General features: G+C 61.9%; 43 protein-coding genes and 3 pseudogenes. 16 read left to right on the forward strand and 30 right to left on the reverse strand.

Annotated features, from left to right (window positions below; translation table 11 throughout):
* Positions 1 to 420: pseudogene (locus tag B7X65_RS21135) on the forward strand (integrase); the annotation flags it as partial.
* A 236-nt stretch (positions 421 to 656) separates the two neighbouring features.
* Here B7X65_RS21135 and B7X65_RS21140 read toward each other — a convergent pair.
* Positions 657 to 845: a universal stress protein gene (locus B7X65_RS21140; protein WP_293596243.1), complete on the reverse strand. Its 189-nt coding sequence runs from the start codon at positions 843 to 845 to the stop codon at positions 657 to 659.
* 16 nt (positions 846 to 861) lie between these two features.
* A pseudogene (locus B7X65_RS21145) lies at positions 862 to 1,835 on the reverse strand (SulP family inorganic anion transporter).
* A 476-nt stretch (positions 1,836 to 2,311) separates the two neighbouring features.
* Here B7X65_RS21145 and B7X65_RS21150 point away from each other — a divergent pair.
* The 3 genes from B7X65_RS21150 to B7X65_RS21160 all read left to right on the forward strand — a co-directional run bounded on the left by B7X65_RS21150 (position 2,312) and on the right by B7X65_RS21160 (position 3,455).
* Positions 2,312 to 2,704, forward strand: a complete 393-nt coding sequence (locus B7X65_RS21150) for a hypothetical protein (RefSeq protein ID WP_293596244.1) — start codon at positions 2,312 to 2,314, stop codon at positions 2,702 to 2,704.
* Positions 2,658 to 3,086 (forward strand): SOS response-associated peptidase family protein, encoded by a 429-nt coding sequence (locus tag B7X65_RS21155; protein WP_293596245.1) that lies wholly within the window; start codon positions 2,658 to 2,660, stop codon positions 3,084 to 3,086. The genes B7X65_RS21150 and B7X65_RS21155 overlap by 47 nt, the downstream gene beginning before the upstream one ends.
* A gap of 168 nt (positions 3,087 to 3,254) precedes the next feature.
* Positions 3,255 to 3,455: a hypothetical protein gene (locus B7X65_RS21160; RefSeq protein WP_293596246.1), complete on the forward strand. Its 201-nt coding sequence runs from the start codon at positions 3,255 to 3,257 to the stop codon at positions 3,453 to 3,455.
* Positions 3,456 to 3,475: 20 nt separating this feature from the next.
* Here the strand turns inward: B7X65_RS21160 and B7X65_RS21165 are convergent, their stop codons facing one another.
* The 8 genes from B7X65_RS21165 to B7X65_RS21200 form a co-directional block, all read right to left on the reverse strand.
* Positions 3,476 to 4,042, reverse strand: a complete 567-nt coding sequence (locus B7X65_RS21165) for a cob(I)yrinic acid a,c-diamide adenosyltransferase (protein ID WP_293596247.1) — start codon at positions 4,040 to 4,042, stop codon at positions 3,476 to 3,478.
* Between the two features lie 74 nt (positions 4,043 to 4,116).
* A complete protein-coding gene (locus B7X65_RS21170; protein ID WP_293596248.1) occupies positions 4,117 to 5,379 on the reverse strand; it encodes an AMP-binding protein in 1,263 nt (420 codons plus the stop codon).
* A gap of 118 nt (positions 5,380 to 5,497) precedes the next feature.
* On the reverse strand, positions 5,498 to 6,307 hold the full coding sequence (locus B7X65_RS21175; RefSeq protein WP_293596249.1) for an ABC transporter ATP-binding protein: 810 nt from the start codon (positions 6,305 to 6,307) through the stop codon (positions 5,498 to 5,500).
* Between the two features lie 200 nt (positions 6,308 to 6,507).
* Positions 6,508 to 7,836, reverse strand: a complete 1,329-nt coding sequence (locus B7X65_RS21180) for an ABC transporter substrate-binding protein (RefSeq protein WP_293596250.1) — start codon at positions 7,834 to 7,836, stop codon at positions 6,508 to 6,510.
* 65 nt (positions 7,837 to 7,901) lie between these two features.
* On the reverse strand, positions 7,902 to 8,978 hold the full coding sequence (locus tag B7X65_RS21185) for a branched-chain amino acid ABC transporter permease (RefSeq protein ID WP_293596251.1): 1,077 nt from the start codon (positions 8,976 to 8,978) through the stop codon (positions 7,902 to 7,904).
* 153 nt (positions 8,979 to 9,131) lie between these two features.
* Complete coding sequence (locus tag B7X65_RS21190; RefSeq protein ID WP_293596252.1) at positions 9,132 to 10,061, reverse strand: branched-chain amino acid ABC transporter permease; 930 nt, start codon at positions 10,059 to 10,061, stop codon at positions 9,132 to 9,134.
* 160 nt (positions 10,062 to 10,221) lie between these two features.
* Positions 10,222 to 11,007 (reverse strand): ABC transporter ATP-binding protein, encoded by a 786-nt coding sequence (locus B7X65_RS21195; RefSeq protein WP_293596253.1) that lies wholly within the window; start codon positions 11,005 to 11,007, stop codon positions 10,222 to 10,224.
* A gap of 91 nt (positions 11,008 to 11,098) precedes the next feature.
* The gene (locus B7X65_RS21200) at positions 11,099 to 13,045 is read right to left on the reverse strand and encodes an AMP-binding protein (protein WP_293596254.1); all 1,947 of its coding nucleotides are present in this window, start codon (positions 13,043 to 13,045) and stop codon (positions 11,099 to 11,101) included.
* A 205-nt stretch (positions 13,046 to 13,250) separates the two neighbouring features.
* Here B7X65_RS21200 and B7X65_RS21205 point away from each other — a divergent pair, with 205 nt between their 5' ends.
* Positions 13,251 to 14,435 (forward strand): isovaleryl-CoA dehydrogenase, encoded by a 1,185-nt coding sequence (locus B7X65_RS21205; RefSeq protein WP_293596264.1) that lies wholly within the window; start codon positions 13,251 to 13,253, stop codon positions 14,433 to 14,435.
* A gap of 717 nt (positions 14,436 to 15,152) precedes the next feature.
* On the opposite strand, the gene B7X65_RS21210 is transcribed toward B7X65_RS21205, so the two are convergent.
* From B7X65_RS21210 to B7X65_RS21225, 4 genes are all read right to left on the reverse strand, one after another.
* Positions 15,153 to 15,749, reverse strand: a complete 597-nt coding sequence (locus B7X65_RS21210) for a TetR/AcrR family transcriptional regulator (protein WP_293596255.1) — start codon at positions 15,747 to 15,749, stop codon at positions 15,153 to 15,155.
* Between the two features lie 984 nt (positions 15,750 to 16,733).
* Entirely contained in the window at positions 16,734 to 17,921 is a 1,188-nt protein-coding gene (gene meaB / locus B7X65_RS21215; protein ID WP_293596256.1) for a methylmalonyl Co-A mutase-associated GTPase MeaB, read from the reverse strand.
* Between the two features lie 14 nt (positions 17,922 to 17,935).
* On the reverse strand, positions 17,936 to 19,597 hold the full coding sequence (locus B7X65_RS21220) for a methylmalonyl-CoA mutase (RefSeq protein WP_293596257.1): 1,662 nt from the start codon (positions 19,595 to 19,597) through the stop codon (positions 17,936 to 17,938).
* Entirely contained in the window at positions 19,594 to 20,016 is a 423-nt protein-coding gene (locus B7X65_RS21225) for a cobalamin-dependent protein (protein ID WP_293596258.1), read from the reverse strand. The genes B7X65_RS21220 and B7X65_RS21225 overlap by 4 nt, the downstream gene beginning before the upstream one ends.
* Before the next feature lie 696 nt (positions 20,017 to 20,712).
* Here B7X65_RS21225 and B7X65_RS21230 point away from each other — a divergent pair.
* The 3 genes from B7X65_RS21230 to B7X65_RS21240 all read left to right on the forward strand — a co-directional run bounded on the left by B7X65_RS21230 (position 20,713) and on the right by B7X65_RS21240 (position 22,434).
* Complete coding sequence (locus tag B7X65_RS21230) at positions 20,713 to 21,339, forward strand: hypothetical protein (RefSeq protein ID WP_003109769.1); 627 nt, start codon at positions 20,713 to 20,715, stop codon at positions 21,337 to 21,339.
* 12 nt (positions 21,340 to 21,351) lie between these two features.
* Positions 21,352 to 21,984, forward strand: coding sequence for an RES family NAD+ phosphorylase (locus tag B7X65_RS21235; protein WP_003090219.1), 633 nt, complete (start codon positions 21,352 to 21,354; stop codon positions 21,982 to 21,984).
* A gap of 84 nt (positions 21,985 to 22,068) precedes the next feature.
* Positions 22,069 to 22,434, forward strand: a complete 366-nt coding sequence (locus B7X65_RS21240; RefSeq protein WP_003090216.1) for a DUF3742 family protein — start codon at positions 22,069 to 22,071, stop codon at positions 22,432 to 22,434.
* Between the two features lie 11 nt (positions 22,435 to 22,445).
* Here B7X65_RS21240 and B7X65_RS21245 read toward each other — a convergent pair whose 3' ends face one another.
* From B7X65_RS21245 to B7X65_RS21320, 16 genes are all read right to left on the reverse strand, one after another.
* Positions 22,446 to 23,966 carry a conjugal transfer protein TraG N-terminal domain-containing protein gene (locus B7X65_RS21245; protein ID WP_293596259.1) on the reverse strand — a complete coding sequence of 507 codons (1,521 nt, stop codon included), beginning with the start codon at positions 23,964 to 23,966 and terminating at the stop codon, positions 22,446 to 22,448.
* A 12-nt stretch (positions 23,967 to 23,978) separates the two neighbouring features.
* Entirely contained in the window at positions 23,979 to 24,350 is a 372-nt protein-coding gene (locus B7X65_RS21250) for a hypothetical protein (RefSeq protein ID WP_014596088.1), read from the reverse strand.
* Positions 24,347 to 25,753 (reverse strand): integrating conjugative element protein, encoded by a 1,407-nt coding sequence (locus B7X65_RS21255; RefSeq protein ID WP_008266424.1) that lies wholly within the window; start codon positions 25,751 to 25,753, stop codon positions 24,347 to 24,349. Before B7X65_RS21255 ends, B7X65_RS21250 begins: the two co-directional genes overlap by 4 nt.
* Positions 25,754 to 25,763: 10 nt before the next feature.
* Complete coding sequence (locus tag B7X65_RS21260; RefSeq protein WP_012205991.1) at positions 25,764 to 26,711, reverse strand: TIGR03756 family integrating conjugative element protein; 948 nt, start codon at positions 26,709 to 26,711, stop codon at positions 25,764 to 25,766.
* A complete protein-coding gene (locus B7X65_RS21265) occupies positions 26,708 to 27,154 on the reverse strand; it encodes a TIGR03757 family integrating conjugative element protein (protein ID WP_293596260.1) in 447 nt (148 codons plus the stop codon). The genes B7X65_RS21260 and B7X65_RS21265 overlap by 4 nt, the downstream gene beginning before the upstream one ends.
* Positions 27,155 to 27,318: 164 nt before the next feature.
* Complete coding sequence (gene radC, locus B7X65_RS21270; RefSeq protein ID WP_012205990.1) at positions 27,319 to 27,813, reverse strand: DNA repair protein RadC; 495 nt, start codon at positions 27,811 to 27,813, stop codon at positions 27,319 to 27,321.
* Between the two features lie 178 nt (positions 27,814 to 27,991).
* Positions 27,992 to 28,759: a thioredoxin domain-containing protein gene (locus B7X65_RS21275; RefSeq protein ID WP_293596261.1), complete on the reverse strand. Its 768-nt coding sequence runs from the start codon at positions 28,757 to 28,759 to the stop codon at positions 27,992 to 27,994.
* Between the two features lie 24 nt (positions 28,760 to 28,783).
* Complete coding sequence (locus tag B7X65_RS21280; protein ID WP_042178564.1) at positions 28,784 to 31,666, reverse strand: conjugative transfer ATPase; 2,883 nt, start codon at positions 31,664 to 31,666, stop codon at positions 28,784 to 28,786.
* Positions 31,666 to 32,115: a TIGR03751 family conjugal transfer lipoprotein gene (locus B7X65_RS21285; RefSeq protein ID WP_042178567.1), complete on the reverse strand. Its 450-nt coding sequence runs from the start codon at positions 32,113 to 32,115 to the stop codon at positions 31,666 to 31,668. Before B7X65_RS21285 ends, B7X65_RS21280 begins: the two co-directional genes overlap by 1 nt.
* On the reverse strand, positions 32,096 to 33,514 hold the full coding sequence (locus B7X65_RS21290) for a TIGR03752 family integrating conjugative element protein (protein WP_003109776.1): 1,419 nt from the start codon (positions 33,512 to 33,514) through the stop codon (positions 32,096 to 32,098). Before B7X65_RS21290 ends, B7X65_RS21285 begins: the two co-directional genes overlap by 20 nt.
* Positions 33,504 to 34,415, reverse strand: coding sequence for a TIGR03749 family integrating conjugative element protein (locus B7X65_RS21295; RefSeq protein WP_293596262.1), 912 nt, complete (start codon positions 34,413 to 34,415; stop codon positions 33,504 to 33,506). Before B7X65_RS21295 ends, B7X65_RS21290 begins: the two co-directional genes overlap by 11 nt.
* Positions 34,412 to 35,104 (reverse strand): PFL_4703 family integrating conjugative element protein, encoded by a 693-nt coding sequence (locus B7X65_RS21300; RefSeq protein ID WP_293596263.1) that lies wholly within the window; start codon positions 35,102 to 35,104, stop codon positions 34,412 to 34,414. Before B7X65_RS21300 ends, B7X65_RS21295 begins: the two co-directional genes overlap by 4 nt.
* Positions 35,101 to 35,499: a TIGR03750 family conjugal transfer protein gene (locus B7X65_RS21305; protein ID WP_003105639.1), complete on the reverse strand. Its 399-nt coding sequence runs from the start codon at positions 35,497 to 35,499 to the stop codon at positions 35,101 to 35,103. The genes B7X65_RS21300 and B7X65_RS21305 overlap by 4 nt, the downstream gene beginning before the upstream one ends.
* Positions 35,500 to 35,510: 11 nt before the next feature.
* The gene (locus B7X65_RS21310) at positions 35,511 to 35,870 is read right to left on the reverse strand and encodes a TIGR03745 family integrating conjugative element membrane protein (RefSeq protein ID WP_003090173.1); all 360 of its coding nucleotides are present in this window, start codon (positions 35,868 to 35,870) and stop codon (positions 35,511 to 35,513) included.
* Between the two features lie 16 nt (positions 35,871 to 35,886).
* Positions 35,887 to 36,120 carry a TIGR03758 family integrating conjugative element protein gene (locus B7X65_RS21315; RefSeq protein WP_003050225.1) on the reverse strand — a complete coding sequence of 78 codons (234 nt, stop codon included), beginning with the start codon at positions 36,118 to 36,120 and terminating at the stop codon, positions 35,887 to 35,889.
* Positions 36,117 to 36,500, reverse strand: coding sequence for an RAQPRD family integrative conjugative element protein (locus B7X65_RS21320; RefSeq protein WP_003120001.1), 384 nt, complete (start codon positions 36,498 to 36,500; stop codon positions 36,117 to 36,119). The genes B7X65_RS21315 and B7X65_RS21320 overlap by 4 nt, the downstream gene beginning before the upstream one ends.
* 203 nt (positions 36,501 to 36,703) lie before the next feature.
* Here B7X65_RS21320 and B7X65_RS21325 point away from each other — a divergent pair, with 203 nt between their 5' ends.
* The 8 genes and pseudogenes from B7X65_RS21325 to B7X65_RS21360 form a co-directional block, all read left to right on the forward strand.
* Complete coding sequence (locus B7X65_RS21325; protein WP_003050245.1) at positions 36,704 to 37,174, forward strand: helix-turn-helix domain-containing protein; 471 nt, start codon at positions 36,704 to 36,706, stop codon at positions 37,172 to 37,174.
* Positions 37,171 to 37,746, forward strand: coding sequence for a PIN domain-containing protein (locus B7X65_RS21330; protein ID WP_003109777.1), 576 nt, complete (start codon positions 37,171 to 37,173; stop codon positions 37,744 to 37,746). Before B7X65_RS21325 ends, B7X65_RS21330 begins: the two co-directional genes overlap by 4 nt.
* Positions 37,747 to 37,763: 17 nt before the next feature.
* Positions 37,764 to 38,678, forward strand: coding sequence for an AAA family ATPase (locus B7X65_RS21335; RefSeq protein ID WP_003105629.1), 915 nt, complete (start codon positions 37,764 to 37,766; stop codon positions 38,676 to 38,678).
* Positions 38,675 to 39,145, forward strand: coding sequence for a type III CBASS phage resistance system CD-NTase-associated protein Cap8 (cap8, locus tag B7X65_RS21340; RefSeq protein ID WP_003105626.1), 471 nt, complete (start codon positions 38,675 to 38,677; stop codon positions 39,143 to 39,145). The genes B7X65_RS21335 and cap8 overlap by 4 nt, the downstream gene beginning before the upstream one ends.
* The gene (gene cap7 / locus B7X65_RS21345) at positions 39,142 to 39,642 is read left to right on the forward strand and encodes a type III CBASS phage resistance system CD-NTase-associated protein Cap7 (protein ID WP_003090159.1); all 501 of its coding nucleotides are present in this window, start codon (positions 39,142 to 39,144) and stop codon (positions 39,640 to 39,642) included. Before cap8 ends, cap7 begins: the two co-directional genes overlap by 4 nt.
* Positions 39,642 to 40,544: a CBASS oligonucleotide cyclase gene (locus tag B7X65_RS21350; protein ID WP_003105624.1), complete on the forward strand. Its 903-nt coding sequence runs from the start codon at positions 39,642 to 39,644 to the stop codon at positions 40,542 to 40,544. Before cap7 ends, B7X65_RS21350 begins: the two co-directional genes overlap by 1 nt.
* A gap of 38 nt (positions 40,545 to 40,582) precedes the next feature.
* On the forward strand, positions 40,583 to 41,308 hold the full coding sequence (nucC, locus tag B7X65_RS21355; protein ID WP_003050273.1) for a CBASS effector endonuclease NucC: 726 nt from the start codon (positions 40,583 to 40,585) through the stop codon (positions 41,306 to 41,308).
* Between the two features lie 9 nt (positions 41,309 to 41,317).
* A pseudogene (locus B7X65_RS21360) lies at positions 41,318 to 42,808 on the forward strand (AAA family ATPase); the annotation flags it as partial.
* Positions 42,809 to 42,906: the final 98 nt, after the last annotated feature.

A 42,906-nucleotide genomic window follows, 5' to 3' on the forward strand; every position in this document is an offset into this window, starting at 1 on the left:
CTTCAGGACAACGCGCGCCTGCTGGGCGATTTGTCTCGCGCCCAGGGCGATCTGCACCAGGCCCACGAAGAGGTGCGCGGCCTGCGGCCGCTCAAGGATGAACTGGGGTTTGCGCAGCGGCGCACCGAGGAATTGGGCCGGCGTCTGGTCGAGCAGGACGCCGCCGTCCAGCAGCTGAGCACCTCGAATGAGCAATTGCAGGCCAAGGTCGACGAGCTGCTGACCGCAAAGCAGCAGTTGGAAGTGGCGCTGGCGACAGCTAGGTCATCCGTCACGGCACAAGAACAGGTGGTGGCCAGCATGCTGGAGCGCTTCAGTGCGTCGGCGCCTGGACCTGATTTGGCCGTGCAAAGCCCGGCTGCAGGAGCCAGTCGATCAGCCAAGAGAGAGGCGAAAAATCCAACAGCGACAGGGACTTAGGCCTGTTTCTGCGAAATTTTCAGGAATCACGGCCGACCCTCATGCTGGAGCGGCTGACTTCGACGTCTGGCGCAGCCTGACTTGGCTGTAGCCAAGCTAGCAGCCGAGAGTTCAACCGGTTGAATCGCGCTCCTATGGAGAAAACAAACGTGTCAATCTGCACTCAAGGCGAGTTCGACGAAAAATGCCGAATATCTAACTTGTTGTTTTATAAAGAGTATTTTGGCGCTGGCGTGTCAATCCGCATCAAAAGGACGAACACCCCTGTGGTCGGTGACCGGTGCAGCACCTTCCTGGCGGTCGATCACGTGCAGCAGTTCCAGCGGTGCGCCCATGCGCAGGGCGGCCCAGGCCGCGGCATCGGTCACGTTGTCGGCGTAGGGCGACTGGTCCACACAGGCCAGGACTTTGGGTTCGTTGTTCATGTTGATATCTCCCACTTCAGTGACCCATCAGCATGTCTTCGGCGCCGTCCTTGTCGTGCACAGCGAATTTGTCCACCATGGTGGCGCTGGCTTTATTCAGGCCCACCACCTCCACCTCGGTGCCCTCGCGGCGGAACTTCAGCACCACCTTGTCCAGTGAGCTTACGGCCGTTATGTCCCAGAAGTGCGCGCGGCTCACGTCGATGCGCACTTTGTCCACCACCTCCTTGTAGTCAAACGAGTTCGTGAATCGGTCGGCCGAGGCAAAGAACACCTGACCCAGGATCTGGTAAGTGCGCGTGCGGCCACCATCATCAGCGTGAGCGAGTACGGGAAGATGATCAGCAATGTCTCGAGGTTGAACGGGATCTGCGGGATCAGGAAGAACGGCAGGCTGTCGGGCAGCGCGCCCATGTCGGCCACGGTGCGGATGTCCATGTTCATGAAAATGGCTACGGCGGTCAGTACTACGATGGTCACCAAGGGCGAGGGGATGGCCTTGGTGATGTAGGGGAAGCCGTAGATGATGGCGAGACCGGCGGCCGTCATGGCGTACACGTGCCAGGTCACGTTGGTGAGCTCGGGCAATTGGGCCAGGAAGATCAGGATCGCCAGTGCGTTCACGAAGCCGGTGACCACCGAGCGGGATACAAAACGCATGAGCACGCCCAGGCGCACCCAGCCGGCAATGATCTGCAACACGCCGGTGAGTACAGTGGCGGCCAACAGGTATTGCAGGCCATGGTCTTTGACAAGGGTGACCATGAGCAGCGCCATGGCGCCGGTGGCGGCCGAGATCATGCCGGGGCGCCCGCCGGTGAACGCGATCACCACGGAAATACAGAACGATGCATACAGCCCGACCTTGGGGTCGACGCCGGCAATGATGGAAAACGCGATGGCTTCGGGGATGAGCGCGAGTGCAACGACGATGCCCGCGAGCAAGTCGCCACGGATGTTGGACAGCCAGTCCTGCTGGAAAGATTTCATGTGCGAAGAGAATGGGCTCGAGCTGGTGCCGCACCAAAGCGCGGGAAAGCGGAGCTGGGGAAAACGAAGCGCTGTCGGGTGAAAGGTTCAACCGAGCCAACCCGTAGAGGGTGGGCCATCATGCGCCGGGCCAACTGCCAACTATCCTTCCGTGAGTGAACCCGGTGAGGAAGCAAGCGGTGATGGTCGACGTCGTTTTACAAGGGTATGTCCTGTGGTCTGTGGGCGACCAGAGTGGGTTCCGGCGCGTAGACAGATGAGGGAAAACCCTGAATTGTACAGGTTGTGGCCCCGGTATTCCTTGAAATTGAAATACTCGGAGCTGGCTCTCATGAGCCGCTGATGTCGTAGTCGAGATAAGTGATACGGCCGCGCACCGGCCAGGGGCCAAGGAAGAAGGTTTGACGGAATTCGGGTTGATCCGAGGCTGCTAACCCGGCTGCCTGCTCAGATATTGACATTACCCCGAGGCCGAGGTGTTGCCCGACATGGTGGGCGAGCCTGCCGAGGTCTTCGCCCGTTTGCTGGCGCTGGATGAGTCGCAGCTGGTCAAGATTCTGGCGCTGTTCGTTGGGCGCTCCTACAACGTGATTTCGCAGGAGGCTAAGCGCTCGAACGCGCACGGTTTCGACGCCTCTGCCGCCATCGAGCAGGCCGTGGCCGTGGACATGGCCGATTGGTGGGAGCCGACAGAGGAAACATACCTGGGCGCTGTGTCCAAGGCCAAGATGATGGAGGCGGTGACCGAGGCGGGCAGCGATGCTGCCGACCTCGCCAGCATGAAGAAGGGGGATGCGATTACCACCGCGCAAAAGCGGTTGAATGGTCGGCGGTGGCTTCCCTCACCACTCAAGGCCTACCCGGTTTAAGGGGCAGCAGGGCGATCTGGCGGCCTTGGGGCCGCTTTTTTTCGTTTCTGGTTTGCTTCCGTGCGTCGCCTTCTGCGCGCCTTCGGCGCTATGCTTAGTGCATGTGCAACTTGTACGGTTCGACCAAGCTCGAAGGCATTCGCAGGCACTGGCAACCATCGGTTGCCGATCACCTCGTGTGGGAAGGCGGCGTTGTTGCACCGCGCAAGCCCGGTGCATCCGCCGCGCACGCGACGATGCCGGGTATTCACGCGAGCTGGTCGTGGGATGTTGGGGTCTGATACCGTGGTTTTCAAAGACTTTCAACATCAAGTATTTGACCAACAACGCCAGGTCCGAAGAGCTGACCAGCAAGGCCAGCTTCAAGCATCCGTGGGCATGAGGGCAGAGGTGCATCATTCCCGCCGATTGGTTCAATGAACCGATTTGGGAGTCGGGGAAAAACGTCTGGTGACGGTTCAAACACGCCGATGGCGAGCCCTGGGGTCTGGCCGGTTTGTGGAATGCCTGGACCGACAAGGGTTCTCGAGTGGTGCATGAGAGCTACACGATGCTCACGCTGCATGCCAACAGTCACCCGCTGATGAGTCGCATACATAAGCCTGACCTGAATCCTGAAGCCAAGCTGCCGCTCCCGTTCGAACTACAGAACGTAGTGCTCGACCAGAACCAAGCACACCCGCAGGCGGTCACCGATCTGTGCTATGCGGTGGTCGACGATGCGTCGCACATGATTAGGAGCCAATTGTGAAAGTTGAACGTTCTCTGTAGTTAGAGAACAGTTGATCTCAACATTCGCTCGCTTTTCCAATACACATCGTCACCGCCGTTCATGCGATTGAGCACGCGTGCCAGCACGAACATCAGGTCAGATAGGCGGTTCAGGTACTGGCGCGGCGTGTCCTTCATGGCTTCTTCAGTGCCCAATGCCACCACTGCACGTTCGGCCCTCCGCGCTACCGTGCGGCACACGTGGGCCTGGCTGGCGGCGCGGCTGCCCGCGGGCAGAATAAACTCTTGCAGGCGAGGCAACTGTTCGTTGTAGGTGACCAGCGCTTCGTCGAGCGCCAGCACCGCTTCGGGCTTGAGTAGCTCGAAGCCGGGGATGGACAGCTCGCCGCCCAGGTTGAAGAGCTGGTGCTGGATTTCCACTAGCACGGCACGTACGTCGTCGGCCATGTCTTCGCACAGCAACACGCCGATGTGTGAATTCAGCTCGTCCACATCGCCCATGGCGTGCACGCGCAGGCTGTTCTTGGAAACGCGTGTGTTGTCGCCCAGGCCGGTGGTGCCGGCGTCACCTGTGCGGGTGGCGATCTGCGTGAGTCGGTTGCCCATAAAATTCCATTTCGATATTGGCCTAGCGCAAAAGATTGCACGCTGCGAACTAACAAGTCGGATCGGGATTGTTTCTATGCTGGTCTGGATCGCAAGTCCTCAATCAGCTTGCCATCCATGGGCAAGCTACCGTGCTTCACGAGCTGGACATCGCCGCGCAACTTAGTCACGTCACGCATAGCAGTCTCAAGGAGGGCCCGCAATCCTTCGTCAGCAGGAGCTTCCTTGATTTCCGCATGCAGACACATCTGATCGTTGGCCATCTCGCCACTGACCACGAGTCGCGCGCGAAGAATCTCGGGGAAACGGCGCACGATCTCGGCCACTTGAGCGGGATGCACGAACATGCCCTTGACCTTGGTGGTCTGGTCCGCACGGCCCATCCAGCCCTTGATGCGCGGAGCGGTGCGCCCGGTGGGGCAGGGGCCCGGCAGCATGGCCGAGAGGTCGCCGGTGCCGAAGCGGATCAGCGGGTAGGCCGGATTGAGCGTGGTCACCACCAGTTCGCCCACTTCACCCTCTGGCACGGGATCGCCCGTGCCGGGCCGCACGATTTCCACGATCACGCCTTCGTCCAGCACCAGGCCTTCGCGTGCAGCGGTCTCATACGCCACCAGCCCCAAGTCGGCGGTGGCGTAGGTCTGGTACACGGCCACACCCTGTTGTTTGAACCAGGCGGTCAGGCTGGGTGGGCAGGCCTCACCGCCGACCGATGCCTTGGTCAGGCTGTGGATGTCGGTACCGGTTTCCACGGCTTTCTCGATCAGGATGCGAAGAAAGCTGGGTGTGCCGGTGTAGCCGTTGGGCTGCAGTTCGGTGATCGCATCGAGCTGCTGTTCGGTCTGGCCAGTGCCGGCCGGGAACACCGTGCAGCCCACGGCGTGGGCACCGGACTCCAGGATGAATGCGCCTGGCGTCATGTGGTAGCTGAAGGCGTTGTGCACCAGCTCGCCGGACCGGAACCCGGCGGCGTACAAGGCACGCCCGGCGCGCCAGTAGTCGCGCGTGCTGCCTTCGGGTTCGTAGATGGGGCCGGGGGAGGCGAACACCCGTGACATCTGGGGGCCGCGCACCAGCGCAGAAAATCCCCCGAAAGGATCGCTCCCTGCCTCACGCGAGGCATTCTGCCGCTCCAGCAACTCGCTCTTGCGCGTCACGGGCAATCGGGCCAGGGCCTCACGGCTGTTCACATCGGCCGCGCGCACGCCATCGAGGATGCCCGCGTACGCCGCACTGTGTGCCTGTGCATGCGCCACCTGACCCGCCAGCGAAGCCATCAGCTCGGACTCACGCTGGTCAGGTGAGCGGGTTTCCAGTGCGTCAAAGTAGTCGGTCATGGCGATTCAGAAACGTATGAGTAAGGGGGAGTGATCCAGAACGCGGTGGAACCGGCTTCGCCGGGCCACTCGCGTTGCCCCCTTGAGGGGGTGACGCCGCAGGCGGCGCGGGGGTGGGCTAAGCCAACCAGCGTTTCCGGCGCTTGTAGCTCTTCACATCCTTGAAGCTCTTGCGTTCCCCCCCGCCCATGCCCAGGTAGAACTCCTTCACGTCTTCGTTGTTGCGAAGGTCTTCGGCCGCACCGTCCATCACGATCCGGCCCGACTCCATGATGTAGCCGTAATCCGCATAACGCAGCGCCATGTTGGTGTTCTGCTCGGCGAGCAGGAAGGTGACCTTTTCCTTGGTGTTGAGGTCTTTCACGATCTCGAACACTTCTTCCACGATCTGCGGCGCCAGGCCCATGGAGGGTTCGTCGAGCAGCATCACGCTGGGGTTGGTCATCAGGGCACGACCGATGGCGCACATCTGCTGCTCGCCGCCCGAGGTGTAGGCCGCCCGCGAGGTGCGGCGCGTCTTCAGGCGAGGGAAGTAGTTGTAGACCTTCTCCAGGTTCGCCGCGATCTCGCCCTTGTCCTTGCGGGTGTACGAGCCGGTGAGCAGGTTCTCTTCGATGGTGAGGTGGGCAAAGCAGTGCCGTCCTTCCATCACCTGCACCACCCCCCGGTTCACCAGATCGGCCGGCGTGAGGTTTTCAATGCGTTCGCCGCGCAGTTCAATGCTGCCCTTGGTCACCTCCCCCCGCTCGGCCCTGAGCAGGTTGGAGATGGCACGCAGCGTGGTGGTCTTGCCGGCCCCGTTGCCACCCAGCACCGCCGCGATCTTGCCCTGAGGCACGTTGAGCGAAACGCCCTTGAGCACCAGGATGACGTGGTTGTAGATGACCTCGATGCCGTTGACGTTGAGAACAATGTTGGGAGTACTCATGTGTGTTCCTTCTGAGCCTTCGTTGAAGACCATTCACAAGACACGGCACGCCGGCCTTGTGAATGGCAGCTCGATTCAGTTGCTGGGGAAAGCCCCGCCGCAAATGCAGGCCCCTTCAAGGGATACCGCCGGACGGCGGGCACCGCCCCCAGGAGGAGGTAGCGCGCCGCAGGGGGCGCGGAGGTGGGTGAAGTTCCAGGTCAGGACTGGCAATCCGCAGGTGTGCGGCGCGTCAGCTTCTTCTCGCCTGCATACTTCTCCACGGCAGCTTTGAGCAGGGGCGTCAAAATTTTCGTATCGGCCTCAAGCCAGTCAGAGCTGGTTTCCCAACTTTTGCCGTTCCATGTGTACGCCCTCGCATACGACGGGCCCATGTGATCTTTGCAACTCGTGACCACCGGCCGCATTACATCATCAAGGCCAAGCAACTGCAGCCGATTCTCATCGATGTTGAGGTTCTCATAACCCCAACGCGTTTGCGCAGCATTCATAACCTGACCCTTCCCAAACTTCTCTTGTGCCCGCCAAACTCCCTCGACTGCTAGCATCGCATTCATGAGTCCCCTCATATACAGAGCGGACCCGACTTCATCCTTTGGCCCAGCCCCCTCTCCCTTGGCATGCAAGGTCGACAGCACCTCTTTTGCAATTTTTGAGTCGAAACCAGGGCCTGGCAAAACCAAGACTGCGCTGTACCCGTCTGCACCAGACACGCCTTTGACATCCGAGTCCGACCCAGAAGGCCACACACCCACGATTCGATCACGCCGAAACCCCGTAGATTGCGCCTCTTTTAATGCAGTCGAGTTCATCACTCCCCAACCCCAAAGGAGCACGTAGTCTGGTCTAGCCTGGCGTATTTGCAGCCACGCTGCTTTTTGGTCCACCCCGGGGTGTGACACCGGAATCGCTACGAGATCAAATCCGTGTTCCTTTGAACGCGCATTCATTACTGGAATTGCCTCTTTCCCGTAAGGACTGTCGTGATAGAGCAAGGTGATCTTTTTCCCCTTGAGCTTGTCTAACCCCCCGACCTTTTGACCCAGATATTGAATCTGCGTGTCAGCAGAGGTCCAGTGTGAGCCTGCGATTGGGAAACTCCACTTGAACACTTGTCCATCGGCGCTTTCGCTCAGGCCGTAGCCAGGTGTGAGTATGGGAATACCATCTGCCGCACCGCGCTCAGTCAAAGCCAAGGTGATACCTGTCGACATGGTCTGAAACACGGTGGCGCCACCATTCTTCCTCTTCAGACGTTCGTAGCATTCGACGCCACGATCAGTTGCATAGCCGGTTTCACATTCCTCCCAGAGAACGCTGACGCCGTTGATCCCTCCCTTCGCATTTACAAGCTTGAAGTAATCGACAAACCCATTGGCCCAAGGTGTTCCACTAGGAGCGTACGGTCCTGTGCGAAAAGTTAGAAGTGGGAAAAACTGTTGCTTCTCCTGCGCGAAGCTGGTTACTGCGAAGCTGCCAAAAACGATTGCCGAAGCTGCGATTGCGATGATGCGACTTTTCGCGGTCATATGTTCTCCTGGTTGCTCGAATGTTTATACATAGCGTCTGAGTGGTTGACCCTTCTCTTGTTTTCTCAGTGCGGAAAGGGCCACAACCGCAACTTCTGTTTGGCGATGCTCCACAGCTTGGCCAGCCCATGGGGCTCCACGATGAGGAACCAGACGATGAGCGCACCGAAGACCATGAACTCGATGTGCGAAATGGCAGCGGTGGAAATGGACAGACCCACCAGGCCGCCCAGCCAGGGCAGGAACTGGTTCAGGAAGATGGGCAGCACCACAATGAAGGCGGCGCCGAAGAAACTGCCCATGATCGAGCCCATGCCACCGATGATCACCATGAACAGCAGCTGGAACGAACGGTCGATGGAGAAGGAAGCCGGCTCCCACGAGCCCAGGTGAACAAAGCCCCACAAGCCACCGGCCACGCCGATGATGAAGGAGCTCACAGCGAAGGCGCTGAGCTTGGCGTACATGGGGCGGATGCCGATCACGGCGGCGGCCACGTCCATGTCGCGAATGGCCATCCACTCGCGGCCAATGGCGGAGCGCACCAGATTCTTGGCCAGCAGTCCGAACACCACCAGGAACCCCAGGCAGAACAGGTATTTCTCCACCGGGGTGTTGATGGTCCAGCCCAGCACGTTGAGGTTGGACACCGACACCGAGCCCGAGGATGTGTTGTTGGTGAACCAGCCGATGCGCAGGAAGGCCCAGTCGCAGAAGAATTGCGCGGCCAGCGTGGCCACCGCCAGGTAAAGGCCCTTCACACGAAGACTGGGGATGCCAAAGAACATGCCCACCAGCGTGGCGAAGAAACCCCCGGCCAGCAGTGCCACGATCAGCGGCATGCCCTCGATGCGGATATAGGTGTTGTAGGCCATGTAGGCGCCCACCGCCATGAAGGCGCCTGAGCCCAGGCTGATCTGCCCGCAGTAGCCCACCAGGATGTTCACCCCCAGCGCCACCAGCGCCAGGATCAGGAACGGAATCAGGATGGCGCGGAACATGTATTCATCGACCAGCAGCGGCACGCCAACGAATGCGAAGGCGATCAAGGCCAGGATGAGCCAGCGGTCCTGCGCGATCGGGAAGATCTGCTGGTCGGTGCGGTAGGAGGTCTTGAACTGACCGTTTTCTCTGTAGAACATCCGATTTTTCCTTTGTCTCAGCCTATCCGGCGAGAAGTGACTCGTCCCTGGCTTCCGTGGAACCGGCTCTGCCGGGCCACAGGGAGCGTCCCCCTCCCGCCGAAGGCGAGAGAGAGGGGGAAGACGCGAAGCGGCGCAGGGGGTGCTTCATCTCTAGACGCGGTCAATGATTTTTTCGCCGAACAGACCTTGTGGCCGGAACAGCAGAAAGACGAGTGCGAGCACATACGCAAACCAGATCTCGATGCCACCGCCCACGTAAGGGCCCAGGTACACCTCGGAGAGTTTTTCCCCCACACCGATGATCAGGCCGCCGATGATGGCGCCGGGTACCGAAGTCAGGCCGCCCAGGATGATCACGGGCAGGGCGCGAAGCGCCACCGTGGTCAGCGAAAACTGCACGCCCAGCTTGGAGCCCCAGATCACACCAGCCACCAGCGCGGTGATGCCGGCCACGAACCACACGATCACCCAGATGCGGTTGAGTGGAATACCGATGGATTGGGCCGCCTGGTGGTCGTCGGCGACCGCGCGCAGCGCGCGGCCAGTGCCTGTCTTCTGGAAGAACAGCGAGAGCACGATCACCAGCAGCGCGGCCACGCAGGCGGCATACACGTCTTCCAGATTGATCAGCACACCACCTTCGAAAACGCCCTCGAACAGGAACACCGGATCCTTGGGCATGCCCACGTCGATCTGGTAAATGTCGCTGCCAAAGATGGTCTGGCCCAGGCCGTCGATGAAGTAGGTGATGCCCAGCGTGGCCATCAGCAGGGTCACGCCTTCCTGATTCACCAGGTGTCGCAACACCAGTCGCTCAATCAGCCAGGCCATCACGAACATGAGGGCCGCTGCCACAACAAAGGCCAGCGCGTTGCCCAGGAACTTGTCCTCGATGCCGAGCCACTCGGGAATCCAGGTCGAGAAGCGGGCCATGGCCAGGGCGGCAAAGAGCACCATCGCCCCCTGGGCAAAGTTGAACACGCCCGACGCCTTGAAGATGAGCACGAAGCCCAGCGCCACCAGCGAATAGAGCATGCCGGCCATGAGGCCGCCGAACAAGGTTTCAAGAAAGAACGCCATGGTGGTTATCTCCCCCCCGTTGCTTGTTCATTGCGCGTGGCCTCATCCCCGCTTGAGGGGGCGATGTCTGTGGGCCCGCAAAGCCGGTTCCACGACATCTGTGGAAGTGGCTTCTTCATGCGACGGTTTGTGGTTTTCTGCTGCATGGTGGTGATGTCCATCAATGAGAGGTTCCGAGGTAGGCGCTGATCACCTCCTCGTTGTTGCGCACCTCTTCAGGTGTGCCGTCGCCGATCTTCTTGCCGTAGTCGAGCACCACGACGCGGTCGGAGATGTCCATGACCACACCCATGTCGTGTTCGATCAGCACGATGGTGGTGCCGAACTCGTCGTTCACGTCCAGGATGAAGCGGCTCATGTCCTGCTTCTCTTCCAGGTTCATGCCGGCCATGGGTTCGTCGAGCAACAGCACCTGCGGCTCCATCGCCAATGCGCGCCCAAGGTCCACGCGCTTCTGCAGGCCATAGGGCAACTGGCCCACCGGTGTCTTGCGGTGCGCCTGGATTTCGAGGAAATCGATGATGTGTTCGACGTACTCGCGGTGCTGCTCTTCTTCGCGCTGGGCCGGGCCAATGCGCAGTGCCTGCAGGAACAGGTTGCTCTTGATGCGCAGGTTGCGGCCCGTCATGATGTTGTCGATCACGCTCATGCCTTTGAACAGCGCCAGGTTCTGGAAGGTGCGGGCGATGCCCATCTCGGCCACCTGCCGGCTGTTCATGTGCTTGAAAGTTTGGCCACGGAAGTTGATCGAACCCTCTTGCGGCTGGTAAACGCCGTTGATGCAGTTGAGCATCGAACTCTTGCCTGCACCGTTGGGTCCGATGATGGCGCGCACCTCGTGTTCGCGCACATCGAAGCTGATGTCGGTCAGTGCCTTGACGCCACCAAAGCGCAGGCTGATGTTGTGGACGTCCAGAATGACGTCGCCTATCTTCTTCTGGGTCATTCAAAACTCCGTTCGCACTGAGCCGGTCGTTGTGCTCGCGAGATGGGGGTGCGGTGGGCCAGTTCCAGCAAAGGCACGGGGGAGCGCCAGTTCATGCCGCTGCCTTCACGGGAGTGAATGTCCTGGCGTCGCCCACCTTGAGCGTGGCGCTCACGCTGCCGGTGCGGCCATCCTCGAACTTCACCTTCGTCTCGATGTATTGTTCGGTCTTGCCACTGTAGAGAGCATCCACCAGCTCGCTGTACCGGTCGCCAATGAAGCCACGGCGGACCTTGTTGGTGCGGGTGAGTTCGCCATCGTCGGCGTCGAGTTCCTTGTGCAGTACCAGGAAGCGGCTGATCTGGCTGCCCGCCAGCAATTCGTCGCGGCTGAGATCGGCGTTGACTTTCTCTACCCCCTGGCGCACCAGCTCATGCACCTCGGGCTTTTGCGCCAGATCGGTGTAGCCGGCGTAGGGCAGGTTGCGCCGTTCGGCCCAGTTGCCCACGGCTTCAAAATCGATGTTGATCATCACGCACACTTTCTCGCGCTGGTCGCCATAGGCCACGGCTTCCTTGATGTGCGAGAAGAACTTGAGCTTGTTTTCCACGTACTTGGGCGCGAACATCGCACCGTCGTGCGCGCCGCCCTTGATGCGGCCCACGTCTTTCACGCGGTCGATGATCTTCAGGTGACCCGATGCGTCGATGAAGCCAGCGTCGCTGGTGTGGTACCAGCCGTCGGCCGTGAGCACTTCGGCCGTGGCTTCCGGGTTCTTGTAGTAGCCCTTGAGCAGGCCGGGCGACTTCACCAGGATTTCCCCAGTCTCAGACAGTTTGATTTCCACGCCTTCGCAAGGCACACCCACGGTGTCGGCCCGGGCTTCGTTGTCGGGCTGCAGGCACACGAACACCGCGGTTTCGGTGGAGCCGTAGAGCTGCTTGAGGTTGATGCCGATGGAGCGGTAGAAGCTGAAGAGATCAGGGCCGATCGCCTCTCCGGCGGTGTAGGCCACGCGCACGCGGCTGAAGCCCAGGCTGTTGCGCAACGGGCCGTACACCATGGCGTTGCCCAGCGCGTATTTAATCGAATCCACCAGCCCGACCGGTTTGCCGTCGAGCTTGTCCGGGCCCACGCGGCGTGCAACATCCATGAAGTAGTGGAACATCTTGCGCTTGATCAGGCCGGCGTCTTCCATGCGGATCATCACCGTGGTGAGCAGGCCTTCGAACACGCGCGGTGGCGCGAAGTAGTAGGTAGGCCCCACTTCCTTGAGGTCGATGGTGACGGTGGCGCCTGATTCCGGGCAGTTCACCACGTAGCCGGCCACCAGCCATTGAGCGTACGAGAAGATGTTCTGGCCGATCCAGGCAGGGGGAAGATATGCAAACACCTCCTCTTTGTTGGTCAACCGGTCAAAGTTTGCGCCTGCATGGGCCCGATCAATCAATGTTCGGTGCGTGTGCATCACTCCCTTAGGGTTGCCGGTGGTGCCTGAAGTGAAAAACATCGCGGCCACGTCGTCGGGGCTGGCCATGGCCACCTGCTCGCGGAACACCTGCGGGTGCAGCTTGGCAAAGGCCTCGCCTGCGGCCATCAGTTCCTCCAGCGAACTCAGGCCGGGCTGGTCGTAGTTGCGCAGGCCGCGAGGGTCGTCGAAATAGATGTGGGCGAGTTGCGGGCAGCGGTCGCGGATCTCCAGCATCTTGTCGACCTGCTCCTGGTCTTCCACCACAGCGAAGCGCACGTCGGCATCGTTCACTGGGAAGACGTATTCGGCGCCCACCGCGTCCTGGTACAGCGGCACCGGAATGGCACCGATGGACTGCGCCGCCAGCATGGTGGCGTACAGACGCGGACGGTTCGCGCCGATCACCACCATGTGCTCGCCGCGCTGCAGGCCGGCCTGGTGCAGGCCACAGGCGATAGCCTCCACCAGACTGGCCATCGCAGCCCAGGTGGTGGTCTGCCAGATGCCGTATTCCTTCTCGCGCATGGCGGGATGGTTACCTCGCTCTGCGGCCTGCTTCAACATTAGTCTAGGGAATGTCGAGTTCACTGTTCTTCGTCCTTTGCAGCGTTTAACTGGCTAAACCACAGGAAGCTGCAGGCAAAGCAGTGATGTAGTCTGCACATTTTTATACCAAGCAAGCGTTAGTTTAGTATAGTCTGCTGTACGAGCTACTCGATGTCAATGACGAGAGGGGGTGGGAATTCCCTACCCTGCTTGCGCAAGTACTTCTTTTGAAAAATGCTTTGGAAACCTGAACATGCAGCTGCCCGGCCTCAACTTCCAGCTCGGTGAAGACATCGACGCCCTGCGCGATGCGGTGCGCGACTTCGCCCAGGCCGAAATCGCGCCACGCGCGGCCGAGATCGATCGCAGCGACCAGTTCCCCATGGACTGCTGGCGCAAGATGGGTGAGCTCGGTGTGCTGGGCATCACCGTGCCCGAAGCAGACGGCGGGGCCGGCATGGGCTACCTGGCGCACATGGTGGCCATGGAAGAAATCAGCCGGGCCAGCGCTTCAGTGGGCCTGAGTTACGGTGCGCACAGCAACCTGTGCGTGAACCAGATCAACCGCAATGGCTCGCTCGAGCAGAAGGCCAGGTACCTGCCCAAGCTGATCAGCGGCGAACACGTGGGTGCGCTGGCCATGAGCGAGCCGGGCGCGGGCTCCGACGTGATCAGCATGAAGCTGAAGGCCGAAGACAAGGGTGGGTTCTACCTGCTCAACGGCAGCAAGATGTGGATCACCAACGGGCCGGACGCTGACACGCTGGTGGTCTACGCCAAGACCGAGCCCGAATTGGGCGCGCGCGGCGTGACGGCCTTCCTGATAGAGAAGGGCATGAAGGGCTTCAGCATCGCGCAGAAGCTGGACAAACTGGGCATGCGCGGCAGCCACACCGGCGAGCTGGTGTTCAACAACGTGGAAGTGCCGGCAGAAAACATCCTCGGTGGCCTGAACATGGGCGCCAAGGTACTGATGAGTGGGCTGGACTATGAACGCGCGGTGCTCACCGGCGGGCCACTGGGCATCATGCAGTCGGTGATGGACAACGTGGTGCCTTACATCCACGACCGCAAGCAGTTCGGCCAGAGCATTGGTGAGTTCCAGCTGATCCAGGGCAAGGTGGCCGACATGTACACCGTGCTGCAAGCGGCGCGCAGCTTCGCCTACACCGTGGCCAAGAACCTGGACCTGCTGGGCACCGACCACGTGCGCCAGGTGCGCAAGGACTGCGCATCCGTGATTCTCTGGACCGCCGAGAAGGCCACCTGGATGGCGGGTGAGGGGGTGCAGATCTTCGGGGGCAACGGCTACATCAACGAGTATCCGCTGGGCCGCCTCTGGCGCGATGCCAAGTTGTACGAGATCGGCGCCGGTACCAGCGAGATCCGCCGCATGCTGATCGGGCGTGAGCTTTTTGCCGAAACCTGCTAGTTTGCATACCCTAGAGTTGAATCCGCCCTGCATAAAACCAAACTGGATCCAACAAACAACCTGATGGTGAAGGATCCTATGCGAACCAATACCAGACCGCTGCAAGTGCGAGCGGCAATGCCCCACGCGAAGCAGCCTACCAATGCGGACTAGCCACTGCCTCGTAAGCGATCCTGATACCAACGAGCCGTTTCAATGGGACGAACTCGAAATCAGAGTCCTTTCAACGACACAAGGGCTATTTTTCTGATTGAGAACCGCTGTCGTCGGCAATTGACAGCCATGAATAAGCAAGTGGAATAGCTGCTGAAAAGCAAGTTGTACTTATTGATAACAATGCACTTGAAATGTCACTAACTGGACCGCATATGGCACATTTGCGTTAAGGCGAGGTACAGCGACGGAATTTAGGCGCCATCATCAACCCAGCAAAAGACGTGGAGGAGCAATTAACAATTTCATTTCGTCGAGTGCCTATGGTCACTTGCAGTGCGAACGAATAGTCTACGACAGACCGATAAAAAAATGAGCACGTACCTAAGGAATCATTCCAAGGTGAATCGGGTAAAGCACAGCAGTTTCAAACTATGGCGAAGGATGAAAAACTCGAGACAAAAAGAACCACCAATGCCACTCCCTCGACAATGACAGAGATAGCAGCTCACCTCCATGCAATAGGCTAGAGATAGAAACACACTACTAAATCCCAATCATTTTCTATTCCATCGTGCAAGATGCATTTTTCAAGAGTTTCACGAATTCAGAGGCAATGGCAGCCGGTGTGTCCTGCCCAGGTCGGTACCAAATTCGAGACCAATTAAGTGCACCCAGAAGCAGCAATCTTAAAGATTTCCTCGGAATATCAGACGGCAGCGGCAGATCCTCAATAGCCTTTACAAAGATCATCTCGTATCTATCACGTAATTCTGTGAGCCTTGTCGATTCACTGGGGACATCTTCGGGCATTATTTTGGTAATAACTTGTGCATAATTGTTGTCAACGAGAATGGCCTGAAGGTGGGCTGCACATGCACTCTCCAAGCGAACCCAGGGATCCGACTCACCCACTAGCGCTTGGTCAACAACATCTATAACGTGCTGCACGCCCACCTTGTAAACTGCAACAAGAAGGTCTTCCTTGGATGGAAAGTGGCAGTAGAGAGAGCCAGAAGGCATACCGAGTGACCCCATGATGTCTCGTGTAGAAGTGCCTCCATAGCCATTGGCAGCGAAAAGCTCCGCCGCCTTATCCAAGATCTGCGGCAACCTACTAACCTGACCACTCGTTTTCTTTGCCATTTCTGTATTGTTCATGGTAAAGACAGTTATGTCTCCATAACATCCTACCACCATCCCAGTAGAACCTACGACCGTCAGAGTAGAACACTCCTCGGCACAGGGGTGGTATGTATCCTGTCTTGTGGGTCATCGAAACCATGTGAATCATGGCCACTACAAGAACACAAATGCCCGGCGGACGAGTACGACCGCAGCTGCTACTTGAAAAGCATGAGCACCTCATCCCAATATCAGTTGGGCAGTCCCGCAGAAGTTCAAGTTTACGCACGGGGTATTGCTTGACATCCTGAATCGAGTAACAACTGAAAAGGATGCATACAGACTACCAGCCCTGCAGTTATCTGCCCGCGCGCATCTACACAGAATTGCTTAGCAATTCGTGTTGGGATAATTTGATCACCTGAACATTCATGAGCCGAGAATCGTTTTCTGGTTTGGGGCCTCGTCCGCTCAAAGACAACAAATGTCGATTTAAGGATGGTAGCCTGGCCAAATATTTAGGCCATCAATAAATATCCGTGCAATCCAACAATTACACGAAACAGCCACGCCGAGTCAACCATTGAACTTTCTGATGTAATAGCGAAATTTAACTCTTCGCGTATCGAGGCGTTCAAAACCCTAAAGCTTTAATCAATTCCTTACACATAGGCCTTTAACCTCCAAGCCTATTTCTATGCTTCTTACGCGAATACTCTTGCGCTTTCAAGAACTCTGAATGCAACTTCGAGTCCTCGCCAGACGCCACAACATTCCAACAGTAGGTCCAATGCACTTCCTCGATAGGGGCTCCAAGTTCAGCGGCCTCTTTAAGACGAAAAACAGCCAATCGGCGATGCTTGAACTTGATGCTTCGATCAAGAAATGCCAATGCAATCGCCTGACTCTGGAGTTGGAGCGCGGGTGAGGCGCCAGTGCCGCTGCCCTGCCGTGCGAGGCGCTTGAGAGATCGGAGCCGCCGACGGCCCCGGCCATGCAGTGGTCCTTCTGAGAGCATACTCATGGCAGTTCAATGCCTTGTGGCACTTCCACCGGCTTGTCCAGCACGTAGACAGTTCCATGTAAAAGCGCAATATGTTCGTTATCACGCGCACGTGTGATTTGAACCTGATAGCTGCCGATTTTTCGCGATCGTGACACTTCTTGCGCATGGGCCACAAGCCACTCGCCCTCTTCAACCGCAGTTGAGATGCTCAATTGTCCATCGACTAGGGTGGCTATCCTTCCGTACGAATTGCAGGCTAGACCGAGTGCCATATCGCCCAATGCAAACAGCGCTCCTCCATGGCATCGATTGTTGAAATTCATGTGAATTCGCTGCGTCTTCATTCGAAGTGTGGTGCTGCCCTTTGACGCGGAGACAAGTTCAATGCCGAGCAACTGGGCCATGTTGTCGCCCTCGATGCACTGGGAAACCAGGTTGTAAGCTGTCCTAGCGCCACCTTCCGCGTGGCGACGCCCGCGTTCACTTCGGGCATCAAGCCAATCAACCAGCGCATCTGTTCCTTCTTCACTTGGAGCAGACACGCATTTGACTTCTATCGCCGCACCCTTTGATCGCCTCAGAGACAACATGGCAAGTAGCTCGGATTCGGTCTTGCGTGCGTCAGGTAGATCAGCCTTAGTCACTACAAAAACATCCGCGATTTCCAGCATGCCTGCTTTTATCGCTTGCACGTCATCTCCGAGTCCAGGTGGACAAACCACGACACGTGTGTCTGCAAAGCGTGTAATTTCTACCTCCGATTGGCCCGCGCCTACAGTCTCGACGATCACGACATCGAAGCCGGCCGCATCGAAGAGGTCGATCACATCGCCGGCGGAAACGGAGAGACCACCGAGATGGCCGCGAGAAGCCAACGACCGGATGAATACACCTTCATCACTTTGACGTTCACCCATGCGAATGCGGTCCCCAAGGACTGCTCCTCCAGTAAATGGGCTTGAGGGGTCGATAGCGACTACTGCGACAGTTCTCCCCTTTTTTCTCAACCCTTTTATCAGCACAGATACCAGAGTGGACTTCCCGCCACCTGGTGGCCCCGTCACGCCGATCACGTGCGCACGTCCCTGAGATTTCGCGATGGCGCGGCGCACCTCGTATGCTGTCTCGCCGCCGTTCTCCAGCGCACTTATCGCTTGCGCGATTGATCGGCGATCGCCTCCCATTGCTTTCTGAATGTTCATGTTGCTCATATCCATCAGACCACAGTAAGAGGTTGCCCGAAACCCATTTCTCTCCGAAGAGTGCCGCATATCTCTCCGTGGGTTGCACCAACTTCGGCGGCCGCAACAACGTGTTCAAACACATTGGACTTGATATTGTTTGCCGATTTGGCTAGTGCACTAATAGCCTTTTCCACATCGTCTTTGGAACGAGATTTCTTGAAGTCGGCAAGACGCCGCAAGTACGACTTCATGCGCTCTGCATCGGGGTATTCCAGCGACGGATAAGTAACAGGATCTTCCTCGACTTGGTAGGCGTTGACACCCACAATGGTCTGTTCACCAGCATCTACCTTCCTCTGGAATGCCAACGCAGACTCACCAATCATTCGCTGAACGATTCCCTTTTCGACTGCTTGGTACATGCCGCCTGCTTCGTCAATCATTGAGATTATCTCGTTAATCTTCATCTCAATGTCGTCGGTTAGCGACTCTACGTAATACGAGCCTCCTAACGGATCGATGACGTCTGTCAGATGCGCCTCTTCCCGCAGGATATTCTGCGTAGCGACCGCGATCCGGGCTGCTTCAGCGGTGGGTGTTGAGAACGCCTCGTCGTAGCCGTCCGTGTGGAGAGACTGCAGGCCACCGAAGATTCCAGCCATTGCTTGTGCCGTGACTCGAGCAACGTTGTTAAGCGGCTGCTGTCGTGTTAGGTCTACGCCCGAGGTTTGCCCATGGAACTTGAAGCGCCAGGAGCGTGGGTCCTTGGCGCCGAAGCGATCTCTACATAGTCGAGCCCAAACTCGTCGGCCGGCTCGAAATTTGGCTACTTCCTCAAAGAAACTGATAGAAATGTCGAAAAAGAAGGTGAAACGCGGAAGAAACTGGTCTGGGTCCATGCCGGCTGCGATGCAGTCTTCAGCGTACTGGATACCTGAGCAGAGCGTGAAGGCCATAGCTTCAGCCGGGGTTGCGCCTGCTTGCTGCATGTGTTGCCCGACGATCGATAGTGGGTTCCATCCCGGCACATGCTTATTCACGAAAGCAATGTGGTCCACGATCACCCGGCGCGCGCCCTGTAACGCCAGGCGAAAGAACATGTGATTGGCTACGAAATGCGAAATGCAGTCGCTCTGATTTGAGGTGCCGGTGATCTTGGACCAAGGTACCCCACGTCTCTTGGCCACACCCAATTCAAAGGCGAGCAAAGTGAAAGGTGACGGGTCATTCATTGCAGTGGATAGGTCGCCAATGGGGACACCGTCCAGTGCGACACCCATGTCTTCCACATGATTAATGACTGTTCCACAAGTACCAAGGAGCTCCGACGGCACTTCGTCAGCGTCGTAGCCTCGAAACACTGAGTTGCAGGGAATGAGCGACAGGGCGGACGCGCCCAATTCGAGAATTTCCTTGACCCGGAGGTTGTAATCCTCGGGCACTCCCAGCCCGATGAGCTGGCGCTGGGACCAACTACGGCCCCGGTACATGGTGGCATAGATGCCACGGGTATATGGGTACTGCCCGGGGTAACCCAGCGTTTCCTCGTACTGCGTACCTTTTGTATCTTGCGGCGTATATAGGGGCCTTATGCCAACCCCTGATCGGTTGTAAATAGTTGTTGCGCCCACTACGCTCTTGGCGAAATCGGCTTCCCAGCGAGCTTGCCCCTTGGAAGTTTGCTCTTTGTTCATAGTGACGCTCCTTGCAATGTACGGCGCTTCTCACATAGTGATCGCACCGAAAGAACGACATCGTCCAAAGATGTGCCAGGATGAAATACCTGCGCTACACCGCATTCCAGAAGCATCTTTTCGTCTTTTGCGGGAACGATACCGCCAACGATAACCTGTACATCGGACAGTCCAGCCTCGCGAAGCGCAGCAAGCAGCTTTGGCACTATTAGGTGATCTGTTGCCAGCGATGAAATGCCTATAACGTCTGCATCCTCTTCCATAGTGAGTTTGACGACCGTCGGTATCTCTTGCCACGGCGGGGTGTAAATCACTTCCATTCCTGCATCGCGGAGACATGCAGCGATCACCCTGCTACCCCGGTCATGCCCATCAAATCCAATTTTCGTCACGATCACCCTCGGTGGACGTTCAGCCATTTCGTAATTCCTTTTCTAGCCCCCACAAACCTTCGCTCGAGGACGCGTGGGGAGTCGCGACCTTCGGGGTGGAACCATTTCATTGCCCAGCTGTATGGCCCGCGGAGAACATCCATTTCAGAACCCCCCAGCAGGCGGCAAGAATGCAAGTCAGGTGACTCACGTGCAGGCGTTGAACATGGGCTTTCACTTGTGTACAAGAAAGTGGATCATTATTCCAAGCAAGCGCTCGCTTGTCTACTCAATTTTTTCTGCGACCCTTCATGGGGTCTGGGGAAGTGAAATCTTTCAGGATGAATCTCTTTGCTGTGGGAGGTCGGTGGCGGGCGCTGGCGACGGGGCAGCGACCGGGGGCCGTTTTCGCTGGAACAGGGAGAGCATGCGGGTGTCCTCTGGGGGGCCGGCCGGGAGGCCTTTTCGCCTTTTCGAGGTAGGGCCTTTCCCCTTGCACCCCATTCCCTTGCCGTTTCGGCCCTTTGGCCTTTAACCGTTTCGGTATAGCCGGGCCTGGGTTGCGTCTCCAGCGTCAATGTGGAACCCGCACGAATGGATTGGACGGAGACCTGGCGCTGGCCCCTGCCTATGCTGCGGGGACGCTACCCCCGGCAGGTAGGCTCTCGCTCAGGCGACTAAGTTGACAAATGCGACAAGGGCGACTAGAGTGAATCCTGTCTCAAACCTGCTTGGGAGATGACCATGCCCACCGCCATTGAATTCATTGCCGATCGTCTGCCGCGCGTCACCGTGGAGGACGTGCGCCGTTTCGCGGATACCGTTGAAATCCGGGATGCGCCGGCTTTCGCGGCCGAGTTGCAGGCGTTCATTCACGAGCGCGTGGAGGCGGTAAAACTGCCAGCCAACCTCGAAGGCGAAACGGTGGAGCAGGCCCTGGCGCGCAAGGCGGCCGCGCTGCGCACCGAAACGCGCTGGACCCCGACTGAAACCGACGTCCAGCGAGGCCGCGCCGTGTTGCTGGAATCCTTCAACCAGCCGCACAACCTGCCGATCCCCGAGTACGCCAAGCTGGCGGACAAGTCGCGCCAGCAGATCTACAAGGACATCCTCGCGCGCCGGCTGCTGGCGCTGAATGTGGGGCCGCGCGGCCAGAAGCTGCCCGACTGGCAGCTCGACCCGGTGAAGCAGCAGTTGACCCAAACCGTGCTTCAAGAGGTCGAGGGCATCGACCACTGGACGATCTACCGCGCACTATCCGAACCGCTCGAAGGCTTGGGCGGACGCTCGCCGGTGGATGCGGTGACGCATGGCACGATCGATGACGTGGCCGAAGCGGTGTTCAACGTGCTGGGCGTCCAGGTGCATTGAGGCAAGACCGCCATGAGCCGCGAACTGCCCTTGTTCTTGATCGATGCGGGTGAACTGCTCCAGCATGTGAGCCGCGTCGTCTATCGGGGCAGCCCGCTGTACTATGGCCGCAGCGGCACCAATCGCTACGACGACCCGGCGCGGACCTACGGCGTGCTCTACCTGGGCCGCGACCTGTCCACGGCGCTGATGGAGTCGGTGTTTCACAAGCACCAGTGGCTGGCGGACGAGAAGCGCTCGATTGCGCTGAAGGAAGTCGAGAGCCGGCTCGTGCGGGCCGTGGGGGTCCTGGACGACGTGCGCTTGGCCGATCTCACGGCCGAGGGTGTCATGGCGGGTTACTTCGGCCTGAACCTGGAACAGTTGGCCAGCCGCGACTACACGCACACGCAGCAGGTGTCCGCCCAGGTGCATGCGATGCTCGGCGATGATGGCCAGCCGCTGTTCGACGGGGTGCTCTATCCGTCGCGCAACAACTATCCCGCCAAGAGCATCGCCCTGTTCGAGCGTGCGGCAGCAAGAGTCGGCGTTGTCGATGACATCGACCTGGTGGACCATGTGGACTGGCCGCGCTTCGTTGCCACGTATCGCGTCGGCGTGGAGCCTGATCCCGGGCCGGTGGAACCGGATGACGAAGCGTCCTGAAGCGGCAAGAGAGCACATTGAAGCCCCAAACAGAATGAAATGGACCAAACTGGAATAGGCATCCCTCTGTAGCAGGAGACGACCATGAACACCACGACCCGCATCAGCACCGCAGAACGCCTCGGCCGCACCTTTGGCCGCGGATGGCGCGCCTACGCGCGCGGCGAACGTCGGGCGTCGAACTGGTTGGTGTCCAAGGGGGTGCCGGCGGCCGTTGCCACCGCGCTCGTGTGGGTGGTCAAGCTGTCTGTGGTGGGATTGCTGCTCTACGTTGCTTTTTGGTTCGCACTCGTGTTGTTGGGCGTCGTGGCGGCGGCGTGGGCTGCTGCTGCCAATACCTCTGACGAGGACGAGTGGCCTTTCACCGATCTCACAGAACTGCGCAAGACACCGGGCTACGATCCCAATCTGTACAACGATACGTCGCACGAGTTGTACACCGACGACTGACGGACTCCGGGCTACTTCAGCTTGCCTCCCGTGAGTGCCCCAGGCCCCTTGCCCCCGGCTTGGCCGGCGCTCTTGCTGCCGTCCGACAACCCCTGAATGGCATGTCCCGCCCGAATTCCAACCCAGGTCAGGCTTGCCAGCCAGAATCCTGGCAGCACCAGGAACATCGTGCCCGCGACGAACATCAAGAGCATGTCGCCGAACGCGTTGTTCAGCCCCACCAGTGGATCGAAGTTGGCGTGTGGCCGGTTCCAGCCGAAGCCCCAGCCATAAAGCGCATCGAGGATGGTGCTGTCGATCCAGCGCGCGAGCTGGAACCAGAAATCGACGAAGAACAGCGCGAACTGCACGACGCTCACGGTAACGACCGTCTTCAAGTCATAGGTGCCCACAACCAGCACCAGCGGGATGCAGATGACCAGCGCCATCTTGAGCAAGCCGAGCACCATGGGCAGCGCTTGGCGCACCACGTCCATGGCGGGAAACGCGGCAATCGCGCCGACAGCCATGCCGACGTCGCCCGTGGCCCGCGTCACGATGTTTGGCAGGGTCTTGTCGATTTGGCCGCCGTAGTCCGTATAGACGTTGCCCTGGTTCAGTTTCTGCTGCCGCGGCGAGGCGATGGTGCGGATTACCGAGTCGTCCACCTCGGCTCGGCTCAGAAAGCCGGCCCAGCCCGCCAGGCGATTCAGCAGGCTTGGGTCTACCTGCCCCAGCAGGCGTGCGCGCAGGCCATTGCTGCCATCGGCCCACCACTGCCTGCAGGACGGATAGCCGCCACCGCTGGCCACCTGCGCAAGCCCGGCATCACGGTTGCTGTCGTAGGGCCAGTCATCGCGTGGTGTGCTGGAGCGATAGCTGTCGTAGTAGCCGCCGGTGTCCGTGAAGAAGCGCGAGCCGATCCAGGTCACGTCGTGCATTTGTGTCTCATCGAGGTCCGGGCGCTGCATGAAGAGCTTGGCGCGTGCCGGTCCGTAGCAGTCCCGCGAGAAATCCGCCACTTCCTGAGCCAATACCGGGTCGTCGATGCGCGTCGCGTCGATCTCCATGCGCATCTGCCGCAAGTCGGTGCCGCAGGGAATCGCCGCCACAGAGGCACCGGTCACTGCTCGCGAGAGTGTGTGCATAAAGGCCCACCAGACGGGCACCTTCGCCGACTGGTTGTTGATAGTGCTGAAGGACTGCGACCAGCCGGTATCGGTGGGCTGCGGCACGCTGACTTGGCATTGGGCCGAGCGCGAGCTGTCGTAGCGGATGGTGTTGAGATCCACGTCGATGAATGGGATGCCGGCGAACATCACCACCACGATGGCGACGAACACCCGGTTCTCAATGCGCGCAGCCGAGAGCACGCCCTTGTTGCCTTCGTCGGCGCCCTCCGCACGGGCCTTCAGCCATTCCTGCACGATGATGGCAATGAAAGGCAGCGCGAATACGCCGCTCGCCACCAGCAGGGCCCAGATGCCGTTATGGACGATCCACGACACCAGCGTCAGGTAGTACTCCAAGTAGTCGGTGGTGAAAAGCGTCATGTCCTCGCCCCTTCAAGCGGCCTGCATCAACAGGCTGGCTTCCAGCGCCACAATGGCGGCGACGCCGGCGATCTCGCTGCGCAGCAGGCGCCGTCGCGCCTGCCTATCAGCCCCGCGTTGGGCCTCACGCGCCAGCAGCCGGCGGCGCATCCAGACCCAGCCGTAGGCTGTCGCGCCGTACAGGCACATCCGCCACACTAGAAAGTAGCCTGCCGTGGCCGCCAGCCACCGCTCCCAGTTGGCAACGCTGCCGACGAGATAAATGCCGACGATGTTGGCGCCCACAGCGGCGGCAACGAGCAACACCGTCCACAGCAGCGCCTTCATCGCGCGCCGGTTGAACAGCCAGCGCGGGCGCAGCCAGCTGGCACGCGACGGGTTCATGGGTTGCCTCCCGGATTGCCCTTCTGGAGCCGGTCGAGGCGGTCGGGAATGGGATCGCCTTCGTAGATGCCACGTGAGCCAGCCGCGCGTGTGCCATGGCGCTGGATGATGGCCATGGGCGAGTTGTTCGCCAGCTCGCGGCGCAGCTCCAGCTCGGTCTTGAGGTTGCGGATTTCCTGGTCGAGCGTGTCGCTCTCGTGGTTCACGGCCTCGACCGCCAACTGGTTCGCCGCGACGTTGGGCTCCTTCTTGCCGGTCAGCAGGGTGCGCTGGAGCAGCAATGCCTTCTCCAGCACCGACGCCAGCGCGACCTCCGAGGCCAGGCGCCGCGCCAGCAGGTCTTGATCCGGCTCGTCGCGCAGCGCCTCGATGACGCCGCGTGTGATGGGCAGCGAGGTGCTGCCAGCCGCACGCAGGTTCTCGAAGGTGGTGTTGCGCGTTCCCGAGACCAGTTCCTGCAAGGCTTCCAGCTTTGCCTCGTACTCCTCCTGGATCAGCGGCGTCAGCCCGACGCCGGGCACCGTTTCGGTCTTGGTGCAGGCATCGCAAGTGCGCTGCACCTGTTCGCCGAGAACCCGTGTGGCCCATTCGGTCGCCTGCTGTGGCGAGGTCCAGGTCTGGCAAGACAGACTCGCGCAACTGGCGGCAGCGATGGACGATGTGTCGGTCACGCTGCGGCCGTTGACCAGGTTGTAGCCTGCGCGGGTGACGTCGCCGACCACGCGGATGGCCGACTGGCCTGCGCCGCCCGCATTGCTACCACCCACCCAAGGCACGCCGTCGTTGCCGCGGCGCGTCTCCGCCTGTTCAATTGCCGACACGGCATCCGTGCTCGACACCGCATCGCGCAGTGCCATGCCTTCGGCCATCTGGCTCCAGCCGAGTTGTCCGCCCGCCGTGTCGGCCATCTTCTCGGCCATGGCACGGCAGGTCAGCTTGGAGCGGTCGAAATCCAGGCGCGCCTGCAGCACGCCGTTGGTCAGCAGGTTGTACAGGCCGGGATCGGCGCGCTGGATGATCAGCGCAGGCAGCGATGCCACCGCGCTGGTGGCGCTCTGGATCACGTTGCTCATGATCTGCTGAAAGCCGTTGGTGACGCCGTTGAGCTGGTTGCGCAGCGTGGTCTGGATGCTCATGTCGCCGCAGATCAGGTTGCTGTTCCAGCCCACGCCAACGCCGATCGAGCGCATGCCGGCCGCGCGGCCCATGGACACCGCGCTGCCGCCGCCAATCGAATACATCACTTCGTCGCCGATCACGGAGCCGCCGGTCTGAAATCCGGCCTGCGCCCACGCCAGGCCGCCGCCAAGAACGAGTGCGCCAGCCAGCAGCCCAGCCAATACCGTGGGACGCAGCAGGCGGCACGCCTTGGTGGAGAGGTTTGTCAGTTCAGGACGCTTCATCGCCGTACCCTCATTGGAAATCGACGCTGCCGAGGAATACCTGGCCGCGACGTTCGCAGCACGCATAGGGCCGCCACAGCGCCCAGGCGTAATCGCCCTGCTGCGCCTGGGTCAGGAAGCCGCTGCGCGGGAACACCGTGCAGGACGAGGACAGGACGGGCGTGAGTTCCTGCCACTTGCCCGTCGAGGCATCGCCTTCCATCAGCGCGCCGGCAGGCCAGTAACCGGGCCGCGAGTTGGCGAGCAGCGGCTGATAGACGTGAATCTGCCCACGGCGCGTGACGACATCGCCGGCGCGCTGGGCCACCACGGCGCCGGCCTTGTGGTCGTCGGCCTGGTGCAGGAAGCCGCCGCGTGGATAGACGTTGCCCCACAGGTTCATCGTGGTGCGCGCGCCGACCTCGCGCCTGCCCGGAATTAGTGCCTCCGGGTAGGCCATCTCCGGCACGTTGTAGCGCCAGGCCAGTGTGTCCAGGGTGCTGAGCAGATACGGCATGAACGCCGTGCCCGCGCCCTCGCAGAAGTAGCCCGACGATGAGACGAACTGGTTGAACACCTCGACGCCGGGATGGCCGATGACGTCCGCGTTCTTGAACTTGGCGAGATTGTTTTCGTGGTCTTCGTTGGTGGTGCCGTCCCCGCCGGCCTGCGCGGATGGGTTGGGCGCGCTCATCGCCCGGACTTCGACCCAAGGGTTCTCGCCGGTGTTGCTGTAGCTGGAGACGACCGCATCGGGGATGTAGTGGCGGACCTTGATGGATGTGCGCACCGTGCAGCCCGTCCAGGTGCAGTAGAGCCAGTAGCAGATGCCGACGACGCGGTATTCGAGGCAGTCCGGCGATGCCACTGAGCCAACGATGGTTGCGGTGTTGAGGGCGTAGCTGCCCGTGGCGCTGAGCAGCAGCACTGAGACCACGCCAGCACGCAGGCGGCGCATCCGCTCGAAGGGTCGGGTCATGGCTGCGGCCTCCGGTGTTGCTCGATGCGCGCGACGGCACGGGCCACGTCCGGCTCGCCATAGACCACGTAACGCTGATCCACCACGACCGCCGGGATGCTGGTGACGCCCAGGCTCCATGCGTCGGCGACGCCCTGGTATGCGGAAGCAATGCGGCGCTGGAGGTCGGCACCGCCGTTGTTCAGACGGCGCTTGACGATGGCCGTGGCCTGCTCAGGATCGGCGGGCAGCTGTGCGGAAAGCTCGGCTTCGATGCGCGGGCCTTCATCCAACTCGATAAACCGCTCGCCACCCATGGTCTTGACCGGGTGGCGGCTGTCGGTGACGACCACCACATCGGCGGCGAAGGTGGCTGGGCTGAAAACGGCCAAGGATGCCGGCAGTGCAACGGCCAGGCCAAGGGTTCGCCAGCCGGATGCGAAGCGGAATAAAGATGCTGGCATGTCGCGTGCCCTGGAAGTTGATCAGAGCCATAGTCGAACGCGAACCCGCTGCCGCCCCAACAAACAATGCGCATCGCGGGCACCCCGCATACCTGTTCGGTGCTGCCGCATGGAAAAAAGCGGAGGCCGAAGCCCCCGCTGTGATCAGTGAACCACGGGCCTTCCTACAAAAGACCAGACTCGGCGAACGAGTACGGTGTGCCCTGACCAATCACGAAATGGTCAAGTACCCGCACGTCGATAAGCGCCAAGGCCGTCTTCAACTGCTCGGTCAGCAAGCGATCCGCATTGGATGGCTCGGTGGTGCCCGAGGGGTGCTGATGGGCGAAGATGACCGCAGCGGCGTTCAGTTGCAAAGCGCGTTGCAGCACGACACGCGGATAAACCGAGGTCGCATTGATCGTTCCATGGAACATCGGCTCCACGGCCAGCACGTCGTGCATGCTGTTCATGAACACGACGACGAATATCTCATTGGGCTCGGCGACCAGCTTCAAGCGAAGGTAGTCCCTGACCGCAGCGGGCCGTTCAAGACGTGGCCCTGCTTTGAAAACCCGTCGCTCCAGCAACACGATGGCTTGCTGGACGATCCAGTCCTCGTTCTGAACAGAAATATCGGAAAGCGACTCCAGGCAGGAGTCATTGATGACGACAGACATGGCGAACCTCCAGGCAGGGAAATCGGAGGGCGCACATGCCCCTGGAGGGCAGGCCCTCCAGGGAATGGAACAAGGTGCATCCATCACCGCAGCAGCGGTGATCGTTCGCGGCCAAGATGCGGGGCGAACGGGTAGCGGTCAGCGCAGCGTGCTGCGCCGTAGCCTCAATGACCGCGGGCTACCTGGGCATGTCGCCGACGACGTCGGCAGGCATTTCCGATGTAGTAGGTGTGGCGGCGGGATCGCCGGCCGCGAGCATGTCCATGGCCGACAGCAAGGCATCGCCCTCGATCGGACCCTGCAGCAGGATAGCCTTGCCGGTTTCGCGATCGTGTAGCCGCAGCGACGGCGTGGCGGTCACGCCGCTGTTCGTGGCTTCCGCAGTTTGGGCGCGAATCGCCGCGTCGGGCCGCTCGCTCGCGATGCACTGCTCGATGGGTGGCGTAAGGTCGGGGTAGCGCAGGTCCTCGGGCAAGCCCTGACCGTCGCTGCGCGTGTGGGCATATACCCACTCGACGGCCTGCCAGAAGGCGGCATGACCGCTGGCTTGGCCCGCGCATTCCGCCAGGCGCGCTTCCGCGGACGCGGCCGGCTCATGCGCTGCCAACGGGAGGTGATGCCATTGCAAGGCCACGTCCGCATTGCCGGCCACCCAACGCTTGAGCACTGGGAAATAGGACCGGCAGAACGGGCATTCGAGGTCCGCGTAGAGCGTCAGCGTGAAGCGTCCTTCCGGATTGCCCATCTGCCACGGAGGCCCAGCCACCTGCGTCTCGCTGACTGGCGCTGAAGTCTGAGGCGTGGACTGCCCGGGCCAACGGGACACGAGCCAGATCAGCAGCAGTGCAACCAGCGCTGCGGCCACTGTCCAAGGCCAGCTGGGCCGCCAGTGCCGACGGCGGAACGCCTGCACCTGCATCGGAATGGAAGGACGTTTCTGTTCCATGGCGTTCTCCGGTGTACGGCAGATTCAGGGCAGGTCCAGGGTCGGCGACTCGATGCCACGTGCCCGGTCGATCTTCTCAGCCACCTTGAAGGCGGCATCCAGCTCGCTGACGCCGTGCTGCTGCATGAGTTGGTAGCGTTCTGCCTTCTCCTCGGGCTCGGTTTGCGCGAGCGCGAGGTAGAGACTTGGCGGCACGGCGCGGAACAGCACTTCCATGCTCTTGGAGAGGATGACGCCCTCGGTGAACTTGCCCGCTTCCTTGCGTGCGGAGAGCATCAGCGCCTTCTGCGCCGGCGAGAGTTCGCGGAAGCGCGCGATCTTCTCCACCTCGTCCGGCGGCATCGACAGGCACACCCACCACTCGATCATGTTGAGCATCGGCTCCGCTGCACGTGGCAGGTCGTCGATGTTCTGCGTCGCCAGCCAGAACCAGGCGCCCAACTTGCGCCACATTTTTGTAATTTTCACGACATAGGGCGCGAGCAGCGGGTTCTTGGTGATGATGTGACCTTCGTCGGTCACGTTGACGATCGGCCGTCCCAGGTACTGGTCGCGCTCGGCGATGTTGTTCACCGTGCTGATCAGGCTGATGTAGGCGATGGAGAGCTGCGCGTTGTAGCCCTCGCGGGCATAGGTCGCCAGATCGACCAGCGTGATGTCGGCCTCGGGCCACGGCGTGCCGTCGCGGTCGAACATCTCGCCGTCCGTGCCTTGGCAGAACATGTCCATCGCGTCCGCCATCTCCAGCAGCCGCGCACGGCGCATCTCGGGCAACGTCGGGTCCTGGCCACGGATGCGCAGTGCATTGCGCACATCGCGCGTGAGCACGGTGCGCTTCTCCGCCACGCAATGTTCGGCGGCGTCGAGGATGCACTGGCGGATCAGCGAGCGGTCGGCCCGCGTCATCCGCGCTTCTTCCTTGTCTTCGCCGCCCGTGATCATCAGCCGTGCCGTGATCTCCAGTTCGCCGAGCACGTCGCGCTGCTCATCCGCCTCCATGGCCGAGGCATCCGGTGGCTGGTCTTCGTCCAGGGCATCGGCATCGAGCGTCTGCACGTCGCTGGGCGTTTCGATCAGCCGGCGTGCGTCGGCGAACGGCGCCAGGCTGATGCCCGATCCGGGGGCCAGCTTGACCCGGTTCACGGTCAGGCCCAGGCGCCGCGCGAAGTCGCTGAACAGGCCGAAGCTGTTGCCGGCTTCCACGATGAAAAGCCGCGGCCGGTAGATGGCCGTCACCTGGTTCAGCAGGTTGTTGAGCGTGGCGGACTTGCCCGAGCCCGTAGGGCCAAACAGAAACAGATGGGCATTCATCTGCCGATCCAACCTGTTCAAGGGGTCGAACGTAATCGGGCCGCCTCCGCGATTGAACATCGTGATGCCGGGGTGCCCCGTGCCCTGGGCGCGGCCCCACACCGGCGACAGGTTCGCCGCGTGCTGGGCGAACATCAGCTGCGTGTACCAGCGGCGCCGATCCTTGCCGGGGTTGTAGCAGCACGGCAGCCAGCGCAGGTAGCTGTTGAGCGGCGCCACCTCGTCGTCCTCGCGCACCGGTTGCAAGCCGGCGTTGAGCATGACGTTCGCCAGGTCCAGGCCGCGCCGATCCAGTTCCGCCTCGTCGCGCCCGCGCAGGTAGAACGCCAGCGTGCCCCGGTAGAGCTTGTGCGCGCTGCCGATCAGGGAGCGGGCCTCGTGCACGTCCTTGAGGGTCTGCTCCGACGCCAGCGTCTCGCCCACGGCCTTCTTCGCCAGGTGGTTCAGATCCGATTCCAGGACATCCTGCGGCGTGGCGACCATCGTGAGACACATCAAGGTGTCCTCGGGCATCTGGTCGAACAGCGTGTTGATCGCGTCCCCCTTGCGGGTCTCGCCGGTCAGGTGCCCCGTGCCGGGCGGCATGCGCAGCCGGTCGGTGATCAGCACGCGGTGCGGCATGCCGTCGAAGTACCAGGCCCCTTGCGCCACGTCCGAGCGCGGCTGCCCGAAGAACAACCGCTGGCTGAAATCCCGCCCGCTCGCCAACTCGATCTCGCCGGCCTCGGTCTCGTCCGGGTAGCGCGCCAGCGAGTAGAAGCGCTCCCGGTCCTCCGCCCCAGGACCGAGCAGCGTGGGGCGCGGGTTGAACCATCGCAGCAGCCAGTCGTGAACGTCCGCTGCAACCATGCGCCGGGCCTGGATGCCGGCATTCGCCAGCCCGCCGCACAGGCGATCGCAAACGATGCCCAGCATCTGCTCGGGTGTCTGGCCGCGGCGGTTTGCCTGTCCCTGACCGCTCGCGCGGCGGTACACCACCATGCGCACGCGCCGCGTCTGGCCGCGCCAGCGCAGCCGCGTGACCACCGTGTCCTCGAACAGGCCGCCGGGCTTGGCCACAGCGCGCATGTGGTGGCCGAAGAAGCGCAGGTAGAACTCGGTGAACGCCGAGCCGCGCGCACGTGGCTGCACGTAGTCGCGCAGCGTCTGCATGTACTGGTCGAAGCTCGGTTCGTCCTGGGCATAGAGCTGGAGCACCCAGGGGTTCTCGTCCAGTTCATCGAAACTGTCTTGGAGTGCGTTTTCCAGGGCATCGCGGGCGTGGGCGAGCCAGCCAGGCTCCCGGCCTTCGGTGCCCAGCGGCACCAGCTCGAAGAACGCCGCCACCGATTGGCCGTCCTCCAGGAGCATCGATTTCGACTCGGGCATGAACTCCACCCAGGGCAGCAGTTCCACGAAGGACGGCGCAACGTCGTACAGCGCCTGCTCGTCGGCCAGGGTCGCTGGCTTGCGGCCGTGGACTGCCGAACCGGGTTCGGGGATGCCGGCCTGGCGCAAGGCCTCGACGTGGCGCTGCCAGCTGTCCGGCTGCTCATCGCTGGCCGGGTTGCTAGAGCCGACGCCGGCCAGCTTCGGCCAGGGGAGTTTCCACCGCATCAGTAGTCCTCCACGCGCTCGCCCGGCATCGCGTACTGGATGCGCTGGTAGAGCGGGAAGACGGTCGTGTAGCCGGGCACCGGCACGGGATCGGTGCCGGCCAGGTGCGGGTACACGTACATCACGAGATCGGGATTGGGCAGGCGCTGGAACTGGCGGTGAACCTCATTGCGCGCGGTGCGCGTGTAGCGCATCTGCTCGACAGGTGCGGCCTGCACGTCGGCGTCGGTCAGGGGCCGACGCAGGCTCTGGCGCGCATCGAGCAACTGGCGGCCGGCGTTCCGTCCGGCTGCGCCACCGCCGTCGCCGGCCTCCTGCTGCCAGATGTCCATCATCGTGCGGTCACCGTGGGTCAACAGCTTTTCCTTGCTGGTGGCGCAGCCGGCGAGCACCGCGACGGCGAGGGCCAGTGCTAGGCCACGGGCCAGGTTAGTCAAGTTCAAGGGCATGGCTTTCTCCTGCGCGGTGATCGACCTTGCGGCCTTCGGGATCGAAGTCGATGGCGAGCGGCTTTTCGAGGTGGACGGCAACCTTGGCGCCGGGTTGGACATAGACGGCGGCGAAGGCTTGGCCGTAGAGCTTGTTGACCCAGGCCGACATGTCCCGGACACCGCCCGCGAGAATCTGGCCGACCGCTTCTTGGCCGGTGATGCCCACGGTGCCGATGGAGCCGTCCGAGCCGACATAGGACATGCGGCCGCTGCCACTCTCGATGAGCGAGGCCACACCGGCACCGGCCGCGGTGATTAGGGCCTGCGAGCCGAGGTATTGCTGGGCGTTGCTGCGCCGCTCGCCGCTGACGCAAGGAATGCCGTGGGGATCGCTGATCCAGCCCAAGCCGTCGCGCTGTTGGTTGTTCTGCTGGTTGCCCTCGCGGTCTTCGGGGATCGTGCGAATCGTGCCGTCGTTGAAGACGAACGTGATGCTGCGCACCTGACCTCGCACGCACGAGAGCGTCCAGTCGCCCGAGGCGGTGCCGCTGAACACGGCGCCGGCCACGTCGGGAATGTCGATGCCATTGGCGGTCAGGTTGTCCGGCCCGACCAGAACTTTGAACGGATAGGGATCGTTGACCGTGCCGTCGATCGGCACGCGGCCGATCAGGGCCGTCATCGCCACCGATCCCATTAGCGTCGAGTTGGTCGGCACGGTATAGACCGGCTTGGCATTCTTGACCCCGGCGGCGCGGGCGCCCGCGTTGGCCACGGTTTCAGCGGTGGTTTCGAGCGTGCTCTGCGCCGGGCCGAAGCTCGTGGGGAAGCTCATGCCGCCGCTCGCGCCACGCCCCCCGTTGCGCCCCTCGGCGGGCTTTGCGTCGTCCGGCTCGACCCACCGCACGCCGCCCTCCATGCCGGCCTCGTCGCCGCCCTGCAGCCCCAGGCCCACGGGCAGGTCCGCATGGCCGCCGCCGCGCCCGCCGATGCTGTCCAGGCGCCGCTGCAGGTCGGCGAGCAGCCCTTCGGTCTGCTGGCGCGCGCTGGCCGCCTGCTCTTGGTCGCGGCGCAGGTTGGACCGCTCGGATTCGAGCGCCGAGTTGATGCGCTGGTCGATGGAGTTCTCGCGCTGGCGCAGCCGCTGGTTCTCTTCACGCTGCGACTTGTTGTCCGAGAGCGCGGTCTGAAGCTCGGTGCGCAACTGCTTCACTTGGGCAACGAGCGTCGCCACGGTGTCGCGCGGGGTGTCGCCTTCGATGCCCAGCGCCTTCATTTCCTCGGGCGTGAGCTGGGCGCCGTTGTCCGCCGCGGGTGGCGCCGTGCCGCCTCCACCCGAGAACAGCCGGATACCGGCGAACAGCACCAGGATGGCGACAGGGATCATCAGCCACTTGAGCAGGCCGTTACTGCGCATGGCGGGCCTCCTTGGCGTTCTCGTCGCCGTCCGGCTGCGGCAGATGCACGGCAGGGTCGAAGCGGTGAATCGCCGGCAGCAGCGACTGCGCGAGGCCGCGGCCGCGCGTGACCAGGTACAGCACGGTCGTGTCCTCGGTCGTGCCGCGCGGGCCCAGCGCCTCGTGCTGGAAGGTGGCGGTGAGGAAATCGCCTTGTAGCACGCGCGGGTCGAGCGCGACCCAGTCGGCGCCGGTGTTGGTGAGGCGCACGGCAGTCACCCATTGGTCTTCCAGGCGCCACGACGCGAGCACGGCCGCGCGCACCGGCAGCGTTGGCATCAGTGTGTCCAGGTCGAGGTCGCGGGGAAGGTTGACCCGCATGACGCCCGGAAGCGGCTCGACGGTGCGCAGCGGTGCGTAGAGGTTCTGCGCGGCGAAGCGCGTCAGCACGACAGGGACCGGAGTTTCGCGCCGCGCGGTCCGCGCACCTGCCTGGCCCTGGGCGCGTGCCGGGGCCTCGGCACTGTCGGCCTGCTCGCCATAGCGTCCCGGTGCGCTGTCACCCTCGACGATGCGCACCGGCTCCAGCTCGGCTTCCCCGTCCTTGGGCGGTTCGGCTGCGATGTCCAGCAGGATCAGCGCGCCCGTGTCGGCGTCCTGCAGTTGCAACCGCGTGGGCTCGATCGGCTCGCTGGCACGCAGGTACACCGCGCCGCCCGCACTCTGCACGCGCAGGCGTTTGCCCACGCCTGCGGGCACGCCCACGCGCACGTTCCGGTCGATGAATACGATGCGTTCCTGACCGACCTTCAGCGGCACTGCCAGTGGCATGCGTTCCCAACGCAGGATCTCCACCGCCTGGACGACGGGTGCCGCGGCCACGGCCAGTAGCCCCAGCAGCGCGAGTACAGGATGCTTCATGGGGTGTTTCCTCCTTGAGGCGCTTGCGGATTCAGGTCACTCGGCGCCGGGCGCGCCGGCTCCGGTGCACTGATGCGCTGGGGCGCGCCTTCGTAGCAGTCCAGCGCCAGGCCGAACGGGTTGCGGGCGGGATCGACGTCCACCCGCGTGACCTTGATCGGATAGCGCACCAGGGTGCGTTTGACCTGCTCGGCGCCGTAGTACTCGTCCGCCGTGATGTCCAGCGTCACCACCCAGTCGCGATCGGATACGGTGCGCACGCGCGCCGTGGGGTCGTCGCCATAGCCGCGGCCGGGAATCTCGTAGATGCCGCGCACGCGCTGACGCAGCTCGCCCGTGGAGCGGCGGTAGTCATAGTCCGCCCGCAGGAAGGCCTGGCAGGACGGGGTGAGGTACGGCGAGAGCGTATGGAGGTTGCGCGAGTAGTCTTCTTCGCCATTGGTCGGCCAGCGGTTCAGCGTCTGGAACACGTAGAACGTGAACGCATAGACCGATTCGGGCGGCACTTCCCACCACTTGCGGGTACTGCCAGAGCGCAGGTCGGGCGGGACGTGGATGGTCAGGTCGCGCGGCGCGCTCCACCAGCCGCCGCCCATGACCAGGGCGACAATGACCAGCGCGCCCGCGCCCAGGCGCAAGGTCTTGATGTGCGCCTGCAGGTGGGCGATCTCGTTCTTGAAGCGGCTCATCGCATGCTCCTGCGGGTGGACCAGAAGCCCGAGCGCGAGATCAGCACGTGGCCGCCCACCCAGCCGGCCATCAGCGGATGGCGCGTTGCGATGCGCCACTGCAACTGTCGATACAGCCAGGTGTCGGGGCGCCCACGCTTGAGGCGGCGCAGGATGCCGCCGCCGATGAACACGCCCAAGGCCACGCCCAGGACAACGAACGTCGGTGCGATGGCGATCGTGCGGAACACCCACGAAAGCGGCGCGCCGACCAGCAGGCCGGCCGCGCCGGACAGGCCGCAGCAGATCCACAGCTCGTCGGCGGTGAGGCCGCGCACGACCACGGGATGGCGGTTGAGCCGGTGCGGAAGGAACGTGACCGTCCCGTCCGCACGGACGTGCTGCTGCTCGGACATACCGGCCTCGCTTACAGGATGCCGGTGGCTTCGGTGAGCAGCCAGATGCCGATCACGAGCAGCACGGCGCCGATGGCGACCGTGAGGCCGAATTGGCCCCACGTCTTGCGGCCGGTGTGGATCTCCGCGTAGGTGCCGTAGGCGTGGTAGCAGACGCCGATGAACATCGACGCCACCACCAGCAGGGCCACGAGCATGATGATGTCGTAGCCGTAGTTGCGGATGGTCTCCATGATGCCGTTGCCGGTGCCGCGCGTCGGGTTCTCCAACTGCGGCAGACCTTGCGCGAACGACAGTGCGGGCAGCGCGGCGGCGCCCAGGGCCACGGCGGCGCGCTGGGCAAAACGGGAAGTGAGGTTGCGGTTGTGCATGGTCGGGCCTTTCATGTCAGGACAGGAGGAAGAAACTCAGGACGAGGTACATCGCGACGAAGCGGATGCAGACGCCGAGGAACTGGCGCTGGTTGAGGCGGCTCTCGGACCACCCCACATAGGCCGTTCGGATGGCCCAGACGCCCCACACGAGCAGGACCGCGAACACGACGCCGACCAGGACGGTCGCCATCGCGGAAGGCGCGATACCGCTGTTGGCTTGAAATGCCGAGACCTGGGCGCCGTTCATTGCTCGCCCTCCGCAGTCGTCTTCGGCGATGGCGAAGCGGCCCGCTCGGTGCGGTAGTCGCCGGCCAGTTCGGAGGGGTCGCGCGGCTGAGCGCGTGATGGCGTCAGGTGGAACTGGATGCCGGCGCGCACGCGCGCCAGGTCAGCCAGCAGCCGTGGGTAATCGAAGTGGTAGCGCTCGCCCGGCTGGATGGGGGCATGCGCGGCGCTGTCCGCGACGGTGCGTTCCAGCGCGTCGAGCTGGCGCAGCGCGGCGACCAACTCCTGGCGCTGCGCCGGGGACTCGGCCAATGCCATCGGGGACTGGCCCAGCACGAGGGCCGTCACGAAAAAAGTGGGCACGCCGCGATGCGCGGCGCGCAGCCAGATCGAAGCCACCATCGCGCCATTCCTGTGTGATCAGCAATGGGTTGATCGTGGAGATCAGGGCTGTTTCAGGCCGCAAACAATAGGAACTGGCGGACGACCGGATTGGGCATGCTGCGAGCGAACCTACAAAAGCCCGGGTCGCGCTTCGATTATTGCGTTTTTCGAGTATTTCGAATATGATCGGCTCTGCAACCGTTTTCGCTTAGGAGCTACCCATGACCACCGCCACTGCCCAATCCAAGATGACCCTTCCCGCCGCGGGAGAGGTGAAGGCAGCCGTCCAGGGTCAACGTGCCTTGGCGGCTTACCTCGCAACCCAGTTCGAGACGCAGCACATCCAGATCTTTGATGACCACAAACAGGCTCATCAGGTGGAACTGCCTACCTCGGCTTTACGCCTGCTGGTCGACATCCTGGCCGAGTTGGCCGATGGCAATGCAGTAAAGGTGGTGCCCGTCCATGCAGAGCTGACGACCCAAGAGGCGGCGGACTTGCTCAACGTGTCCCGTCCCCATTTCGTCAAGCTGCTCGAAGATGGGGTGTTGGCATTTCATCGCACCGGCAAGCACCGCAGGGTGAGGTTCGCCGATCTGATGCAGTACAAGGAAGCGCGCGAGCGCGCCAGTGAGCAGGCGATGGCCGAACTCGCTCAGCAGTCGCAAGAGTTGGGAATGGGATACGAATGAGGCATTCCCCATTCACCGCCGTCTACGACGCGTGCGTTCTATATCCCGCGCCACTGCGGGATTTCCTGATGTGGCTCGGCCTGTCTGGCCGCTTCCGGGCGCGGTGGAGCCAAGCCATTCATGAGGAGTGGAAACGCAACCTGTTGATCAACCGCCCCGATCTCACCCGGGTTCAGGTCGACAGGACGTCGGATCTCATGGACCGGGCAATTCCGGACGGCTTGGTGGAGGGCTACGAAGCGCTCGTGGCAGGCCTGACATTGCCCGATCCGGACGACCGGCACGTCCTGGCTGCGGCGATTCGCTGCGGTGCGAGCGTGATTGTGACGTTCAACGAACGGGACTTCCCGAACGATCTGCTGGCTCCGTACGGCATCGAATCGCAGCACCCCGATGAGTTTGTGGACAACCTACTGGATCTGGACGCGGCCGCCGTGGTGTCGGCTGCGCAGCGCCAGCGTGCCCAACTCAAGCATCCGCCGATCGAGGTGGACCGCTATCTCGAAATCCTGCTGCGCCAAGGCCTTGTGCAAACGACCAAGGTGCTGGCGACCTATCGCACCATTCTCTGACCCGCCGAGAGCCACGGATGACCAAGAATCCTTCATCAGACGCCACTTTGCCGAAAGGCATCCATCGAAGCTGGAAGCTGCCGGACACGTCGCTGGGCGCCCTGTGGGATTCCATCGTCATGGACGAAGCTCTCAAGAAGCAGTTGCTGTCACAGGCGATCGTCAACTTCACGGTGCGCCCCAAGGTGGAGCGCACGGTACTCCCCCTGCACGGCGTGATCTTGTTGGTCGGCCCGCCGGGGACTGGGAAGACCTCCTTGGCACGGGGCTTGGCGCATCGTGTGGCCGAATCTTTTTCTTCTGCGAAGTTTCGATTGCTGGAAGTAGAGCCTCACACGCTGACGAGCTCTGCAATGGGAAAGACTCAACGCGCCGTGGCAGACCTGTTCTCGCAATCGATCGCAGAATCCGCAGCGGCGGGCCCGACGATCGTCCTTCTGGACGAGGTCGAAACGCTTGCGGCTGATCGAGCCAAGCTCAGCCTGGAAGCCAACCCGGTTGATGTGCACCGGGCCACCGACGCGGTGTTGGTGCAGTTGGACATGTTGGCCGAACGCAACCCGCATCTGCTGTTCGTGGCCACCAGCAACTTCCCACAGGCCGTCGACAGTGCCTTCCTATCTCGTTGCGACATGGTGATGGAGGTGCCACTGCCCGGCAAGGATGCCTGCAAGCAGATCCTGGTGGACTGCCTGAATGGCCTGGCAAAGACATTTCCGGGGATTGGCAAGCTTTCCTCGGCTCACCAGTTCGACGCGTGCGCTGGCGAGTGCGTCGGATTGGATGGTCGGGCCATTCGCAAGGTCGTAGCCAACGCCCTCGCGGCCGACCCGCAAGTGGCTATCGATCCGAACAAGCTTTCCGTAGAGCACCTGCGCAGTGCGATACGACAGGCAACGCAAATGCGCCTTCAAGGAGGGAAGCAAAAATGACCACCGTTGTCAGCCGGACGTTTCGCAGCTCGCCGCACCGCGATGCGTTGCAGACGTGGGATGCCATTGTCGAACTGCTCACTCAGGGCAAGGACGGCACGGCTCGCTCTGAACTCAGGGCCGTGGCGGGCGTGGCCGCCAGCTTGATCGCCGACCAGGCACCCAAGAGCGCGCCCATCGTTGCGACATGCGATGGACCACGGACCAGGATCTACTGCCTCTTCGACGAAGACGCGATCGATGGTGATGATGCCAACGAAGAAGTCTTGGGGTTCGAGCCGTTGAAGGGAGACTGGGGAGTCTCGCTGCCGTGTCCGAAGGAGCAGCTCGGCTGGGTGCAAACCGCGCTCAAAAAGCACAGTTCTCGCATCATTGCACGGGACTTGAGCCAAGGAATTGCCACGCAGGCGCAGGCCGATGCTGGACAAGCGCTGTCGCTCGACCTCGGAGGTTTCCTCAAGTCATGAGCACCGTCGCCACCTACTCGTACACGCACTCGGTTACCTATGTGACCGACAACATCCTCAAGAGCTTGAAAGACATCATCCTGCTCAGTGGGCTGGACCCCGAGCACTTCGCGGATCGCTGGGAGAGCAATACCCGAGCCATCAAGACGTGGCTCGGGACCGGTGATCTGCGCAAGGTGATTCTGGAGATCTACAACCCGGCAACCGACAAACTCGTGACCCGATGGGATATCGACATCGTGTATGGGTGGTCCGATGGCGACGGCAGCTTCTGGACAGATACCGAGCAGTTGAAGTACGCGATCAAGAAAGCTGGGCTGCTGCCATCGCAGGCCAAGTACAAGTTAATGCTCGATACAAAGCCAGGGCGGCCTGATGTGGAGGGGTGGAGCAAAGGAAGTTATCGCTCGACGGATGGAATGGTCAAGCAGAGCCTAGGCTCGACTGTCGAACACAGCGGCCTGGCGGGTCAGGCCGGATATTGGAGGCAACGCTGATGCTGTCGATCGATGAAGCTTTTCGCAAGTTCAAGTCGCGTCTGGAACTCAACGAACGCGAACAGAAGAATGCCTCGCAACGCCAGAACGAAGTGCGGGACTACCTGCAGACCAAGTTCGGCATTGCGCGCAGCTTCCTGACCGGGTCCTATGCTCGATACACGAAGACGAAGCCGCTCAAGGATATCGACATCTTCTTCGTGCTGAAGGACTCGGAGAAGCATTACCACGGCAAGGCCGCATCGGTAGTGCTGGATGATTTCCACTCTGCATTGGTGGAGAAATACGGTTCGGCGGCCGTGCGCAAACAGGCGCGCTCGATCAACGTGGATTTCGGTGTTCACATCGACGCGGAGGACAACACGGACTACCGGGTGGTCAGCGTGGATGCGGTGCCCGCATTCGACACCGGCGACCAGTATGAGATCCCCGATACGGCGTCCGGAAAGTGGATCAAGACGGACCCGGAGATCCATAAGGACAAGGCGACCGCAGCGCACCAAGCCTATGGCAATGAGTGGAAAGGTCTCGTGCGCATGGTGAAGTACTGGAACAACAATCCCAAGCACGGCGATCAGAAGCCGGTGAAGCCCTCGTTCCTGATCGAGGTAATGGCCCTTGAGTGTCTTTACGGCGGCTGGGGAGGATCGTTCGATCGCGAGATCCAGTCGTTCTTTGCCACGCTTGCCGATCGTGTTCATGACGAGTGGCCGGATCCCGCCGGACTTGGCCCGGCGATCAGCAACGATATGGATGCCGCGCGCAAGCAGCGCGCGCAGCAGCTGCTGTTCCAGGCGAGCCAGGACGCAAGCATCGCCATCGACCACGCGCGTCGTGGTCGCAATATCGAAGCGCTTCGCGCCTGGCGCGCACTGTTTGGCCCCAAGTTCCCACTGTCCTGATTCCATCGGCTTCCATACACGTCCCATCGAGGTACAGCATGTCCCAGTGGTCGCTTTCCCAGCTCCTGTCGTCCCTGCATGAAGACATCCAGCAGCGCTTGTCCGTAGTACGCAAGACCTTCGGTCACCCGGGTACGAAGGGGGATGCGAGCGAGAACGTCTGGATCGACATGCTGGATACCTATCTGCCCAAACGGTACCAGGCGGCGAAGGCGCATGTGGTGGACAGCCTGGGGAACTTCAGCCAGCAGATCGATGTGGTGGTGTTTGATCGGCAATATTCGCCTTTTATCTTCACCTACGAGAACGAGACGATCATTCCAGCCGAAAGCGTGTACGCCGTGTTCGAGGCCAAGCAGACGGCTGACGCGGGGCTTGTGGCCTATGCCCAGGAGAAGGTCGCCAGTGTGCGCAGGCTGCACCGCACGAGCCTGCCGATCCCGCACGCTGGCGGGACCTACCCAGCGAAGCCGTTGATTCCGATTCTGGGTGGCTTGCTCACCTTCGAGAGCGAATGGAGTCCTGCATTGGGCCCATCCATGGACAAGGCGCTGAACGCAAACCTCACCGAGGGGCGTCTGGACATCGGATGCGTTGCCGCCCACGGGCACTTTTTCTATGACCAAGCCAGCGGCGCGTACAGCTACACCAACGAAAACAAGCCGGCGACCGCGTTTCTTTTCAAGCTGATCGCGCAGCTTCAGTTCAGTGGAACGGTCCCCATGATCGATGTGGAGGCTTACGGTCAGTGGTTGACCAAGTGAGGGGTCGCTGTGGCAAGCATACGTTCGGAGTACCACCGGTTCCTGGCGCACTTGACGCAGCGGCACGTGCACGACGACGTGCGCCGGCTGGCGCACCTGGTGCTCGATCACCTGCAGCCACTGGCCGAGGTCGGTGCTGCACGCCGGGGGCGCTCCACGCGCTTGGCGCCGCTGGCCATCGCGCATCTGGCGCAGATGCCTGTCGCCTACGACGGGGACGCGCGCGGCCCCGAAAACGGGCCGGCGCTCGGGCGACTGCACCAGCTCGAAGTCGGGCCGTTTCGAGGATTCATGCGGCAGGAGACGTTCGACCTCAGCCATGACATCACCTTGGTCTACGGTGCCAACGGCACCGGCAAGAGCAGCTTCTGCGAAGCCTTGGAAGTGGCGATGCTCGGTTCGATCAGCGAAGCGCAGGCCAAGCGGGTCGACCAGCGGACGTACTGCAACAACGCTCGCCTGCGCCGCCACATCGTGCCAGTCCTGTCGTCTACGGCGGCGGGCGAGGCGCAGGCCGTCCAGCCCGACGAAGCTGAGTATCGCTTCTGCTTCATCGAGAAGAACCGCCTCGACGATTTCGCCCGAATCGCCGCGCGGACCCCGAGCGATCAGCGCCAGCTCATCGCCACCCTGTTCGGCGTGGACCAGTTCAGCGAGTTCGTGCGCGGCTTCAACCCCTCGCTCGATCAGGACCTGATGCTTGCCGGCGTGCAGGCGGCGCAGCTGGCGCAGCGTCGCCTGCAGTTGGCGAACTCCGAACAGACCATCGCCGCCTACCCGCAGAAGATCGCAGCGGTCGAGGGCCTGGAACAAGCTTTGGCGCAGCGCATGTCACCTGGCGCGACCTATCAAACCTGCGTGGACTGGCTGCTGGGTACGCCGCAGCAGCAAGGACGGCTACCGTATGTCCAGGCTCAGCTGGACGCCAACCCGCCTGCCATTCACGAGGTGACCCAGGCCCGCCTGCAAGCGTTGCTGGCAGAGGCCTACCGCGTCCAGGGACTGTGGCAAGCGTCTTCCGCGCAACTCGCGGCCCGCGCCGGCGAGGTGTCGTACGCGAAGCTCTACGAGGCCGTGCAAGCGTTGGCGGACGGGGCGACCGCGTGTCCGGCATGTGGAACCGAACTGGCCGCCGTGGCGCAGGACCCGTTCGCCAGGGCGCGAATGGGCCTGGAGCAGCTCGCGCAACTGGCCGTCCTGCAGCAGCAGGAGGCCGGGCATCGGACGCAGTTGAGCGAGGCGGTCCGAGCGCTGTGTGACGAAATGCGCCGCGTGGTGGCGGCGGCTGGGGTCGCTTGTCCTGCCGAATCGCAGGCCGCGGGCCTGCCACTGCTGCCTCCCACGTCGGCGGGCAATTGGCTCGGCGGCGGGGTGAATGGGGACCAGCGCGCCTGGCAAGCCCTCTTACGGATCGCACAGATCATCGAAGGCTTCGACGCGCAGGCGCGCGACGTGAATGCCCAGCGCGGCGCGATGGCCCAGGAGCGGGACCGCCTGCAGGGGTCCCCTCGTTTTCAGTGCAATAACTGGCGGTACGCAAACCCAGCGTTGGCGCGGGGGTGGTGTGGGTAGATCGTTGATTTCATTGCTTTTCCTGT

The organism is Polaromonas sp. 39-63-25, from assembly GCF_002278925.1.
Classification (GTDB): domain Bacteria; phylum Pseudomonadota; class Gammaproteobacteria; order Burkholderiales; family Burkholderiaceae_C; genus Polaromonas.

Bases quoted from the DNA above. Each gene is read 5' to 3' on its own strand.
- B7X65_RS21140 (WP_293596243.1), bottom strand. From the start codon at position 845: ATGAACAACGAACCCAAAGTCCTGGCCTGTGTGGACCAGTCGCCCTAC.
- B7X65_RS21155 (WP_293596245.1), top strand. From the start codon at position 2,658: ATGGTCGGCGGTGGCTTCCCTCACCACTCAAGGCCTACCCGGTTTAAG.
- B7X65_RS21160 (WP_293596246.1), top strand. From the start codon at position 3,255: ATGCTCACGCTGCATGCCAACAGTCACCCGCTGATGAGTCGCATACAT.
- B7X65_RS21165 (WP_293596247.1), bottom strand. From the start codon at position 4,042: ATGGGCAACCGACTCACGCAGATCGCCACCCGCACAGGTGACGCCGGC.
- B7X65_RS21170 (WP_293596248.1), bottom strand. From the start codon at position 5,379: ATGACCGACTACTTTGACGCACTGGAAACCCGCTCACCTGACCAGCGT.
- B7X65_RS21175 (WP_293596249.1), bottom strand. From the start codon at position 6,307: ATGAGTACTCCCAACATTGTTCTCAACGTCAACGGCATCGAGGTCATC.
- B7X65_RS21180 (WP_293596250.1), bottom strand. From the start codon at position 7,836: ATGACCGCGAAAAGTCGCATCATCGCAATCGCAGCTTCGGCAATCGTT.
- B7X65_RS21185 (WP_293596251.1), bottom strand. From the start codon at position 8,978: ATGTTCTACAGAGAAAACGGTCAGTTCAAGACCTCCTACCGCACCGAC.
- B7X65_RS21190 (WP_293596252.1), bottom strand. From the start codon at position 10,061: ATGGCGTTCTTTCTTGAAACCTTGTTCGGCGGCCTCATGGCCGGCATG.
- B7X65_RS21195 (WP_293596253.1), bottom strand. From the start codon at position 11,007: ATGACCCAGAAGAAGATAGGCGACGTCATTCTGGACGTCCACAACATC.
- B7X65_RS21210 (WP_293596255.1), bottom strand. From the start codon at position 15,749: ATGAACAATACAGAAATGGCAAAGAAAACGAGTGGTCAGGTTAGTAGG.
- meaB (WP_293596256.1), bottom strand. From the start codon at position 17,921: ATGAACATTCAGAAAGCAATGGGAGGCGATCGCCGATCAATCGCGCAA.
- B7X65_RS21220 (WP_293596257.1), bottom strand. From the start codon at position 19,597: ATGAACAAAGAGCAAACTTCCAAGGGGCAAGCTCGCTGGGAAGCCGAT.
- B7X65_RS21225 (WP_293596258.1), bottom strand. From the start codon at position 20,016: ATGGCTGAACGTCCACCGAGGGTGATCGTGACGAAAATTGGATTTGAT.
- B7X65_RS21230 (WP_003109769.1), top strand. From the start codon at position 20,713: ATGCCCACCGCCATTGAATTCATTGCCGATCGTCTGCCGCGCGTCACC.
- B7X65_RS21235 (WP_003090219.1), top strand. From the start codon at position 21,352: ATGAGCCGCGAACTGCCCTTGTTCTTGATCGATGCGGGTGAACTGCTC.
- B7X65_RS21240 (WP_003090216.1), top strand. From the start codon at position 22,069: ATGAACACCACGACCCGCATCAGCACCGCAGAACGCCTCGGCCGCACC.
- B7X65_RS21245 (WP_293596259.1), bottom strand. From the start codon at position 23,966: ATGACGCTTTTCACCACCGACTACTTGGAGTACTACCTGACGCTGGTG.
- B7X65_RS21250 (WP_014596088.1), bottom strand. From the start codon at position 24,350: ATGAACCCGTCGCGTGCCAGCTGGCTGCGCCCGCGCTGGCTGTTCAAC.
- B7X65_RS21255 (WP_008266424.1), bottom strand. From the start codon at position 25,753: ATGAAGCGTCCTGAACTGACAAACCTCTCCACCAAGGCGTGCCGCCTG.
- B7X65_RS21260 (WP_012205991.1), bottom strand. From the start codon at position 26,711: ATGACCCGACCCTTCGAGCGGATGCGCCGCCTGCGTGCTGGCGTGGTC.
- B7X65_RS21265 (WP_293596260.1), bottom strand. From the start codon at position 27,154: ATGCCAGCATCTTTATTCCGCTTCGCATCCGGCTGGCGAACCCTTGGC.
- radC (WP_012205990.1), bottom strand. From the start codon at position 27,813: ATGTCTGTCGTCATCAATGACTCCTGCCTGGAGTCGCTTTCCGATATT.
- B7X65_RS21275 (WP_293596261.1), bottom strand. From the start codon at position 28,759: ATGGAACAGAAACGTCCTTCCATTCCGATGCAGGTGCAGGCGTTCCGC.
- B7X65_RS21280 (WP_042178564.1), bottom strand. From the start codon at position 31,666: ATGCGGTGGAAACTCCCCTGGCCGAAGCTGGCCGGCGTCGGCTCTAGC.
- B7X65_RS21285 (WP_042178567.1), bottom strand. From the start codon at position 32,115: ATGCCCTTGAACTTGACTAACCTGGCCCGTGGCCTAGCACTGGCCCTC.
- B7X65_RS21290 (WP_003109776.1), bottom strand. From the start codon at position 33,514: ATGCGCAGTAACGGCCTGCTCAAGTGGCTGATGATCCCTGTCGCCATC.
- B7X65_RS21295 (WP_293596262.1), bottom strand. From the start codon at position 34,415: ATGAAGCATCCTGTACTCGCGCTGCTGGGGCTACTGGCCGTGGCCGCG.
- B7X65_RS21300 (WP_293596263.1), bottom strand. From the start codon at position 35,104: ATGAGCCGCTTCAAGAACGAGATCGCCCACCTGCAGGCGCACATCAAG.
- B7X65_RS21305 (WP_003105639.1), bottom strand. From the start codon at position 35,499: ATGTCCGAGCAGCAGCACGTCCGTGCGGACGGGACGGTCACGTTCCTT.
- B7X65_RS21310 (WP_003090173.1), bottom strand. From the start codon at position 35,870: ATGCACAACCGCAACCTCACTTCCCGTTTTGCCCAGCGCGCCGCCGTG.
- B7X65_RS21315 (WP_003050225.1), bottom strand. From the start codon at position 36,120: ATGAACGGCGCCCAGGTCTCGGCATTTCAAGCCAACAGCGGTATCGCG.
- B7X65_RS21320 (WP_003120001.1), bottom strand. From the start codon at position 36,500: ATGGTGGCTTCGATCTGGCTGCGCGCCGCGCATCGCGGCGTGCCCACT.
- B7X65_RS21325 (WP_003050245.1), top strand. From the start codon at position 36,704: ATGACCACCGCCACTGCCCAATCCAAGATGACCCTTCCCGCCGCGGGA.
- B7X65_RS21330 (WP_003109777.1), top strand. From the start codon at position 37,171: ATGAGGCATTCCCCATTCACCGCCGTCTACGACGCGTGCGTTCTATAT.
- B7X65_RS21335 (WP_003105629.1), top strand. From the start codon at position 37,764: ATGACCAAGAATCCTTCATCAGACGCCACTTTGCCGAAAGGCATCCAT.
- cap8 (WP_003105626.1), top strand. From the start codon at position 38,675: ATGACCACCGTTGTCAGCCGGACGTTTCGCAGCTCGCCGCACCGCGAT.
- cap7 (WP_003090159.1), top strand. From the start codon at position 39,142: ATGAGCACCGTCGCCACCTACTCGTACACGCACTCGGTTACCTATGTG.
- B7X65_RS21350 (WP_003105624.1), top strand. From the start codon at position 39,642: ATGCTGTCGATCGATGAAGCTTTTCGCAAGTTCAAGTCGCGTCTGGAA.
- nucC (WP_003050273.1), top strand. From the start codon at position 40,583: ATGTCCCAGTGGTCGCTTTCCCAGCTCCTGTCGTCCCTGCATGAAGAC.